The 57,671-nt window shown below is 67.0% G+C and carries 55 protein-coding genes (2 of these 55 cut by a window edge); 19 read left to right on the top strand and 36 right to left on the bottom strand.

Going from position 1 to position 57,671, the window contains the following annotated elements; genetic code table 11:
* The 7 genes from ON40_RS05775 to ON40_RS05745 all read right to left on the bottom strand — a co-directional run.
* Positions 1–417, bottom strand: the 5' portion of a protein-coding gene (locus ON40_RS05775; protein WP_040819173.1) for a RodZ family helix-turn-helix domain-containing protein. 1,035 nt of this gene lie to the left of the window's left edge; only the first 417 of its 1,452 coding nucleotides appear in the window; it begins with the start codon at positions 415–417; its stop codon lies off the left edge, out of view.
* Positions 414–737 (bottom strand): hypothetical protein, encoded by a 324-nt coding sequence (locus ON40_RS05770; RefSeq protein WP_040819171.1) that lies wholly within the window; start codon positions 735–737, stop codon positions 414–416. Before ON40_RS05770 ends, ON40_RS05775 begins: the two co-directional genes overlap by 4 nt.
* A gap of 132 nt (positions 738–869) precedes the next feature.
* On the bottom strand, positions 870–2,237 hold the full coding sequence (gene glmM, locus ON40_RS05765; RefSeq protein WP_040819170.1) for a phosphoglucosamine mutase: 1,368 nt from the start codon (positions 2,235–2,237) through the stop codon (positions 870–872).
* A gap of 343 nt (positions 2,238–2,580) precedes the next feature.
* A complete protein-coding gene (rpsI, locus tag ON40_RS05760; RefSeq protein ID WP_040819168.1) occupies positions 2,581–3,108 on the bottom strand; it encodes a 30S ribosomal protein S9 in 528 nt (175 codons plus the stop codon).
* Complete coding sequence (gene rplM / locus ON40_RS05755; protein ID WP_040819166.1) at positions 3,105–3,548, bottom strand: 50S ribosomal protein L13; 444 nt, start codon at positions 3,546–3,548, stop codon at positions 3,105–3,107. Before rplM ends, rpsI begins: the two co-directional genes overlap by 4 nt.
* A 200-nt stretch (positions 3,549–3,748) precedes the next feature.
* A complete protein-coding gene (locus tag ON40_RS54370) occupies positions 3,749–5,494 on the bottom strand; it encodes a hypothetical protein (RefSeq protein ID WP_245567681.1) in 1,746 nt (581 codons plus the stop codon).
* 109 nt (positions 5,495–5,603) lie between these two features.
* Positions 5,604–8,531, bottom strand: coding sequence for an FHA domain-containing protein (locus tag ON40_RS05745; RefSeq protein ID WP_040819162.1), 2,928 nt, complete (start codon positions 8,529–8,531; stop codon positions 5,604–5,606).
* Between the two features lie 109 nt (positions 8,532–8,640).
* Between ON40_RS05745 and ON40_RS05740 the strand changes: the two genes are divergently transcribed.
* Entirely contained in the window at positions 8,641–10,080 is a 1,440-nt protein-coding gene (locus tag ON40_RS05740) for a neutral zinc metallopeptidase (protein WP_040819161.1), read from the top strand.
* Positions 10,081–10,142: 62 nt separating this feature from the next.
* Here ON40_RS05740 and ON40_RS05735 read toward each other — a convergent pair whose 3' ends face one another.
* Positions 10,143–11,336, bottom strand: coding sequence for an FHA domain-containing protein (locus tag ON40_RS05735; protein WP_245567680.1), 1,194 nt, complete (start codon positions 11,334–11,336; stop codon positions 10,143–10,145).
* A 309-nt stretch (positions 11,337–11,645) separates the two neighbouring features.
* On the opposite strand from ON40_RS05735, the gene ON40_RS05730 reads away from it, so the two are divergent.
* The 4 genes from ON40_RS05730 to ON40_RS05715 all read left to right on the top strand — a co-directional run bounded on the left by ON40_RS05730 (position 11,646) and on the right by ON40_RS05715 (position 17,099).
* Positions 11,646–12,857: a DUF7373 family lipoprotein gene (locus ON40_RS05730; protein WP_040819158.1), complete on the top strand. Its 1,212-nt coding sequence runs from the start codon at positions 11,646–11,648 to the stop codon at positions 12,855–12,857.
* A gap of 115 nt (positions 12,858–12,972) precedes the next feature.
* Complete coding sequence (locus ON40_RS05725; RefSeq protein WP_157186209.1) at positions 12,973–14,169, top strand: DUF7373 family lipoprotein; 1,197 nt, start codon at positions 12,973–12,975, stop codon at positions 14,167–14,169.
* Positions 14,166–15,410 carry a DUF7373 family lipoprotein gene (locus ON40_RS05720; protein WP_040819157.1) on the top strand — a complete coding sequence of 415 codons (1,245 nt, stop codon included), beginning with the start codon at positions 14,166–14,168 and terminating at the stop codon, positions 15,408–15,410. The genes ON40_RS05725 and ON40_RS05720 overlap by 4 nt, the downstream gene beginning before the upstream one ends.
* A 99-nt stretch (positions 15,411–15,509) precedes the next feature.
* Positions 15,510–17,099 carry a serine/threonine-protein kinase gene (locus ON40_RS05715; protein WP_040819154.1) on the top strand — a complete coding sequence of 530 codons (1,590 nt, stop codon included), beginning with the start codon at positions 15,510–15,512 and terminating at the stop codon, positions 17,097–17,099.
* Positions 17,100–17,118: 19 nt separating this feature from the next.
* On the opposite strand, the gene ON40_RS47915 is transcribed toward ON40_RS05715, so the two are convergent.
* Positions 17,119–18,192: a glycosyltransferase gene (locus ON40_RS47915; RefSeq protein ID WP_157186208.1), complete on the bottom strand. Its 1,074-nt coding sequence runs from the start codon at positions 18,190–18,192 to the stop codon at positions 17,119–17,121.
* Positions 18,193–18,881: 689 nt separating this feature from the next.
* Between ON40_RS47915 and ON40_RS05705 the strand changes: the two genes are divergently transcribed.
* From ON40_RS05705 to ON40_RS05695, 3 genes are all read left to right on the top strand, one after another.
* Positions 18,882–19,205 carry a WXG100 family type VII secretion target gene (locus ON40_RS05705; protein WP_040819153.1) on the top strand — a complete coding sequence of 108 codons (324 nt, stop codon included), beginning with the start codon at positions 18,882–18,884 and terminating at the stop codon, positions 19,203–19,205.
* 58 nt (positions 19,206–19,263) lie between these two features.
* Entirely contained in the window at positions 19,264–19,566 is a 303-nt protein-coding gene (locus ON40_RS05700) for a WXG100 family type VII secretion target (RefSeq protein WP_040819152.1), read from the top strand.
* Positions 19,567–19,675: 109 nt separating this feature from the next.
* Entirely contained in the window at positions 19,676–20,734 is a 1,059-nt protein-coding gene (locus tag ON40_RS05695; RefSeq protein ID WP_373281849.1) for an alpha/beta hydrolase, read from the top strand.
* 6 nt (positions 20,735–20,740) lie between these two features.
* Here the strand turns inward: ON40_RS05695 and ON40_RS05690 are convergent, their stop codons facing one another.
* From ON40_RS05690 to ON40_RS05680, 3 genes are all read right to left on the bottom strand, one after another.
* Complete coding sequence (locus tag ON40_RS05690; protein WP_157186207.1) at positions 20,741–21,634, bottom strand: DUF8017 domain-containing protein; 894 nt, start codon at positions 21,632–21,634, stop codon at positions 20,741–20,743.
* Positions 21,635–21,859: 225 nt separating this feature from the next.
* Entirely contained in the window at positions 21,860–23,362 is a 1,503-nt protein-coding gene (locus ON40_RS05685) for an alpha/beta fold hydrolase (protein WP_040819149.1), read from the bottom strand.
* 100 nt (positions 23,363–23,462) lie between these two features.
* Positions 23,463–24,020, bottom strand: coding sequence for a TIGR03086 family metal-binding protein (locus ON40_RS05680; RefSeq protein ID WP_040819146.1), 558 nt, complete (start codon positions 24,018–24,020; stop codon positions 23,463–23,465).
* A gap of 226 nt (positions 24,021–24,246) precedes the next feature.
* Here ON40_RS05680 and ON40_RS05675 point away from each other — a divergent pair, with 226 nt between their 5' ends.
* Entirely contained in the window at positions 24,247–25,377 is a 1,131-nt protein-coding gene (locus ON40_RS05675) for a metallophosphoesterase (protein ID WP_245567679.1), read from the top strand.
* A 13-nt stretch (positions 25,378–25,390) separates the two neighbouring features.
* Here the strand turns inward: ON40_RS05675 and ON40_RS05670 are convergent, their stop codons facing one another.
* The 4 genes from ON40_RS05670 to ON40_RS51690 all read right to left on the bottom strand — a co-directional run bounded on the left by ON40_RS05670 (position 25,391) and on the right by ON40_RS51690 (position 27,411).
* The gene (locus ON40_RS05670; RefSeq protein ID WP_157186206.1) at positions 25,391–26,431 is read right to left on the bottom strand and encodes a serine hydrolase domain-containing protein; all 1,041 of its coding nucleotides are present in this window, start codon (positions 26,429–26,431) and stop codon (positions 25,391–25,393) included.
* A gap of 36 nt (positions 26,432–26,467) precedes the next feature.
* Complete coding sequence (locus tag ON40_RS51695) at positions 26,468–26,644, bottom strand: hypothetical protein (RefSeq protein WP_157186205.1); 177 nt, start codon at positions 26,642–26,644, stop codon at positions 26,468–26,470.
* A 66-nt stretch (positions 26,645–26,710) separates the two neighbouring features.
* On the bottom strand, positions 26,711–27,274 hold the full coding sequence (locus ON40_RS05665) for an ESX secretion-associated protein EspG (RefSeq protein WP_040819145.1): 564 nt from the start codon (positions 27,272–27,274) through the stop codon (positions 26,711–26,713).
* The gene (locus ON40_RS51690) at positions 27,271–27,411 is read right to left on the bottom strand and encodes a hypothetical protein (protein WP_157186204.1); all 141 of its coding nucleotides are present in this window, start codon (positions 27,409–27,411) and stop codon (positions 27,271–27,273) included. The genes ON40_RS05665 and ON40_RS51690 overlap by 4 nt, the downstream gene beginning before the upstream one ends.
* Between ON40_RS51690 and ON40_RS51685 the strand changes: the two genes are divergently transcribed.
* Positions 27,410–27,556, top strand: a complete 147-nt coding sequence (locus tag ON40_RS51685) for a hypothetical protein (protein ID WP_157186203.1) — start codon at positions 27,410–27,412, stop codon at positions 27,554–27,556. The two genes, ON40_RS51690 and ON40_RS51685, sit on opposite strands and share 2 nt — an antisense overlap.
* Before the next feature lie 64 nt (positions 27,557–27,620).
* On the opposite strand, the gene ON40_RS05660 is transcribed toward ON40_RS51685, so the two are convergent.
* The 7 genes from ON40_RS05660 to ON40_RS05625 form a co-directional block, all read right to left on the bottom strand.
* Complete coding sequence (locus ON40_RS05660) at positions 27,621–28,637, bottom strand: hypothetical protein (RefSeq protein ID WP_040819144.1); 1,017 nt, start codon at positions 28,635–28,637, stop codon at positions 27,621–27,623.
* A 33-nt stretch (positions 28,638–28,670) separates the two neighbouring features.
* A complete protein-coding gene (locus ON40_RS05655) occupies positions 28,671–29,060 on the bottom strand; it encodes a hypothetical protein (protein WP_040819141.1) in 390 nt (129 codons plus the stop codon).
* Between the two features lie 486 nt (positions 29,061–29,546).
* A complete protein-coding gene (locus ON40_RS05645) occupies positions 29,547–30,128 on the bottom strand; it encodes a F0F1 ATP synthase subunit B family protein (RefSeq protein WP_051192723.1) in 582 nt (193 codons plus the stop codon).
* Positions 30,125–30,634, bottom strand: a complete 510-nt coding sequence (locus tag ON40_RS05640; RefSeq protein WP_040819139.1) for a F0F1 ATP synthase subunit B — start codon at positions 30,632–30,634, stop codon at positions 30,125–30,127. The genes ON40_RS05645 and ON40_RS05640 overlap by 4 nt, the downstream gene beginning before the upstream one ends.
* Before the next feature lie 6 nt (positions 30,635–30,640).
* The gene (locus ON40_RS05635) at positions 30,641–30,898 is read right to left on the bottom strand and encodes a F0F1 ATP synthase subunit C (RefSeq protein WP_040819136.1); all 258 of its coding nucleotides are present in this window, start codon (positions 30,896–30,898) and stop codon (positions 30,641–30,643) included.
* Between the two features lie 45 nt (positions 30,899–30,943).
* Entirely contained in the window at positions 30,944–31,618 is a 675-nt protein-coding gene (gene atpB / locus ON40_RS05630; protein ID WP_245567690.1) for a F0F1 ATP synthase subunit A, read from the bottom strand.
* 116 nt (positions 31,619–31,734) lie between these two features.
* The gene (locus ON40_RS05625) at positions 31,735–32,115 is read right to left on the bottom strand and encodes a hypothetical protein (RefSeq protein WP_040819135.1); all 381 of its coding nucleotides are present in this window, start codon (positions 32,113–32,115) and stop codon (positions 31,735–31,737) included.
* A gap of 436 nt (positions 32,116–32,551) precedes the next feature.
* On the opposite strand from ON40_RS05625, the gene ON40_RS05620 reads away from it, so the two are divergent.
* The 3 genes from ON40_RS05620 (at position 32,552) to ON40_RS05610 (ending at position 35,957) form a co-directional block, all read left to right on the top strand.
* Positions 32,552–32,842, top strand: coding sequence for a DUF3311 domain-containing protein (locus tag ON40_RS05620; protein ID WP_040819134.1), 291 nt, complete (start codon positions 32,552–32,554; stop codon positions 32,840–32,842).
* A gap of 37 nt (positions 32,843–32,879) precedes the next feature.
* On the top strand, positions 32,880–34,376 hold the full coding sequence (locus ON40_RS05615) for a sodium:solute symporter family protein (RefSeq protein WP_040819132.1): 1,497 nt from the start codon (positions 32,880–32,882) through the stop codon (positions 34,374–34,376).
* Positions 34,377–34,784: 408 nt separating this feature from the next.
* Complete coding sequence (locus tag ON40_RS05610) at positions 34,785–35,957, top strand: glycosyltransferase family 4 protein (protein ID WP_051192720.1); 1,173 nt, start codon at positions 34,785–34,787, stop codon at positions 35,955–35,957.
* A 113-nt stretch (positions 35,958–36,070) separates the two neighbouring features.
* On the opposite strand, the gene ON40_RS53885 is transcribed toward ON40_RS05610, so the two are convergent.
* From ON40_RS53885 to ON40_RS05570, 8 genes are all read right to left on the bottom strand, one after another.
* Entirely contained in the window at positions 36,071–36,577 is a 507-nt protein-coding gene (locus ON40_RS53885; RefSeq protein ID WP_040819130.1) for a MarR family winged helix-turn-helix transcriptional regulator, read from the bottom strand.
* The gene (locus ON40_RS53880; RefSeq protein ID WP_218008741.1) at positions 36,574–38,376 is read right to left on the bottom strand and encodes an FUSC family protein; all 1,803 of its coding nucleotides are present in this window, start codon (positions 38,374–38,376) and stop codon (positions 36,574–36,576) included. Before ON40_RS53880 ends, ON40_RS53885 begins: the two co-directional genes overlap by 4 nt.
* A 355-nt stretch (positions 38,377–38,731) precedes the next feature.
* Entirely contained in the window at positions 38,732–39,715 is a 984-nt protein-coding gene (locus ON40_RS05595; protein WP_051192718.1) for an AraC family transcriptional regulator, read from the bottom strand.
* Positions 39,716–40,123: 408 nt separating this feature from the next.
* Complete coding sequence (locus ON40_RS05590) at positions 40,124–40,933, bottom strand: aldose epimerase family protein (protein ID WP_040819127.1); 810 nt, start codon at positions 40,931–40,933, stop codon at positions 40,124–40,126.
* Positions 40,934–41,019: 86 nt separating this feature from the next.
* The gene (locus ON40_RS05585) at positions 41,020–42,042 is read right to left on the bottom strand and encodes a lactonase family protein (protein WP_245567678.1); all 1,023 of its coding nucleotides are present in this window, start codon (positions 42,040–42,042) and stop codon (positions 41,020–41,022) included.
* Positions 42,039–43,439 (bottom strand): sugar porter family MFS transporter, encoded by a 1,401-nt coding sequence (locus ON40_RS05580; RefSeq protein WP_085997649.1) that lies wholly within the window; start codon positions 43,437–43,439, stop codon positions 42,039–42,041. Before ON40_RS05580 ends, ON40_RS05585 begins: the two co-directional genes overlap by 4 nt.
* Before the next feature lie 157 nt (positions 43,440–43,596).
* Entirely contained in the window at positions 43,597–44,400 is an 804-nt protein-coding gene (locus ON40_RS05575; RefSeq protein ID WP_040819125.1) for an NAD-dependent epimerase/dehydratase family protein, read from the bottom strand.
* A 46-nt stretch (positions 44,401–44,446) separates the two neighbouring features.
* Positions 44,447–45,286: an IclR family transcriptional regulator gene (locus ON40_RS05570; protein WP_083895425.1), complete on the bottom strand. Its 840-nt coding sequence runs from the start codon at positions 45,284–45,286 to the stop codon at positions 44,447–44,449.
* A 230-nt stretch (positions 45,287–45,516) separates the two neighbouring features.
* Between ON40_RS05570 and ON40_RS05565 the strand changes: the two genes are divergently transcribed.
* From ON40_RS05565 to ON40_RS05545, 5 genes are all read left to right on the top strand, one after another.
* A complete protein-coding gene (locus ON40_RS05565) occupies positions 45,517–46,425 on the top strand; it encodes a LysR substrate-binding domain-containing protein (protein ID WP_235747211.1) in 909 nt (302 codons plus the stop codon).
* A 50-nt stretch (positions 46,426–46,475) separates the two neighbouring features.
* Positions 46,476–47,390 carry a 5-dehydro-4-deoxyglucarate dehydratase gene (gene kdgD, locus ON40_RS05560; protein ID WP_040819123.1) on the top strand — a complete coding sequence of 305 codons (915 nt, stop codon included), beginning with the start codon at positions 46,476–46,478 and terminating at the stop codon, positions 47,388–47,390.
* Positions 47,391–47,404: 14 nt separating this feature from the next.
* On the top strand, positions 47,405–48,541 hold the full coding sequence (locus ON40_RS05555) for an L-talarate/galactarate dehydratase (protein WP_040819121.1): 1,137 nt from the start codon (positions 47,405–47,407) through the stop codon (positions 48,539–48,541).
* A gap of 45 nt (positions 48,542–48,586) precedes the next feature.
* On the top strand, positions 48,587–50,041 hold the full coding sequence (locus tag ON40_RS05550; RefSeq protein WP_040819120.1) for an aldehyde dehydrogenase (NADP(+)): 1,455 nt from the start codon (positions 48,587–48,589) through the stop codon (positions 50,039–50,041).
* Between the two features lie 245 nt (positions 50,042–50,286).
* The gene (locus tag ON40_RS05545) at positions 50,287–51,588 is read left to right on the top strand and encodes an enolase C-terminal domain-like protein (RefSeq protein ID WP_051192750.1); all 1,302 of its coding nucleotides are present in this window, start codon (positions 50,287–50,289) and stop codon (positions 51,586–51,588) included.
* On the opposite strand, the gene ON40_RS05540 is transcribed toward ON40_RS05545, so the two are convergent.
* Positions 51,589–52,335 (bottom strand): CHRD domain-containing protein, encoded by a 747-nt coding sequence (locus ON40_RS05540; RefSeq protein ID WP_040819117.1) that lies wholly within the window; start codon positions 52,333–52,335, stop codon positions 51,589–51,591. It abuts the gene before it with no gap.
* 414 nt (positions 52,336–52,749) lie between these two features.
* On the opposite strand from ON40_RS05540, the gene ON40_RS05535 reads away from it, so the two are divergent.
* Entirely contained in the window at positions 52,750–53,295 is a 546-nt protein-coding gene (locus ON40_RS05535; protein ID WP_040819536.1) for a DoxX family protein, read from the top strand.
* An 82-nt stretch (positions 53,296–53,377) separates the two neighbouring features.
* On the opposite strand, the gene sepX is transcribed toward ON40_RS05535, so the two are convergent.
* From sepX to ON40_RS05515, 4 genes are all read right to left on the bottom strand, one after another.
* The gene (gene sepX / locus ON40_RS05530; protein ID WP_040819114.1) at positions 53,378–54,493 is read right to left on the bottom strand and encodes a divisome protein SepX/GlpR; all 1,116 of its coding nucleotides are present in this window, start codon (positions 54,491–54,493) and stop codon (positions 53,378–53,380) included.
* A gap of 320 nt (positions 54,494–54,813) precedes the next feature.
* Positions 54,814–55,464 (bottom strand): GNAT family N-acetyltransferase, encoded by a 651-nt coding sequence (locus tag ON40_RS05525; RefSeq protein ID WP_040819533.1) that lies wholly within the window; start codon positions 55,462–55,464, stop codon positions 54,814–54,816.
* Between the two features lie 13 nt (positions 55,465–55,477).
* A complete protein-coding gene (glp, locus tag ON40_RS05520; protein WP_040819111.1) occupies positions 55,478–56,731 on the bottom strand; it encodes a molybdotransferase-like divisome protein Glp in 1,254 nt (417 codons plus the stop codon).
* 57 nt (positions 56,732–56,788) lie between these two features.
* A protein-coding gene (locus ON40_RS05515) for a UTP--glucose-1-phosphate uridylyltransferase (RefSeq protein ID WP_245567677.1) crosses the window boundary here: on the bottom strand, positions 56,789–57,671 show its 3' portion. Its footprint extends 137 nt past the window's final position; the window shows 883 of its 1,020 coding nt (coding positions 138–1,020); the start codon falls outside the window, past its right edge; its stop codon occupies positions 56,789–56,791.

Here is a 57,671-nt window from a genome sequence, read left to right as displayed (position 1 = left end):
GGCGATGATCGCGTCGACCTGCTGCGCGGCCCGGTGACTGGTGGACTGCGCATCGCCCAGCACCGCCAGATACTGCGGTCCGCGATCGGAGATGTCACCGATCTGGGTCTGCGTGGTGCGCAATGCCGGAACCGCGGCGTCCGCAGCCGGACCCGACCAGGTCGACTCCAGCACGTGCATACCGTCACGGTGCGGGGCCTCGGTGTCGGCGGCCTGGGTGGACGAATTCGTCAGCGCCCGCACGATACTCGCGTCGGGAACGCTGACCCCGCTGCCGAGCGAGGCGCGCAACGCGAGCATCGGCTGCACCAGACGGGCGATGATCGGCGGATCCACACCGTCGGAGCTGGTCTTCGTCGCCGGTTTCGTGGCGCGCTGGGAGATCGGCCGCCGCTTGAGCCCCGGTGCTCGCCTCATACCAGTGTCTCCCCGGTCTTGGCGATGGCGGCCGCGGTGCCGGCATCGGAATCCTGCATATCGGTGTTGTAATCGCGCAGCACCTGGCCGTAGGCATGGACCAGCTGGCCCGCCGTGGACAACGCCTGCACATGCTGCGAGACCGCGGCCGTGAACTGCGCCGCGAACTCCGCTCCCACCAAACCCAGATCGGCGGAGAGCCGATCAGGATTCACCGCGCCGCCCGCAGCCACGGCCGCGGAGGCCAACTGCTGCGAGACATTGTCGGCAACGGTCTTGTAGGCGGCCATCGCCGCCGGATCCAGCTTCAGCGCGTCCACTGTTCCCCCTCACGGAAAATCAAGCTCTCGCTGTCGCATCATGAGTCGAGTCCACCATACTTGGCACCGCTCCGAAACGCTCTCCGATCACCCGATCACACACCGGACAGCCTGGTCGGTTCGGTGTGCCGATCAGACCGCGGCGACTCGTTTGGCCAGGTCATCGGCCAACTGGCGGGCCCGATCCGGATCGGTCGCCTCGACCATCACCCGCACCAGTTGTTCGGTTCCGCTGGGGCGCAGCAGCACCCGGCCGGACTCGCCGAGGACGCGCTCGGCCTCGAGCACCGCGTCGCGCACCTCGCCGGACTCGGCGACCGCGACCTTGTCGGTGACCGGGACGTTCACCAGAACCTGCGGAACCGTCTCGACCACGGACGCGAGGTCGGCCATGCTGCGGCCGGTTTCGGCCATGCGCGCCAGCAGGCGCAGACCGGTCAGCAGGCCGTCGCCGGTGGTGCCGAACTTCGGGAAGACCACGTGCCCGGACTGCTCCCCACCCAGGGTGTACCCGCCGCGGCGCAATTCCTCGAGCACGTAGCGATCGCCGACGGCGGTGGTGCGCACCGTGATTCCCGCCTCCCGCATCGCGATGTGCAGGCCCAGATTGCTCATCACCGTGGCGACGAGGGTGTCGTGCGCGAGTTCGCCCGCCTCGCGCATACCCATCGCCAGCACCGCCATGATCGCGTCGCCGTCGACCACCGCACCGGCCGCGTCCACGGCCAGGCAGCGATCCGCGTCGCCGTCGTGGGCCAGGCCCAGATCCGCGCCGTATTCGCGCACCGCGTTCCGGACCCCGTCAAGATGTGTGGAGCCGCAACGGTCGTTGATGTTCAGGCCGTTGGGTTCGGCGTTGACGGCGATCACCCGCGCGCCCGCCTCCCGATAGGCCGCCGGGCCGACGTCCGAGGCCGCGCCGTGCGCGCAGTCCACCACGACGGTCAGACCGTTCAGATCGCGACCGGTCGCCTCCACCAGATGCTCGACATAGCGTTCGTGCGTGCCGGCCTGGCTGTAGTGATCCTCGACCCGGCCATCGATTCCGGACAGGCTCAGCACCCGCCCGATCCCGGCGCCGGTGGGCCGCAGGAAATCACGCTGGTGCACCAACTCCTCGATGCGGTCCTCGATCGCGTCGTCGAGTTTGTGCCCGCCCGCGGCGAAGATCTTGATTCCGTTGTCGGGCATGGGATTGTGCGAGGCGGAGATCATCACGCCCAGGCACGCGTCGTAGGTCGCGGTCAGATAGGCCACCGCGGGCGTGGGTAGGACACCGACCGACACCACGTCCACCCCGGCGGAGGTCAGGCCCGCGATCACGGCGGCCTCGAGCATCTCACCGCTGGCCCGCGGATCCCGGCCCACCACCGCTCTCGGACGCGACTTGCCGCGGCTGAGCACCTGGGCCGCCGCGGCCGAAACCTGTAGTGCGAGTTCCGGACCCAGCGAACCGTTGGCCAGCCCCCGGACTCCGTCGGTGCCGAACAAACGTCCCATTCCAATGCCCCTCAATGTCTGCTTACGGCGTCCGGTGCACCCGGGTCGGGGGTCAGCGGAACCGTTGTCGATACAGCACGAGAGCAGGCACCCGATCCGATCGCGGACAATCCGATCGGGTGCCTGCTCTCGTACGGGTACCGAGTCGACCGTACTCCCGACCTGCCCCGCACGGGGACCGGACCGGACTCTTCGCGCACCGCGAAGCCGGTGCGAGCAGCGAACGCGGCGCGAGCGAACACCCGGCACTCCGGTGCACACCGGACGGGTTGCGGCACGAAGCCGGGGCCCGCGGGCGGATGCGTACGCAACCGCCCGGGGCCCCGAATCGTGCCGCGCGGACTCAGCGCTTCGAGTACTGCGGAGCCTTGCGGGCCTTCTTGAGACCGTACTTCTTGCGCTCGGTCGCACGCGGGTCACGCGTGAGGAATCCGGCCCGCTTCAGGGCGGGACGATCCTCGGGGGTGACCTCGATCAGCGCGCGGGCGATCGCCAGACGCAGCGCACCGGCCTGACCCGACGGGCCGCCGCCGACCAGGCGGGCGTACACGTCGAAGGACTCGGTCCGCTCGACGGTGACCAGCGGGGACTTCACCAGCTGCTGGTGCACCTTGTTCGGGAAGTAGTCCTCGATCGGGCGACCGTTGAGCACGAACTGGCCGGTGCCCGGCTGCAGGCGCACCCGAACCACGGCCTCCTTGCGGCGGCCGACGGTCTGCACGGGACGGTCGATCACGATCGGAGCGACCGAGACGGACTCCTCGTAGGACTCCTCGTAACCGGCGCCCTCGTCGACGACCTCGACCGAGGTGTCCTCGGCGGCGACCTCGTCGGCCGCGTATTCCTCGTTGAATTCCTCAGGAGCGGTCACTGGGCCACCTGCTTGATCTCGAACGGAATGGGCTGCTGGGCCGCGTGCGGATGCGACGGGCCACCGTAGACCTTGAGCTTGCCGGCGATCTTGTTGCCGAGCTTGTTCTTCGGGATCATGCCCTTCACGGCGCGCTCCACGACCCGCTCGGGACGGGTGTCGAGCAGCTGCCCGACAGACCGGGACTTCAGGCCGCCCGGGAAACCGGAGTGGGTGTACAGGTGCTTGTCCTGCCGCTTGTTACCGGAGACGGCAACCTTGTCGGCGTTGATGATGATGACGAAATCGCCACCATCCACGTTGGGGGCGTAGGTCGGCTTGTTCTTGCCGCGCAGCAGATTCGCTGCCTGTACGGCAAGGCGTCCGAGCACTACGTCAGTGGCGTCGATGACGTACCACTGGCGGGTGACGTCACCCGCCTTCGGGCTGTACGTAGGCACAGTTCTTCCCTGTCTGTCGTCGTGTTCTACCGGCCGGGCGGACGATCGAGCGACCCCGGCGGCCAGCGGAGACCCGGGACTCGTGATACGACGCGAAGAACTCGCGACATATCGCACGCCAGCGGGCCACGATACCAGTCGGACATCACGCACCCGAAATCGGACTGCGCAGCACCTGCGCGGATGCGCCGCGCTCGGACTCAGACGTGCAGTGGCGGGCCCTGATCGAGGTCCTCGGGCATTGTCGGCACGAGATAGTGCAGGTTATCGATGCCGAACCGGGCACAGCCCTCGGCCCGTTCGATACCCGGGCCCGGCTCCGCGCTGACGCTCGGAATCCCCGGGCAGTCCTGCGGCGCCCCGGCCGGTCGAACGGACGAGACCACCAGATCCGTCGCCGAGCGCTCCCCGGCCGCGGTCGCGACGCCCGACCGGCTCGCACCGCCCGGATTCGCGCCGACGTGCACCGCCAACGCCGCCAGCGCCACCGCGCCCACGATCGTCGGAGCGCCGAACAGGTTGTCCTTCACCTTGTTCCACACCCGGCCGGACTGGCCACCCGCATCCTGCTGCTCCACCGGCGGCTCGGGATGACGCGCCCGCGGGCCCACCGGCTCGTCGCCCGAACCCATCCGGGTGGTCTGCATCGTGTCGGCCGGGGACCCCGGCGGTCTGGTCGTCCGGCCGCCCATCGCGGGAACGCCCGGGTGCACGTTCGACACCTGGTCGTGCACGATGACGGTGGTCTGCTCGCCCTCCTCCGGCGCCGCGTGCCGCGGGCCCTGCTGGCCCGGACGCGCACCCGCGAGATGTCCCGTCCGTTCCGGGCCGTGCCAGCCGTGCCGCCCACCACCCTCGGGTGCGGCGGCATCGTCCTCGGCCGGGGCGGCGGCCGAATTCACCGCGCCCTGTCCGCCGGTCGAACCGGAATAGCCGCCCGCCGGATTGCCCGGTGCACGGCCGCCGCCCTGCTGACCGGGATTGACCGGACGACCCTGATCCGGACGCGGCGGGGTCGCCGCCTGTCCGGGCCCCTGCGGTATCGGGCCCGGACCGCCGGGGCGTGCCGGTTCGGGCCCATAGCCCTGATCGGGCTCCTCGTCCGCGTATTCGCTGTCGGTGACCAGCAGATGCGCCGCGCCCAACACCAGGGCGTGCATCGGATGGTCGGCTACGTGCAGCCGGTGACCCAGATGGTTCTGGAACGCCAGCCGCAACGCGTCGTTGAAGCAGACATTGCCGGTGAGCAGCACCCGCGAGGTGTCCGCGCCGATCGAGCGGGCCGCGGCCATCACCTCGATCACCACGTTGTCGGCGTGATGCGCGTCGCGCATGGCGTCGGGTGCGATCGGCACGCCGACCGATTCGGTCGGCTGCTCGTCGTCGCCGTTCACCGAGACGACCAGGCACATCCGGCCATCGGAGTAGACGCCGGTCGCACTGGTGGCCCGGCCACCGGCATCGGGCGGGTGGACCAGGCCGATGGCGCGCACGTAGCCCGACAACGCCACCGATTCGGGCAGCGGCTCGCTCTGCACGTCCAGTTCTTCGACCAGCCGGGCGTATTCGTCGATCTTCTCGTCGGGCCAGTCGTCCGGATACGGCAGCGCGATGACGTCCGGCTTGCCGCGCACGTATTTACCGATGGCGGCCAGCGGGTTGTACAGCCGTGCCCGGAACACGAGTTCCGAGGGCCAGGTCGCGCCCGCGATGCGGATCTGCTTGTGGCCGATGATGTCCCGCACGTCGGCCACGGCGATCCCCAGGTCGGAACGCCCCCGATCGGCGCCCGCGGTATGCAGGCGACCGGACGCGTCCGCCAGCAGGTAAGCGGGCGGCGTATATGTTCCTTCCACCTGGACCGGGCGGATCGGCGTACCACCGCCACCGCCGGCCACGGACACCACATCCCATCCGAGATGCACCGCCCCAATTCGAGCCGTCACACGCACAAGTGTGCCTTCTTTGTCGGCGACACGCGCGACCGGGCGGGTTTATTGCCTGGTCGCCGCCGTTTCGCGGGATGCGGACAACAACAACTGACGCTCATACCGTTCATGCCGAGGACTTCTTCAACCGCAACCGCCACCAGGTGACGATCATCAGCACCAGAGTGAGCACGGCCAGCATGCCGATATCCAGCCACCAGACGTGCGAAGTGTGCTTCCACAGCGTATCGGTGGCCGCACTGCTGTCGAGCGGATTCAGCGCGGGCATGTTGACGGTCGAGGAGCCCCCGGCGAATCCCCATCGCGACGGGAACAGCCAGGCGATCTGCTGGAGTACGACGCGATTGGTCACCGGGATCACGCCGCCCGCCATCACCAGCTGGACCATGATCACCACCACCAGCAACGGCATCACCTGCTCGTTCGATCTCGCGACGGACGAGAGCGCCAGACCGATGAGCACACAGGCGATGGCGGTGGCCGCGATGTCGACGTACAACTCCACATTGCCCGACGGGATCACCGTGCCGTGGCCGGGCTGCTTCTTGCCGATCAGGACGATCGCCACCATGACCGCGGATTGCAGCAGCGCCGCGAAGCCGAAGATGGCGACCTTGGCCATCAGATACGACCACGGGCGCAGCCCGACCGCGCGCTCGCGCAGGAAGATCGCCCGTTCGGCGACCAGATCGCGGACGGTGAGCGTGGATCCCATGAAGCACGCGCCCAGGATCAGCACCACCAGCAGCTGTTCGCTCTCCCGACCGCCGTCGGGGACGAACATGATGCTGCCCTTCCCGTCGCTCACCTGGGACAGCGGGCCGATGGCCAGACCGTTGGTGCCGGGCACCACCAGTGAGAGCCCACCGAGGACGAACGGCAGCAGCACCAGGAACATCAGATACCCGCGGTCGGCCAGGATCAGCCGGAACTGCCGCCGCGACAACGTCGAGAACTGTTTGCGCGCACTGGATTTCGGCGGCTTGCCCTGGTCACCGCGCGGTGCGGGCGGTGGTGGCGGCGGTACCGCGGCCTGTTTGGCGCGGTAGTTCGCGAAGGCGCGATCGGGATCCGCGGCGACCTGCGCGAAGATCTCCGCCCAGTCGCTGGTGCCCAGGAATGTGCCGACCGCGCCCGGATGACCGAAGTACGCGGTCTTACCGCCGGGCGCGAGCAGCAGCACCTGATCGCACATGTCCAGGCAGGCCACCGAGTGGGTGACCACGATGACGGTGCGTCCGGCGTCGGCCAGTTCCCGCAGCATGGTCATCACCTGACGGTCCAGCGCCGGATCCAGACCCGAGGTGGGCTCGTCGAGCAGCAGCAGGGCCGGACCGGTGAGCAGTTCCAGCGCCACCGAGGCGCGTTTGCGCTGACCGCCGGAGAGTTTGTCGACGCGCGTGTCGGCATGTTCGGTGAGCGAAAGTTCGTCCAGCACACCGTCGATGACCGCGCGACGGTCCGCCTTGGAGGTGTCCGGAGGCAGCCGCAGCTCGGCGGCGTAACCCAGCGCCTGCCGGACGGTGAGCTGACGGTGCAGCACGTCGTCCTGCGGGACCATGCCGATACGACTGCGCATGGCCTCGTATTCGGCGTGCAGGTTGCGGCCCTCGAAGGTGACCACGCCCGCGGACGGATGCGTCGCTCCGGCAATGAGTTTGGACAGCGTGGACTTGCCCGCACCGGAGGGGCCGATCAGCGCGGTCAGGGTGCCGCGCCCGGCCTGCATGTTCACATCGACCAGCAGTTGTTTGTTGCCCTCGACCGTGAACCCGACGCCGTGCACGTCCAGCCCCTGCTCGGTGACCGGCTTCTGGCGCACGACGAGCGTGCCTTCCTGCACCAGGAAGTCGATGTTGCCGATCGTGACGATGTCCCGCTCGTGCAGTGCGACGCGCTGTTCGCGGCGGCCGTTGACGAATGTGCCGTTGGCCGAGCCGACATCCTCGATGACCAGCCCCTCGGGGGCCTTCACCAGACGCGCGTGCCGACGCGAGGCCAGCGGATCGTTCACCACGATCTCGTTGTCGCTGGTGCGGCCGATGTTCAAGCCCTGCGGGGGAATTCGGTCGGCGCGAGCGAGCGGACCGGTGGAGGTGGGGGTGCGCACCGGCGGAGGCAGCAGCGATGCGTCGGCCTTCGCGGTCATATTGATATTGGCCGCGGCCGACTGCTGCGCCGGGGCCGATTGCTGGACCGGAGCTGGTTGCTGGGAAGAAACTGGCTGCGGCGGAACCGGTTGTTGCGGTGCGAAATTCGGTCGATCGATCGGGGGGCGCTGTGGCGCGGGATGTTGCGGCGCCGGATGTTGCGGCGTCGCCTGCGGAGGCTGCGCCTGCGGGTTCTGTTGCGGCGGTGTCATCGGACGTTGCTGCTGCGGAGCCGGTGGCCGCTGCATCGGACCGGACTGCGCCTGCGGCGGAACCCCCGGAGCCTGCGGCGGCGTGGGCGGACGCTGTGGTGGAACCGCCTGCCCCTGCGACGGCGGGGCGGGCGGGCGTTGCATCGGCATGGATTGACGCTGTTGTGCGGGCGGCGGCGTCGGCGGACGTTGCGGCGGAACCGCCTGCCCCACCTGCGGCGGCACTACCTGCCCCGGCACCGGCGGCACACCCTGCGGCATCGGCGGCATCGGACGCGCCCCCGACTGCCGATCCTGCGGCGCGGGCCCAGGTCGCTGCTGCGGCGGCAGCTGCTGGGGCGGCAGCTGCGGATGCTGCCCCACCTGCGGTGTCAGCTGCAGCAGTGGCCCGGTGACCGCGTCACCCAACCGCACCTGCATCGGCCGACCGATCGGAAGTGCACCCGTGACCCGTTGCGCGTCCACGAATACGCCATTGGTGCTGCCGTTGTCGGACAGTACCCAGGTACTGCCCTGCCAGCTGAGTGTCGCGTGCACACGGGAAACCAATGGGCTGTCGACGAACAGCGTCACCTCCGGCGCACGGCCGATGGTGATCTGCTGCCCCGCTTCGAAACCCCGATCGATTCCCTCATGGCGCACGGTGATCTTCTGCGCCCCCGGTGATGACATGTGCCGGATACTATGCGAAAGCCCGGGTGTCGGGGCACCGCAATTTCCCACGGGCATAGGGTGTGCGGGCGCGTAACTGAACCAGGACCGCCCAGGGGAGGGAGTAGGTATGGCCAAACGCCAGGTGACAACGGCGGTCTCCGCGTTGGTTCTGACAATCCTCACGCTGACGGGCTGTACCTCGACCGTCGGCGGCCGGGCCGTCTCGATCTACGAGGATCCGTTCCAGGTGGCCGGACTGCCCACCACCAGCGGCCCCAGCGGACCGCGCACGGGCGTTCCGGACAGCGGCCTGACCGCGGTCGGCGCGACCGGCGACGAGTACGACAAGCTGGCGCTCAACGCCATCGACGACATCCAAAGTTATTGGCAGAGCGAGTATTCCAAGGATTTCCACGGGACGTTCGCGCCGGTCCCGAAGTTCTACTCGTGGGATGCCAAGCAGACCCAGGACGGCCAGTTCTGCCAGCAGACCACACTGCATCTGGTCAACGCCGCGTACTGCCGCCTGGACAATTCCATCGGCTGGGACCGCGGCGTTCTGCTGCCGACGATGACGAAGGCGTTCGGCAAGATGTCGGTGGTGATGGTGCTGGCGCACGAGTACGGCCACGCCGTGCAGACCATGGCCGAACTCGTCACCGGCCGGACCCCGGTGATCGTCAAGGAGCAGCAGGCCGACTGCTTCGCCGGGGCGTTCATGCGGCATGTAGCCGAAGGTGCGGCACAGCATTTCACCATCAACACCGCCGACGGCCTGAACAAGGTGCTGGCCGCGACGGTGGCGATCCGCGACGCGGATACCAGCGATCCCGATTCGGTGCACGGTTCGGCCTTCGAGCGGGTGACCGCCGTGCAGATCGGTTTCACCGACGGCCCGAAGGGGTGCGCGGCCATCGATATGAACGACATCACCCACCGCCGCAACAATCTCCCGCAGTCCTACGGCAGCGATTCCGATCACGGCGAATTGAGCGTCAGCCAGCACAATCTCGTCGAACTGAGCAAGGCGATGAGTTCGATCATGCCGGTGTCCACCGAACCCGCCTACGACTTTCGCGGCGCGAAACTGGGCTGCCCGGATGCCACGGACACCGAACCGGTCACCTACTGCCCGGCCACCAACACGATCGGCACCGACGTCGCCGCCCTGGCGGCCCGCGCGAAGGCGAACACCGACGATCAGGCCGATTTCCCGACCCACATCGGCGGCGACTACAACGCCTACATCGTCTTCATCTCCCGCTATACCCTTGCGGTGCAGAACAATCTGCATCAGCAGCTCTCGGGTGCGAAGACGGGTCTGCGCGCGTCCTGCCTGTCGGGCGTGATCACCGCGAAACTCGCCAGCCCCACCCGCACGGTGGCCAACGGCGATATCGCCCTGTCCCCCGGCGATCTGGACAAGGCCGTCTCCGGCCTGCTGACCGACGGCCTGGCCGCCAGCGATATCGCGGGAAACACCGTCCCGAGCGGTTTCTCGCGCGTCGACGCCTTCCGCGCCGGAGTCCTGGGCAACCAGCAGACCTGCGAATCCCGTTACGAATAGGCCGATTACGCCAACCCCGCAGCCCGGATCGATTGTGGGGCAACGAAGCGGAGGCCGAAGACTCAGAAAGGCGGGGCGGCTGCGGGGTCGTAGCGGAGGACTCGGTTGCCGAGCATGAGTTCGGTGCCGTGCATCAGGGCCAAGGGCTGGTTGGGGACCAGGTGGATCCAGTCCTGGTAGCCGGGGAGGCGGGCGCGGGTGCCGTTGGTGGAGCCGCGGTCCACGATGGTGACGTCCCAGTTGACCAGCCGGATCTCGGCGTGGGCGCGGGACATGCCGCCGGAGTTGTCCTCGATCTTGAACGGGGTCATGCCGCGTTGGGCGGCATCGGAGTTCTGCGGATCACGGCCGAGGACGGCGTCGGCGGCCAGCGTGAACGTGGTGCCGTCGTCCAGGACGAGTACACCCAGGGGCGGGCGCAGCACATCGGACGGCGGTTGGGTCTGATCCACCGGCATACCGCAGACGGTGCAGAACGCCGATCGTGGATCGCTGGGATGCGCTCGCGCGCACTTGAATCCCAGCACCCGGATGCCGGAAGCCGCACCGCGCTCGGGCGTGGGCTCCGGAGTTGGTTGCGGCGGAACCGAACTCGGCCGCCCCAGCTGCGTCTGCGCCAGCCGCGAGGCCATATCGGGTCCGGCGTTCGGCAGCGGCGGCGGGACCGAGGGCAGCGGCGGCGGGGTCGGAGCCGCCGACGGCAGAACGGAATCGCCACCCGGCCCCGGACTCGGCAGCGGCGGGGGCTGCGGCGCATCGGCGAACGGAACCGACCCGGTCGTCGCCGGACGGTGCTGCCCGCCGGGCTCCTCGTCCCGTTCGCGGGCGCGCGATCGTCGTCCCTCGAACCAGATGACCGCGCCGGACGCCGGCGCCACCCCCTCGCCCAGCGCGCCGATACCGCGGTCGGGCAGTTCCGGATCGCCGGCCGATTCGTCGTCGGCGAAGATCGCGGCCGCCCGCGCGGGTGTCGACGCCACTCGATCCACGGTGAACGCGGCCGCCACGCCGTGGTGGTACTCGACGCCTTCCGCGCCGACCAGCATCGCGGTGACCGCGCCGTGCAGGAAGATCGCCAGCCCGCCGGTCTCGGCCTGCGACAGGATGCCCAGATCGACCGGCATGCCGGGGCTGAACTGCTCGGCGTCGCGCATCAGCCAGTTCGTCGCCTCCCGCGCGACCAACCGGCCCGGCCCACCGGGAGCCTGCTCGGTCGCCTCGAAGACCAACTGCGACAGCGCTTCTGCCACACGCATCGCGACCGAGTCCTCTCGCACCGGTCCGGGTGCACGGTGGGCGACCAATACGAGCGCACCTGCCACCCGGACCACCACATGGTTGCCCGGGACAACCTCGACCTGCCGATCCCTCAACGCAATCGGCCTCCGCGGACCATGTATGCGGTCGTCACCACACGCACCAGGTTAGAGCAACGGATCCGCCTCGGTCCCCGTACCGCCCGCGTCGTCTCGGCACACGCCGGATCGCCGCGCGCGGACTGTTCCCGCGGATGCCGCCGGTCCGGTAATTTGTGAGCTGATTGCTGGAGATACGGGGGCTGGCCGATGGTTCGTACGACACGTCGCGCAGGAATCGTATGCACCGCGGCAGCCGCGGTCGCGGTACTGGCCGGGTGCGGGGTGAAGGGCACTGCGGTCGCGGGCGAGATCGATGTGCGCACACTCGATGTCGGCAGTTACGCGGTCGACGCACACACCTACCACCAGACCGCCGACGATGAGGGCGCACTGGTGGAAGGTATGCGGATGTCCCGGGCGGTGGTGCCCGCGGTGGCGATCGATCCGTCGCTGAAGGTCGGGCAGAGCGGCCATGTCGTACTGGACAACACCGAGGCCACCACCCGCCTGCTCGCCGCGGTGTCCAAGCCGATCCTGGACAGGGAGGGCCTGCTCACCGGCTACACCGCGTCCGGGGCGGACAAGTCCGACGATCCCGGCACCTCCATCTCCACCTCCGACACCACCTCGGTGACCGATTTCGTGATGCGTTTCGCGGACGCGGACACCGCCAAGCGGACCGCGCAGGAACTCGAGGACGCCGACTTCGGCGTCGCGCCCGATATCAACAAGAAGTTGTCGCTGTCGAAATACCCCGACGCGCTGGTGCATTGGCGTCCCGGCGTCTCGAATGTCGGCGCCTTCCTCGCGCACGAGAACTTCGTGATCTCGCTGTTCATCCAACGTCCCCAGCCCGAGCAGGACGATCTGGAGGCGTGGGTGCAGAAGGCGCTCGACGCCCAGATCCCGGCACTGGACAAATTCCGGGCCACGCCGAAGGACCAGTTCTCCGGTCTCCCGGTCGATCCGGACGGGCTGCTCGCCCGCGCGGTGGTGCGCGACCGGGACAAGCACACCCCGGATCGAGACCGCTTCGCCAGCTACGGTCCCAACGATTTCGTGAACATCGCCGCGGACGAGACCGTCCGCCAGCGGCTCGTCGCCGACACCGGCCTGGACGCGGTAGGTATCGCGGATACCAGCACGGTGATGCGGGTGCGCGATGCGGCGGCGGGTGGCCGGTTGATCACCGGTCTGGTCTCGGCCTCCGGATCGGCCTACAGCCCGATCGACGCGCCGGACAAACTCCTGGGCGCGAAATGCCTGCAGCTGAGCAGCTCCGGCGTGCACTCGAATTCGGCCAAATTCCGCTGCTATATTCCACACGGCCGATATGTCGAGGTGGTCATCAGCAATGACCAATCCGATATGAAGAAGAAAGCCTCGGCGGCGTACGCACTGCTGGCGAACAGCATGTGAGCAGCCTGGCGAGCGGCGGCAAATCACTGGCATCGGTATGCATCCCCGTGTGTACACTACCGGCGGGCCGTGGCCGCGCGGATCGCGCGACGGCCGGTTCCACGGGAGGGGAGCTATGCGCAGGTCGAAGGTATTCGTGGCGGCGATGCTGCTGGTCACGGCCTGTACCGCGGGCTGCGGATCCGGCCATGACGACCCGCCGCCGGACCCCGTCATCGATCTCGCGAAACTGGATTTCGGCCCATACGACGCCACTCCGCACGAGATGGGCAAGCCCAAGAACGTCTATCAGGCCCGCGATTTCGAGGCGGAACGTCTCGGCGACGTCGTTCCGCTCGCGATGGACATCGATCCGGCTCTGACCTACGGCGGTAATTCCGGCACCCTCGTCTTCGAGGATCCCAAGGATACGCAGTTGCATAATTTCGGCGACGTCAACCACTTCGCCGAGGATGCCCCCAATTTCATCGGCGGCTACATCAGTTACGGAATGGACAGCCGGAACAACGACGGTATCGAACTGCTGAATGCGGTGCTGCTGTTCCCCGACGAGAAACAGGCCGCCGACGCGGCCACCGCGCTCGAACACCGCGACTTCATCGCCAAGCCGGACAATCAGCCGGTGCCGATACCCAAATATCCTGCCGCACACGCACATTGGGAACACGGCAACCAGGCGATCGACAGTTGGTACGCCACCGGGAAACTGGTCGTATTCACCTCCGACTACGACCACACGAAGATCTGGTTCCACCACACCGATCTGCCCGCCCTGGTCGCCATGGTGACCAAGAGCCTGGACACGATCGTCCCGGCCGTCGCGAAATACACCCCCACCCCGGTGAACGAGCTCACCGACAAGACGATGGATATCGAGGGCATGCTCGGCCGCACGATGGTCCGGCCGAAGGCGGCGGCGGGCGAATGGCTCAATCCGCCCGTCGTCTTCCACGCGCACGCCGCCCTGGGCTGGACCACCGATCCGATCGCGGATCAGAAGATCTTCCAGAAGGACGGCGTGGATCTGTACGCCGAATACGGCAACAACCTCTATCGCGCCCGGGATGCGGACGGCGCGAAGGACATTCGCGATCAGCTGGGTGATCCGGCCAAGCATTTCAAATCCGCCGCACCGCCGCGGAATCTCCCGATCGCCAAATGCCGTCAGTACCACGGCCCGGCATCCAATGCCGTGCACTTCTACTGTTCGGTCGCCTACGGGCGTTACGCGGCGCAATCCTGGGGCGAACAGCTTCTCGATGCGCAGCAACGCATTTCGGCGCAGTACGCGATCCTGGTGAGGGCGAAATGAGCGCCACGTCCCGCACCCGCAAATGCCTCGCCGTCCTCGGCAGCATCGCGGCCGTCGCCGCACTGAGTTCCTGCGGTACGGACCGCGGAACCGCGCGACCGGCCGAAATCGACGTCCGCACACTGGATATCGGCCCCTACCCGGTCGATCCGACCGACATCCACCTGGACCATCCGCCGGGCCTGCTGCACGGACTGCAGGTCGGCGGCCTGCGACTGGGCGAGTACGTGGTCGACGCCTACGATATCGACCCCCATCTGACCAGGGGCCTGACCTCCGCGTCCTTCACCAGCGGGGTCGTCGCCGATTCGCTCGGCAACGACGCGGCCATGACCGCGGTCGCCAAGCGCGACAACATGTATTTCGGCTTCGAATCCGTGGGATCGGATACCGACAGCTTCCTGAATTCCGGCGACTGGCCGTCCCAGTCGGCGAAGAACGCCACCACCATCGATCTGATGGTGATGCAGTTCCCCGATGCCGCCACCGCGCAGCGCGCGGCCACGGACTTCTCCGACACGGATATCGGCATCACCGAGAATCAACCACTTCCGATCGGCAAATATCCGGACGCGCACGCGAATTGGCGGCCGGGCAGCGCCGTCATCCGGTCGTTTCTCGCGCACGGCTCCTACGTTGCGGCGGTGGCGGCCTTCGCGCCCACGGCCGACCAGCAGAATCTCACCACCCTCGTGCAGAAGACCTACGACACGGAATTCCCGGTCCTGGACAAGCTGCAACCGATCTCGGACGAGGACACCGTGCGATTGGATTGGGATCCGGAGTACATGATCAGCCGCACGCTGAATCCGGATAATTTCACCACCATCGGATTCGGCGACGAGAACGCTGCCTTCGGCCCGCGCGGCATCATGCATTACATGCGTTATCGGGCGCAGGCGAAGAAGACCTTCACCGCGATGAACGCGGTCAAATTCGCCAGAACCGATGCCGCACTGGTGGTCCGGACCGAGGACGACGCGTCGGCGGACAAGGCCGTACACGACAAACTCACCCCGCAACCACATCAATCGGATGCCGCCGCGGTGCCGAAGATCTCCGATTCGGCCTGTGTGCAGAACGATACGGAGACCGATATCTTCTCCGACCGAAAACGTTTCACCTGCCTGGTCGCGTACCGCAATTACGTCGGCTACGTCGAATCCGATCAGCTGATCGATGCGCATCAGCGTGCCGCCGCGCAATACGCGCTGCTGGCCAACAGCCAATGGGAGCCGTAGCTCGACCGTGTTCGGGCGGGGCCGGTATGCTCCGCCAGAGCACCAGCCGACCGACGCGAGCACCCTCCCAACCACTTTTCGACCAGGAGTTTGTGACAGATGGCGATGAGTCCCGGCACCATCGTCGGTGGGTATCGGATCGAGCGAGTGCTCGGTGCGGGCGGTATGGGCACGGTATATCTGGGCAGACATCCGAGCCTGCCGCGAATGGACGCGATCAAGGTGCTCGGCACCGAACTGTCGGCCAATGCCGAATTCCGCGGACGATTCGAGCGTGAGGCCAATCTGGCTGCGGGACTGGATCATCCGAATATCGTCTCGGTGTACAACCGCGGCGAGGAGGACGGGCAGCTCTGGATCGCGATGCAGTACGTCCAGGGCACCGACGCCTCGGCCGAACTGTCCCGCGACCGACACGCCATGACGCCGCTGCGGGCGTTGCGCATCGTCGCCGAGGTCGGCCGCGGTCTGGACTACGCACACCGCCGCGGGCTGCTGCATCGCGACGTCAAACCGGCCAATTTCCTGCTCTCCGCCAGTGACGGCGACGACGAGGAACGGGTGCTGCTCACCGATTTCGGTGTCGCCAAATCCACCGAGGATCCGGGTGAGCTGACCCAGACCGGCAGTTTCGTGGCCACCATCGCCTACGCCCCGCCGGAGCAGCTGCAGGGCAATCCGGTGGACCACCGCGCCGACATCTACAGCCTCGGCTGCGCCTTCTACAAGTTGCTGACCGGCCAGAACCCTTATCCGGCAATGCAACCGGCGATGGTCATGATGGGCCATCTGTACGAGCCGCCGCCACGGGCGACCGCGCTGAACGCCGGACTTCCCGAGGCCGTCGATCAGGTTTTCGCCCGGGTGCTGGCGAAGAATCCGGCCGAGCGGTTCAACACCTGCCGGGAGTTCACCGAGGCGGCCACCAGCGCCCTGGTGCCCGGATACAACCCGGTGCGCACCTCCACCTCGCCGACCTATCCGATCCAGGTGCCCGGTCAGTCCACCGACCCGCGCACGAATATCTCGGGTTCCTATACCGCGCAGGGCAATACCGGTCCGCGGATGGCGAATTCCGGTCCGGGCGAACCGGATCTGTCCGTGCTGCTGGCCAAGCCGCCCGGTCGTCGCCGGTGGCTGATCCCGGCGGTGGTCGGCGTGGTCGTGGTGGCCGTCGCCGCGGGGATCGGGATCTGGGCGACCCGGGGCGGCCAACCGGCCACCCCCACCACGACGACCACCGCCGCGGCCGCACCGGCATCGGTGGCGCAGGCCAAACAGCAGAATCCGGCCTTCGCCGGGAAGACCATCACCATGGTGGACGTCACCGACGACAACAAGGTCGCGATCTATCTGGGCGGCACCCCGCAGAGCGAATTCCTGCAGGGGCTCGGCTTCGTCTACAACCTCGCCTACGCCAAGAAGGGCAACGACACCTCCCCGAAACCGATGAGCGACTACGACAGTCTCAATGCCGCCGACGGCAGCTACGTCATCGCCGTACGCAGCGACAAGGCCGCCGGAGGCGGAGGTCTGCTGGGCCTGCCGTACGAGATCAGCACATCGAAGGCGACCGTGATTCCGCTGGACGATCCGACCGCGGTCTCGGCCATGCGGAACTGGGCAGCCGATTCGGAGAATACCGAGCTGAACAAGCTGGTTCCGGTGTTACACAACCACATTCAGTGAGCCGATCCGGCGCCGGCGATCACAACGTGTAGAAACCCTTGTCCCACAGGGTTTCCAGGCGACGGAAGTAGTCCTCGTACTGCGCCGCGACCACATCGGTGGAGAATCGGCCGACGGCGTAATCACGGATCGCCTGATAGTCCAGTTCGTCGACCGCGTCCGCGGCGTCGCAGAACTGGCGTAGCGAACGGCACCGGAATCCGGTGACGCCCTGTTGCACGGTCTCGCTGAACGCTCCCCAGTCGGTGGTGATGACCGGAGTTCCGCACAGCATCGCCTCCACGTGCACTCCGCCGAACGGCTCCAGATACAGCGAGGGCACGAAAACCGCTCGGGCGCGGCTCATCAGCTCACCGCGCCGCGCGGGGTCCACGACGCCGACGTACTCGCCGAACTCCGGCGGCGTTCCGGCGCCGGCGATCACGAGCCTGCGCTCGAGGGTGCGGCAGGTGTCCACGGCGATCTGATACCCCTTGGCCTCGATCAGCCGCCCGATGAACAGGTAGTAGTCGTCCTTCTCCGCGGAGAACGGAAAGTCCGGCACGTCGAAGTAATTGGGGATCACCTGATCGAAGAATCGCCCGCGATCGCTCATGATTCCGGGCAGCGTCGTATGCGCGCCGTGCACCGCGTGCATCCACGCATAACTTTCGAACACACGGTATTTCGCGAACACACCGCTGTAACCGATGCCGAATTCCACCGTCATCATCTCCGGCAGCGCGGCGCCGATCGCCTCCTGACAGGTGCCGCCGATGATGCACAGAAAGTCCCGGGGCTCGGCCCGCTGGGCGATCTCCGCGACGGCCCTGCCATTGGTGATGACCCAGTGTTTGTCGTTCTTACCCCACGTGATGTTGATCGGGCCTTCGAAGAAATCGTTGTTGCCGAACCATTCTCGCTGCTCGTCCTTGGTCACGATGGTGATCAGTTCGGTGCAGGCCGCCTCGTTCTCCTGCGAGGCGTACAGGAACACCTCGTGCCCGAGTGCGGACATCATGTCGCAGAATCGGCGCACCTTCTGGGTGTAGGCACAGGGCGAATACGACCGAGTGGTCTGTGTATGCGGCAGATTGACGACGTGAAAACGCATCGTGGACACTTCAGTTACCCGACCAACTCTCCCGTGACGACGTGCCGAACGCTACCCTACGACGTCACCGTCGGCCGTCCCACGAACGGCGATCGGGTGCGAGCGGACAAACTCCTGTGGCTCCCGCGCCGCGCGATTGGTAGGGTAAAGCGGCAGTCACGCCCATCACGTGGGTACAGCGGCACCTCGGGGGAAGGAGAACATACGCTGTCACAACGCGCGATGCGCGCCGCAGGGGTGTATCGAGCGGCCGATTCCTTCGCGCGGAGCCGTACTTTCGGCCGTTCCGGCCGGACTCCATTACGGACGAGCCGGGAAACGAATCAGCACATGCCGCGTCCGAACGACTGCAAGCGTTAGAGTCCCTCCGATGCGGCGGGATTCGCACTTCCGGTCGTACCGGCCGGACTCCATCGAGGGAGGTTGAGGGGAAGGAGGGTCCGGATTCGAGGCCGCGGCGGTCTCGACTGCCCCTGGTACCAGAGCCGGTTGCTCCGACAGCACGGGCGGGATGATATCCACGGCGCGACGTGAGCACACCAGGTCGGCTTCATCGCCCTGGGGGGTGCACTTCATCGAGGCTTGGGCAGAAAGTAGATGGAACCGAACGGACGTCGTACACGTCCAACCAGATATACCGATCACGGCAGACGACCTGTCGCCGATCGTTGACCCGAGAGGAGCACACTGTGGCTGGCAAGCTCGAAGCCAATGTCGATCAGATGAACACGTTCTCCAAGAACATGGAGGACCAGCATCAGAAGCTGATCACCCACATCCAGTCCACCAAGGCGGATCAGGAACAGACCACCGCCAGCTGGAGCGGTCAGGCTCGTTCCGCCTTCGATCAGTTCATGGAGCGCTACTACGAGCAGGCGCAGGCGATGAACAACAAGCTGTCCACCACGGTCGACAGCCTGATGAAGGCCGCGGACAACTACTCCAAGCAGGACGAGGACTTCCAGCAGCAGATCTCCAAGCAGAACTCCAGCCTGGATCTGCCCGCCATCTGATCCTGCCCGGTCACTCACGTTCGGGCTTCGAAGATCCCCACGTTCAAAGGAGCATTTCATGGCCGCCAACGATCCCTCGCGAATTTCCGCCAACTTCGGCGATGTCGCCGCAGGTGCCGACGCGTTCATCAGCCGCGCCCGCAACCTGATGTCCGACCTGGAAGATTTCCACAAGCAGGTCACCGACTTCGTCACCAACCACTGGCAGGGTGATGCGAACGATGCGTTCTCGCAGCTGCAGTCCCAGTGGAACCAGAACATCATGCAGCTGAACACCACCCTGCAGGGTGCGGCTCAGCTCGTGCACACCGGTAACTCCGACCTGCAGTCTCGCGACTCCTCGCTCGCGGGTCTGTTCTGATCCGAGTTCAACGCAACTGAGCCCCGGCGACTTTCGCCGGGGCTCAGTCGTTTTCGCGCTATCTTCTACGGTGCCACCCGAATCACGCAGAGCACCCAGGGGTTTCACATTGCGTCGCCGATCGAGGATCCGTACCGCCGCGGCGGCCGCTGCCACCGTTGCCCTGACCGCACTGTCGGTCACCACGGGTGCGGGAGTCGGTTCCGCCGATCCGATCATCGCTTCCAAACATCTGCTGGCCTCCCCCACCACGGCCGACGGGTCGAAGATCAGCGCGTACTACCTCCGCGACGCTCGCCACCTGACCCTGCGCGTGCATTCGGCCGCGATGAATCAGGACATCACCGTCGAGGTGCAGCGCCCACGCGACACCTCGCTCCCCCGGCCCGTGCTGTATCTGCTCAACGGCGCGGGCGGCGGCGAGGATGCGGCGACCTGGCAGCGCAATACCGACGCGCTGCCCTATCTCGCCGACAAGAACGCCAACATCATCGAGCCGATCGGCGGCGCGTGGAGTTATTACACGGATTGGCTGAAGGACGATCCGGTACTGGGCCGCAACAAATGGAAGACCTTCTTCACCCGGGAGCTGCCACCGCTGATCGATGCGTCCCTGGGCACCGACGGCGTCCACGCGATCGCGGGTCTGTCCATGGCGGGCACCTCGGTGCTGGCCCTGGCCATCGCCCAACCCGGTCTGTACCGCAGCGTCGCCTCCTACAGCGGGTGTGCGCAGACCAGTGACCCGCTGGGACGGGAAGTGGTGAAGACGGCGATATCGGTGTGGGGCGACGGCAATCCCACCAATATGTGGGGTGCGGATTCTAGTCCGCTGTGGGCGGTGAACGATCCGTTCGTCCATGCCGACCGATTGCGCGGGATCAACCTGTTCCTGTCCTCGGGCAGCGGTATCCCGGGCCCGTACGACACCCCGAACAGCCCGTTCCTGTTGCATCCGGGTCCGGTATCGCTGGCGAATCAGCTGCTGGTGGGCGGCCTGCTCGAGGCGGGCACCAATGCCTGCACGCACAACCTGCAGAATCGCCTGAACCAGCTCGGCATCCCGGTCACGGTCGACTACACCGCCACCGGCACGCATTCCTGGGGCTACTGGCAGGACGCGTTGAAGCAGTCCTGGCCCGTCCTGGCCCGCGGGCTGGGTCTGTAATCCCGATCAGCGCAGTTCGCGCACGCTGGTGAGGATTTCGCGCGCCTGGGCGGGCGTCAGCTCTCCCGCCGTGCCACGGTCCGCGAGGACGGCCAAGACCAGCACCGAACCCGACGGGGCGCGGAAGGCGAAGGTGTACACCGAGAATGTCGTTGTGCTGCAACCCGATCGGCTGGGCGTCCAGGCACCGGAGGTCTCCACGTACTGTCCGGTGATCCCGCTGCGGGTGGTCAGCTCGACGGCCGGCGCTGCGGCACCGCCGCCCGAACCGCCGTAACTGGTCTGTGCCGCGGTGGTGCCGACCGCCGTCGCCGCCTGGGCCGGATCTCCCTGCCCCGAATCGGTGAGGGTGGCGACCGCCCGGAATCCGGATCCCGGGCAGTAGTGCGCACCCTCATCGGCCTGGCCGTGCCCGGTGAATCCGCCGATCGTCCATGTGGTGCTCGCCGGTTCGATGATCCACCCGGTGGGCACGTCGTAACCGATCCCGAAGGCCGGCACCGCAACCCCCTGATATCCCTGGACCATCGCATCGGTGGTCGTGGCGTCCGGGCCGAGCGTCGCCCCGGTCCGCGAGGGCGGCACGCTCCGCTGCGCGGCCGTTGCCTGATGCGGCAACCTGTTCAGCACCGTCACACCCGCGGCGACCGCCACAAGCAACGCCACCCCGGCCACGACGAGGACGCCGACACGTTTCCCGCGCAACCACCGCATCCTCGAATCGGACTGCGGCGCAACCTTCTCGGACTCCGAAGCTCGGTCGGCATCCACGTGCTCCCCCGACTGCCGCACACCCGCCAGCGCATAACTGACCTGCCACCCGGCGGCCCCGTACTGCCCATTCGCCCCGGGTGACGCCTCCGCACCCGACTCGGATGCCACTCGCCCCGGAACAGCCACCTGCTGCTCATCACCCCCCGAGGAGTCATCGCCAGGCTGCAAGTCCGAAACTACTTGCTGCACAGCAGGATCCGGACTCTCCTCGCCCGGCGCCCCCGAACCTTCCCCCCAGCTCTCGTCTCTCACGCCAATTCGTTCCTGATCCGCGCGGCTGCTGCCTGGCACCCATGATGCCCGCACAACCCGTCCCCGGCGACACATCGTACGGTCCGACGCCCGCGACGGCTATTTCGGGAAGAACTCCGGGTCGGGTTCGCAGGTGACGTCGGTGGCGGGCAGAGCGCCGGTGGCGAGGTAGGTGTTGACCGAATCGTTCACGCACGGACTCAGACCGGGACGGAAGGAACCGTGAATTCGGGTGTCGGCCAGGGTCACCAGGCGCGAGGCCGACAGATCACGGTGCAGCGCAACACCTTCCGGATAGGCGGTGCGGGTGTCGTGGACAACGGCCAGGATCAGCGCCGGCGTCGCATTGTGCACCTGGGTCGCGGGTTCCAGCGGATCGGGCCAGTAGGCGCAGACGGTGATGTTGTTGGCGAACGCGCCGAATACCGGCTGGGTCGGCCGAGCGGCCTCGATATTGCGGTAGTACCAGGCCGGATTGCGGGGCGCGGCCCGATCACCGCACGTCACCGCCGCCATCCCGGCCGCCTCCGGCGCAGCTCCGCTGATCTTGGATTTGAGTTTCGACACGTCCAGCGGTTTACCGTCGACGCCGTCGGACAGCAGCCGCACGACATCGGCCAGGCCGGCGTTCATCTTGGGGTTCGACAGCAGTGCGAGCAGCATGATCGGCACGGTGTGCTCGTCGACCAGATATCCGGAGCCGAGGCTGATCACCGGATGCGCCGCCGCACGACGGATCATGTCCTCCACGAATGCGCGCACCTGCTGCGGGGTCGCGCCGAAGTGGTACTGGTCGTCGTGCCGGGCGGCCCACGCCGCCCAGTCGTCCAGGGCGTACTCGTTGATCGGGCCCATGTCCTGGTACATCCCGACCCAGTAGCGATCGGGATCCACCGCACTGTCCAGCACCATCCGATCGGTGCGCGACGGGAACATCTGCGTGTACACCGCGCCGAGGTAGGTGCCGTACGAAGCGCCGTAATAGCTGATCTGCTCGACGCCCAGCGCCGCCCGGATGACGTCCATATCGCGAGCGGTGTTCCGCGTGGTGATGTTGCGGAGCTTGTCGATGTCCCCGGCCAGGCAGGACGCGGCCAGCACGGCGGCCAGTCCGGTGTCGCGGGCATAGCCGAACACGTCGAATCCGGACGAGAACAGCATCGTCGGCAGTGGAATCGCGCAGTGCACCGCATCCGAGCGGCCGATACCGCGCGGGTCCATGCCGATCAGGTCGTATTGCGCCCGCACATCCGGGGTCATCCCCTTCTGCACGGTTACCATCGTCTGCAGTCCCGCGCCGCCGGGCCCGCCCGGATTGGACAGCAGCACCCCGCGCCGCCGCGCCGGATCGGTCGCCGCGATCCGCGAGATCGCGATGGTGAGCGTCCGCCCGTCGGGATGGCTGTAGTTCAACGGGACGAGCACTCCCGCACACGACGCACCGGCGGCGTCGAGCGTGCCGTCGTGACAGGGCTGCCAGTCCGGTCGCTGCTGGTAGAACCGGTCCAGCGGGTCCCGTGCGTGCGCAGGCCCCGCGGCGAACCCGGCCACGAGAACAATCCCCATCATCGAAACGAGCCAGCGAAACCACCGTGTCGGCATCGGTACTCCTCGCAGAAAGCCACCCCTGTGCGAACCTCATCTACAGGTACAGGTTCTTCACCCGGCATGCGACGAGACGCGCCCGACTTGCGGTAGAACCTCAGACCACGCGACCGGTGAACGCGGCGAGTTTGTCGAGGGCGAGAGCATCCTGCGCGACGGGCTGCTCGTCGTCGAAACGCCCGGCGCGGGAATGTTCGGCCATCTGCACCCTGATGTACGCGAGAGACTCCTCGACCAGATCCTCCGGCAGATCGGCGCGAAGTCCCGTGGCACGGGCCAGATCCCAGCCGTGAGTGAGCAGATCCGCCATCCGGATCCGCAACCGCCCCACGCCGGTGGCATCGCCCAGCGGACCCGAGAAGGTCTTGTCCAGCACTCCGGGAGCGCCGAAGGCGGCCGTCACCGCCGCGGCGGAGGTCCGATAGGCCGCGAGCGGGTCGGTCCCCAGAGGATCGGCCTGCCGATCCGGCATCGGACCACCCTCCAGCAACGCCGTGAACACGAGGTTCAACCCGACCAGATGGGCCACCACGTCGCGCACCGTCCATTCGGTGCACGGCGTGGGCGCCTCCCACTGCTGCGGTTCGATCCGCGCGATCAACTCACCCACCGCCTCGAAGGCCCGCCCGAGGTCGGCAACAGGATCCGATGTCATAGAGCGACCCTATGACCACTCCCGCCACCGGTAAACCGAGTAGGCCCGGTCGGCCCGCGATTCCGCGCGCGTCGGCCGAGTCGGCGGATCGGTATGTCGGCGACGGGCGACGGAGGTGATCCGACTCGGGAATCTCCGTCGAGGAAAGGGGTGTTCGTGCAGGGTATGGTCGGTTGGGCCGGGTGTGGTGCCCTGCGCTGCGCTCACACGGACGAGGACAACCCTGGTGAAATACATTCCGCGCCTGATCATGTTTCTGGCGATTCCCGCCATCCTGTTCGCACTGCCGTGGTGGACGGTGATCGGGGCGGTCACGACCGGACCCGCGTTCTGGGTCGGCACGGCGGTCTTCCTGCTCGGCTACCTCAGCCTGCCCGCGGGGATGTTCTTCGGGCACGGGCCCGCGCAGTCCGATGCCGGGTCGATCGTGGGCGACACGTTGCTCGGGGTGATGTGGGTCTTCTTCACCTGGTCGGTGATCGGGAATGTCGCCGGGCTGGTGCTCGCCCTGGCGGGGGTGCACGATCCGGCGCGTTCGCGGATCGTCGCGGTCGGCGTGCTGGCGGTGTCGGCGGTGTTGGTGGCGTGGAGTATTCGCGAGGCGCGGCGGGTGCCTCGGGTCCGCGAGGTCGACGTGCCGATCCACGGACTCGGACCCGGTCTGGACGGTCTTCGGCTGGTGGTGCTCACCGATACCCACTACGCGGCGCTGAACCGGCTGCGCTGGTCCGAGCGGGTGGTCGAGATCGTCAACGAGTTGCAGCCCGATATCGCTTGTCACGCAGGCGATCTCGCAGACGGCTCGGTGGCGAAGCGGCATCCGCAGGTCGACCCGCTGGGCAAGGTCGAGGCGAAATTCGGCCGGTTCTACATCACCGGCAACCACGAGTACTTCGGCGACGCACCCGGCTGGCTCGAGCATATGACCGCACTGGGCTGGCAGCCGCTGCGCAACCAGCACGAGATCATCACCCGCGGCGAGGACAGCCTGGTGATGGCAGGCATCGACGACCCGACCGGCACCGGCCTGGAAGGCCACGGCCCGAATCTGCCCGCCGCCCTCGCCGACGCCGATCCGCAGCTACCGGTCGTCCTGCTCGCCCATCAGCCCAGGCAGGTGGCAGATGCGGTGAAAGCCGGTGTCGCCCTGCAGATCTCCGGACACACCCACGGCGGGCAGATCTGGCCGTTCCACTACCTGGTCCGACTCGAGCAGCCGGTGGTCGCCGGATTGAGCGAACACGGCGAGCACACCCGCCTCTACACCAGCCGCGGCACCGGCTTCTGGGGTCCTCAACTGCGCCTGTTCGCGCCCAGCGAGATCACCGTGCTGACACTGCATCCGGCGTCCGCATGAGCTGTGTTGGGGCTCAACGATCGACGAATCTGGGGTAGAGCGTCCGCACGATCGCGAGGGCGATCTCCATGCTGACGGCGTCGACATCCACCGATGCGTTGGTCACCACTGCGACCGAAACATCCTCGGCGGGATAGCGGTACACCGCGCACGACGAACCGGGCATCCGGCTGTTGTGGCCGACCAGCGCGCCGAGGCGCTGCACGCCGAGCCCGTACCGATGAAAGGCCCGCCGACCGTCCAGGTGTATCGGCGTCAATCGCTCACGCTGCAGTTCCGCTGGTAGCAGTGTGCTGTCGGCGAGCTCACGCACCCAGATCAGCAGGTCGTCGACCGTCGAGGTCATCGCACCGGCCGTCCACAGGGCATTGGGGTTCATATCGCCGAGTTCGCGCAGTGTGTGGCCGTCGGCCAGCAGCGCGTAGGTCGTCGGATGCGGGTCGGGAAGCTGTGCGACCGAGGGGAATTCGGTGCTGGTCAAGCCCGGCACCGACGCGACGACATCGCCGTTGATCACGTCGGCGGCGGGCCTGCCGGTCACCTGCTCGAGCACGAGGCCGAGCAGAATGTAGTTGCTGTGGCAGTAGTCGGCCTTGGCCCCGGGTTCGAAAGCCGCTGGCCTGCTTCGCATCACGTCGACCTTGCGTTCCTGCGACCAGTCCCCGTCGGCGGTGTAGAACGACATGCCGTCGCGCGCCGGCAGCCAATCCAGCGAATGGACGAAGTCGGCGACACCGGACGTCATGTTCAGCAGCTGTTTGATCGTGATGCGCTCACCATTCGAGATCCCTGGGACGAACGAATCGAGCGCGTCGTCGAAACCGATTCGGCCACTGTCGATCTGCTGCAGGACAGCCGTCGCGGCGAACGATTTCGTGATACATCCGACGTGCCGATGGTCGCCGATCCGGAACGGTTCGCCGGTGGTCACGTCCGAGACGCCCAGTGCCAGCTCCCATCGTCGACCGTCCAGTTCGACGACCGCGCCGAGGCCGGGCAGGCGTCTGTCGTGGAACTGCGTCTCGAGCAGGAACTCGAGTGTGTCACGCGTCATCTCGTCGAACATCGCGCTACTCCCGCACTCGCGCGCTCAGGAGACTCGGAAGTCCGGTTCGGCGGGCCGGTTCTCCCGGATCCGCCGGACCAGTGCGGCGACTCGTTGGTTGACGAATACCTCGAATGCGTTGTCGTCCACCGGAATCGCGACCGGATCCGGCTCCGGCTCGATCAGGTAGCGGCCGTCGTCGGCGAGGTCGCGCCAGCGCACGAGATAGCCGCGGCGGTCTTGGATCCAGTGCGCCCTGCTGCCCGGCTCGACTTTCAGCTCGCCGAGCTACGTCGCCTTCGCATTGCGCCAGCGGTCGGAGCGCCGACGCGCCGAGTCGTTCGTGTCGAGCACCGGCGAGGTGCCGTAGCCGCGGTCCATTGCGTCCGGCTGCTGCGGGAGGATCGGGACTTCGCCCTGATTACCGCGCCCGACCTTCGGCAGCTGCTCGATCACGGCTTTCGCCAGCCCGACGACGTCGGTCTCGTAGACGTCGACATCACCGCCGCGCTCGATACTCTCGCCGGGCTGCTGAACCAGAACCACCGCATAGCCCGCGCGACGCAATCCGAGGACGCGCGTCACCGCCGACATGTCGGTCTCGTCGTCGGGCGCCTCGCCCGCCGCCCGGATGACGATGTCCGGGTCGACCGCAGCCTCCCACAACTGCCGCGCGTCGACCGGCAGAGTCCTCAGAAGCCGTTCTGCGGTCTCCCTTTTCGCGCGGATGTAGTCGTCCTCGTACTGGTGGGTCGGCCAGTGCGTCAACGGAAACGGCAGCCTGTCGTTCGACATCAGCTCCCAGAGCACCACGACCTCCAACGACGTCAGCCGGAACCGGTGCACACTCATCCGTCGACCACCGGCTTCGATGTCACCGGCGCGTCGCCCACGGCCTGTTCGAGCCACTCCTGCGACTCCAGGAATTCGGCGCGCTTCTTCTCCTTCGCGTTCTGATTGCCGCGTTGCGCGGCTCCCATGGGGCTCATGCCCGGCATTCCCATCCCGCTGCTGCTGGTGGCGAGTCCGGCTTTGACCTGTCCGGTGACGTTTTCGCCGAGTGCGGAGGTCGTGGTCGCGCGCGGGAACAATGTGGACGACGTCGCCGACTCTCTCGCCGACAGCGACGACTGAGCGCCGAAGCTTCTGCCGCCACCACCGGAACCGCCGCCAGCACCGATCGCACTGCCCAACCCGTTCAGCGCCGAGGAGGTAAGCCCCGCCACGGCAGGGGCCTCCAGGCTGCCGGCGAGGCTCTGGGCGTCGGTCTGCGCCGACTTCTGCGTGAACTGCTGTCCGATCTGCTGAGCAGTCTGCATTCCCTCTTGCAACCCCTGCTGCAACATCTGTTCGACCTGCTGAGTCGTCGTCTGTTGCTGCTGCCCCTGTTGTTGCTGTTGCTGTTGGTTCTGTTCTGCTCTTGTTCTTTCTGCTGCTGTTCCAGTTGCTTGGCGTAGCTCGTCGGCGTCAATGAGGGCATACTCGGGCCCGCCGGACCGGGCCCCGGGGTGCTGACCGAGGGCCCGGGGCCAGGAGTGCCGGTGCGGTTACCGGTCGGGTCCGGGAGCCCGGTCGTCACCGGTTGCGGGAGCGGGAATACCGGCATGACCGCGTCCACGGATTTCCCGCCGGGAACGAACACCTCGTTCATGACGTCGTTGGCCCGCTGCGTGAGCAAACTCTTCAGTTGCGCGCGCGACTCGGCGGTGTCGTAAGTGCCGGAATTGGTCACGACCGACGTCTTCCCGTCGACCAGCATGCCCTTGTCGTCGGGAATATTGTTTCGCGTGATGTCGAGGAATTCCGCCGAGAAATCCAGACTGTGCGCGATCGCGTTGATGACGATGGGGAGCTGCGCCAGTTGATCGGCGTAGCGCTGCACCGCCGTCGACGCGGTGCTACCGCCGTTCGAATCCCAGGAATCGATGATCTTCGATTTCACTTCGTTCGAGAACTTGTTGGCGAGCGTATTCAGTGAGCTGCCGTGGCCGCGCCAATTCTTGGCCATATCTCGTACCGATCCGGATTTGATCGAATCGCGGTACTTCACAAGAGTGTCCAGGTCCTTGCCATAGGTCTCCCATGCGACCTGGCTGATCTCGGTCCCGACCGAGCTGTCGGTGCCCAGCATCGTATTCTTGTCGGCGTTCTCGCTTTTCGGCTTGAAATCATCTCTCAGCTGGTACGAGTTCGGAATATGGGCCTCGTCACCCATTGGCCACCTCCTCGGGCATGGACGGCTGGGATCCTACGACTTCGGCCGGTAATCGTTCACGGTCGAGTCGTACTTGGAAAGGTCTGCGGCAGAAGCATTTTCGTTCGTCAGGTACGCACGGCCGGAAGCGATGAAGGTCTCCATCATGTCGGAGACGACGTCGCGGTGCTTCGTCAGCGCGTGCTGTAGTGAGGAGTCACCATTGGTCGCGCGGTCGTTGTAGCGCTGCGCGATCTCGATCGCGTTCGCGATGTTGCCGAAACCTTGGACGGCGGCCAGTTGCGTGGCGTTGTTGATCGCGCTGTCGAGTTCGGTGATCAACTCACCGCACAGCTTGGCGCAGTCCTCCGCGGCGTGCGGTTCCAGCCGGATGTAGTTTGCCTTGGCGGCCTTGGTGAGGCCGCCGAATTCGCTGTCTGCCATCGATCGGTCCTTCTACGACGGAATACTCGGAAAAATGGGGTCGCCCGGAACCGTCGACGTTCCCGCCGGTCCGGCGGTCGGGGCCGCAACGGACAAACCCCGGTCCGAACCGCGACGAACGAGTCGCTGCCTCGCGAATGCCAGGTAGCGCAGATGCATCAGATCGCGGGACACCGAGATCTGGTGGACCACAACCACTGTTGCGGTGAAATGACGCACCCCCCGTGCTTCGTTGTAATGCTCAGCCCTCGAGGTGGCTGCCGACCCCGCGGGTGTGCGGGAATGGAAAAGACCGTAGCGCGCAGCGATTATCGGGTGCAACGAGTTTTCTCGAACCTCGATCGGCATGCCGAGGCCGAAAAGCACAACGGGCCCGGAACTCCGGACCCGTTGTGCTGTATCGAGATTCTGTTGTGTCGAGCAGGGCCAGCCGCGAATCGGACTGTCGCAGTGCGGATCAGCCGGATCTGCGGCGACCGGCCGTGATCAGTTCCAGCGGGACTGCGCGCGGCGCTTGACCGCCGGTGAGGCGTGCGCGTTGGCCATCACCTCGAGGTCCTCCAGGAAGTTCTCGACGCTGTCGGCCTTGGCCTGCAGGGTCGCCACCTGCTGACGCACCCGCTCTTCGGTGCGATCGAGCATATTGGTGACGAGCTCGGCCTGCAGATCGCGCACTAGCTGCCGGTGCAGCTGGGCGATCTGATCGCGCCCCTGCTTACGCACCCGCTCGACCTCCGCGGTCGCCGCCTCGCGCATCTGCGCGATGATGTGGTCGGCATCGGCGCGGGCGTCGCCGCGCATCCGCTCGAGTTCGACCTGCGCCTCGGCCAGAGCGTTGTCGTAGGACTGCTTGGCCTCTTCGAGCCGGGTCGCGGCTTTGCTGCTCTCTTCGAGCTGGCGCGCGATGGCGTCCTGGCTCTTGGCCATCATCCGTCGCAGCGGGGGCAGGATCCACTTCACGAAGACGAAGATGATCACCACGAAGCCGAACAACTGGCTGAAGAAGACGGGCCAGTCGAACGAGATGTGATAGGGGCCCTCGGCGAGCACACCGCTCGTATTGATCATGAAGTAGCCCGTCCCCTTCGCTGGCCGGAGCTGGTACCGGCGTGCCCTTCGTCGCGCCCGACCACGCGATCGGCCAGGGACTGCGACAGCGGCTCGACCGCCTCACGCAGCTCCGCGGCGACCTGGTCGGCCTCGGCCCGCAGTTGCGCCGCGGACTCCGCGACGATGTTGTCCGCCTCCCGCTGCGCTTCGCCACGCAACTGCTCGAGGATGTTCCGCCCTTCGGCCCGTGCCTCGTTGCGGATATCGGCGGCCTCGGCTCGTGCCTTCTCGAGCGCGGACTCATATCTGGCCTGTGCCTCGGCGAACGTTTCCTTGGCCTCTTTGTTGTTCGCCGAGGTCTTATCGACCCGCTCCTCGCGCTCCGTCAGGACCTTGCGGATCGGCGGAACGACGAAGAACCAGATGACTCCGAGCACGATCAGGAAGATCAGCAGCTCGGCGAAGAAGGTTCCGTTGGGAATGAGGAAGTTCCCGGCGGCCTCCACATCGGTTCGCGGAGACATCTCGTATTACTTACCGGGAGTGGCGAATACGAACAGCGCCATGAAAGCGAGGTTGATGAAGTACGCGGCCTCCACCAGACCAACGGTAAGGAAGAAGTTACCGCGCAACCGGCCCTCGGCCTCGGGCTGCCGGGTCACACCGTTGATCAGCGCGGAACCCGCCAGGCCGTCACCGATACCGGCGCCGATCGCGCCACCGGCCATGATGATGCCACCACCGATGAGGGCACCCTGGACGATCTGAGCGGTTGCTGGATCTGCCATTTTCACTTCCTGTTCTCGAACAGTTACTCCGACCGGCGGCGCCGATCAGTGGTTTTCATGCTCCAGCGCCATCGACTGGCTGAAGTAGAGTACGGTCAGCAGCGAGAAAATGAACGCCTGAATCGCTCCGACGAACAGATCGAACATCTTCCAGATTGCGTTCGGGCCCCAGCTGATCCACACCGGGAACAGCGTTATCACCGCGATCATCACACCACCGGCGAACATATTGCCGAAGAGTCGCAGGGAGAGCGACAGTGGCTTGGCAATTTCCTCGATGACGTTGATCAGCACCATCGGACCCCATCCGGTGTGCCCCTTCAACAGCGCCTTGAAGTGGCCGCCGATGCCACGGCGCTTGATACCCGCACCCTGGTAGAAGACGAACACGAACAGCGCCAGGGCATAGACGAAGTTGACGTCCGAGGCGGGCGGCGACACCAGCTCACCCTCGCCGTACTGGACCGGCAGGACCGAGAGCCAGTTGGACAGCAGGATGAAGGTGAACAGCGTGACCGCCAGCGGCAGGACGAACGGCGCGACCCGCAGGCCGATCGCCGATTCCACCTGATCGCGCATCTGCACGGTGATGGTCTCGAAGAACAGCTGAACCCCGTTGGGCACACCGGAAGTCAGCTTGATGCGCAGGAAGATCGCCAGTGCGATCACGATGAGTGCGGCGACCGACGTCGAGACGATGGTGTCGACGTTGAAGTCCATACCGAAGAAGTGCGCGACGGCATGTTCGCCGACTTTGATCTTGGCACCGGAATCGGCAAGCGGGAGTTCGGACCGGGCGATCGAACTCGGGATACCGGTCAACGAGGCGTGGATCGTCATGACAGCTGGCGCATCGCTTTCCATTCGGGCAGGACAGTGTGAAGAACCAGGATGACCTGGAAGAGGGCCAATCCGAAGAAGACGCCGATGCCGTTGGGCCGGGCGAGGTAGGCCACCAGGATCGACAGTGCCGTCAGCCCGAACAGGCGGACCGCGGATGATAACAGCAACCCCTGCTTGCTGGGCGTCTCCGAGCGAATCTGGTGGGTGATGAACTTCCAGGTGAGCTGAGCATTCAGCCAGCCCAGCCCGAGTCCGATGCAGATGAACGTACCCAGCAACAACCGGTCGAGCGGACCTGCTACCACCAGAGCCAGCACACCGAACGCGGTCGCAACATAGGCCGCGCGGCGTATCCGGAGTCTGTCGACATTCACTGTGACACCGCCTCGCCGGTCGTCCCACCTCGTAGTGGGTCATGATTGTCCGTCAGCTTACACATACTCAACGACGTTGCGTAGCAACAATTTTGATCTTCACACAGATGATCTTGATATGTCTCGAAAACGCATCGGAACGGCTCTCCAGCGACTCACCAGCTATCGGGACAAATAGCCCATATCCGGCAATTCGGTCGTGACGCAACACTATCCGGCGTCGGTCCGGCAAAACCGGCGCCACGCCATTATGAGGGAGGGGTTTTCGGTGGAATGTCGCAATACAAACATGGGGTTCAGGGCTGGATCGGGCTCCCAGGAGGCGGATTCGGCGGCAACATCGGCCGCGGCCGACACGTGCCGGACCCCGGCGCGCGACCCCGGCATCGGCCAAGGTGAGTGAGACGATCGCCGGACCGCACCGAGAGGCGACACCATGCCGCAATTCCCGACCGCGCCCGAACCCATCCCCCTGCGCAGGCGCGGGAGAATGCTGTGGCTGCTCGCGCTGCCGGGCGTGCTCTACTGTCTCGCCCCCTTCGTGGCCAACCGGATCGAACCGCGCGTGGCCGGAGTCCCCTTCCTCATCGTGTACCTGCTCGCCGTGACGGTGCTGACCGGACCGGTGGTCGGCCTGGTGGCCCGGTTCGATCCGGCTCATCGCGCGGGCGCACCGGAATACGTGCCCGTCGACGACCACCCCGAACCTTCGGCGGAGGACGCATGAGCGAACCCGCGGAACCGAGCGTCGGCGAGGTGCGGTCGTGAGTGCTCACGCGGCGGTGGCCGTCTCCCTGTTCGCCGTCGCCATGGTCGTCGCCGTCGCGATCGGAGTGCTGTCCGGACGTGGCCGGGAACGTTCCATGTCGGAGTGGTCGGTGTCCGGGCGCGGCCTGGGCACCCTGTTCGTCCTGCTGCTGATGGCGGGCGAGTCCTATACGAGCTTCTCGTTCCTGGGCGCGGCGGGCTGGTCCTACCGGTACGGCGTGCCGATCTTCTATCTGATCGCCTACCTGAGCACCGGACTGGTCGCCGCCTACTTCGTCGCGCCGCTGCTGTGGACCTACTGCGCCCGGCACGGGCTGATGTCGATCGCCGATATCGCCGAATTCCGGTTCGGATCACGGGCGCTGGGCGTCGTTGTCGCGGTGATCTGCACGATCTTCCTGATTCCCTACGTGCAGTTGCAGATTCAGGGGATGGGCGTGGTGGTGCACGCGATGTCCTACGGGGCCATCGACCTGAAGGTGGCCGCCGTCGTGTCGTTCGTGGTGGCCGAGGCGTTCATCCTGGCCTCGGGCCTGCGCGGATCGGCCTGGGTGAGCGTGCTCAAGGATGCGCTCGCCGTGCTGTCGGTGGTGTTCCTCGCGATCTACGTGCCGTGGCACTACTTCCACGGTCCGGGCCGACTGCTGGACCGGCTGGTCACCGAACATCCGCAGTGGCTCACCTTTCCCGGCGCCGGCGGCGGGACCTTCGGCACGGCCTGGTTCATCTCGACGATCGTGCTGAACGTCGTGACCATCTGTATCTTCCCCACCACCGTCGCCGGGTATCTCTCGGCCGGCGGTCCCACTGCGCTGCGGCGCAATTCGATTCTGCTGCCCTGGTACCAACTGCTTCTGGTGATTCCGATGTTCATCGGCGCGGCCGCACTGTTCGTCGCGCCGAAGCTGGCCGATCCGGATCTTGCGCTGTTCACCCTGGTGACCGATTCGCTGCCGCCCACGGTGGTGGCGATCATCGGCGTCGCGGGGGCGCTGTCGGCCATCGTGCCGATGAGCGTATTCCTGGTGTCGATCGGAACACTTTGGGGCAGAACGATTCTCGGTGGCGGCCTGGCCGGGGCGGCGCGGAGCGCGACCGCCGAAAAGGGCAGATCCGGCGACCGGCAACGTGAATGGTCACGGCTGATCTGCCTGATCGCCGGTGCGATCGCCCTGGGCGGCGCGCTGCGATATCCGAAACTGCTGGTGAACCTGTCGGTGTTGTCCTACGAAGGCATTGCACAGTTGCTGCCCGCGGTGTTGTTCGGGCTCTACTGGCGACGCCTGACCGCCGCGGGGGCGGCGGCGGGACTGATGGTCGGCACCGCGATCGTGCTCGCCCTGCACGCGGCGGGCCTGGATCCGCTGTGGGGCGTCAACGGCGGACTGTTCGCACTGGCGGCGAATCTCGTGGTCGCGGCGATCGTCTCGACATTCGCACCGTCGCGCGCGGGTTCACCGAATGATCCCTTGCGTCCGATTGCCGAAGGATGAGAAGATAACAGGTGACCGTATGTGAAACGGTTATAGAGCCAGTTGTGTCTCGTAACGGATTTCGCCTCGGTCTCGGTGCCCCGATTTCGTCCGGGGCGGCCGGGGTGGAATCGCCTTTGCGCTACCTTCCGAACTGGTCATGCGGTATACAGACAAGAGGTCTATGTATGCGCACTTTATCTGCCGACAGCGAGCAAGAGCCGCATTCTATCGGTGCAATCCGGGCACTTCCGTAAGATTTTCGGACACATGATTAGCTAGCTGAATGCTGGGTATGTCTCAGCCTGGGATCGCGCCCGGTGAGACATGGACGCCCCGATACAGGAGCGCAAGCTCCTGCTTCAGGTGAGGCGTTGTCCACCTGAAGTTCCGATTGGTCGCAGCTTCACACGTTGAGGAGGCAGTACCATGAGTTCCATCCCGTCCGATGCCGATTCATGCATTGTGGGATTCCGAAAGTCCGTCGCACCGCTCAATATCGTCATGGTCGCACCACCGTATTTCGAAGTTCCACCGTCGGGGTACGGCGGCGTAGAGGCAGTGGTTGCGCAGCTCACGGACGCATTGACCGACCGCGGACATCACGTCACACTCCTGGGAGCGGGACGATCGGGAACCACCGCGCGGTTCGTCAAGGTGTGGGACGACATTCTCGCGGAACGTCTCGGCGATCCATTTCCCGAGGTACTGCACGCGCTGAAGGTGCGGCGCATCGTCACCGAATTGGCACGCACCGAGCGCATCGACATCGTGCACGACCATACCTTCGCCGGGCCACTGAATGCACCGATGTATTCCTCGCTGGGCATCCCGACCGTGGTGACCGTACACGGTCCGGTGGACGGTGAACCACAGGATTACTACCGGGCGCTGGGCAACTCCGCGGAGCTGATCGCGATCAGCGATCGGCAGCGGTCCCTGGCCCCCGGATTGAATTGGCTGAGCCGAGTGCACAATGCGGTGCGGCCCGCCGAATGGCCGTTGCGGCTGGAGAAGCAGAATTTCGCCCTCTTCCTGGGCCGATACGCACCCTACAAGGGGCCGGACCTGGCCCTGCAGGCCGCACATGCGGCCGATATTCCGCTGGTACTCGCGGCGAAGATGAACGAACCGCCCGAGCGGGAGTATTTCAATTCCGCGGTGCGCCCGCTGCTGACCGATCGCGACTGCGTATTCGGTGAGGCCGATGCGGTGGCCAAGCGACTGCTGCTGTCCTCGGCGCGGTGTCTGCTGTTCCCGATCAGGTGGGAGGAGCCGTTCGGGATCGTGATGATCGAGGCGATGGCCTGCGGTACGCCGGTTGTCGCGCTGCGCGGTGGCGCGGTCGAGGAGGTCGTCGAGGACGGGGTCACCGGAATCATCTGTGACGACCCGTCGGAGCTGCCCGCGGCCATCGCCGAGGTGCGTCGCATCGATCCGCTCGACTGCCGACGTCGCGTGATGGAGCGGTTCTCGGTGGACGAACTCGGGGCCGGATACGAGGCTGCCTACTACGCGGCGCTCGATGCCCGTTCGGTGCCGCAGATTCCGGCGGACATTCCGCAGTTCTCCCCGGCCATGTCCTTCGCCGCGAATCACTGATTCCGACCTGATTCGTATCCCATGCCCGACGGGGTACGAATCAGGGGGCGTGGATGTATCCGCCGATTGCCAGGTGCCCGTGTCCGGCCGGATGCAGGCATGGGCCCGGCGGATCAGTAGTCGACACTGCCCAGCTGGCCCTCGAGCAGAAGCAGCAGATCTCCCAGGATGCGGGCGAGTTCGCCCTGTTCGCTCCCGGGCAGCCGGGACAGCAGCGCCTGTTCGTAGGAAAGCTGTTGCGGGAAAAGACGATCGATGAGCTCCCGACCGGCGTCGGTGAGCGTGAGGTGAGCCACCCGGCGATCGCGCTCATCGATGCGACGCTGGACCAGGCCCTGTTTCTCCAGCCCCTGCACCCGTTTGGTGACCGCTGCCGGTGAGGCGAAGGTCTCGCGAGCCAGACGGCCGGGCGTCAGCTCACCGCCGATGCGCCGCAGTGCGGTCAGGATGTCGAATTCGGGGCGGCTCAACTCGGCCGTGCCCAACGGGGCGTCGGCGACCCGTTGCAGGAGCGCCGCACAGCGGTTGAGGCGGCCGAGCACCGCGATCGGGCCCAGGTTCAGCTCCGGATACACGACCTCCCACTGGCGCAGCACGCCTGCCACCGCATCCTCCGTCACCGGACGACCACCGGTAGCCGGACCGGAAGTTGCGCCAGCAGTTGATGTCCCGCTCGTTCGGAGGCGACGATCCGCTCCTCGGGCACCTCGGTGCTCCACCACTCCCCCGCGGCGATATCGGCCGATTCGCGCACCTCCATCAGTGCGGTCGCGAGCCGACGACGCGCGTCGTGATCCGCACGCCCGGAGCTCAGCGACTCGCGCGCACGGGCGAGTACGGCGTCGAGTTCGCGCAGGGCCAGCGCCACCCGATCGAAGGCGCGCCGGTTGGGTACGGCGAAACAGATCGCCACGGCCACGGCCGCGCCAACGCAGGTATCCAGCCAGCGGTCCAGCGCGAGCCGCCCGGCGGGCTGAGCCCCGGCGAACTCGACCATCACCAATGCCATCGGTGTCACGAATACCGACGCTACCCAATAGTTCCGGGAGATCGTCGCCTCGACCACGAGCTGACAGGCCAGCGCCACGGCGACCAGCGCCACCGGATGGACGGTCAGCGGGACCAGCGCGGTGAACAGGCCGACCCCGATCAGATTGCCCAGCAGCCGCTGCACCGTGCGGTGCCAGGACATCACGGTATTGGCGACGATCAGCACCGCGGCCGTCATGACCGCCCAGTACGGTCTGTCCACCCCCAGAGCGACGGATACCAGTCCGGCCGCGGCCGCGCCCACCGAAACTCGCACCGCGAGTGGGAATCCGGGCGCGGTGGGCCGGAAAGCCCTCAGCACCCGATGTATTCCGCTCGGTGCGTGTTCCGCGTCGCGTTGCATCGCGATACCGCGAATCTGGTCTCGTTCGGTGAGCAGGCAGTCGACCTCGGGCACCGCACGCCCACTTCGCAATTCGCGCGCCCAGTCCGCGAGCCGATCGGCCTCGGCGGCTCGTTCGGCCGCATCGGTGTGGCCGGAGCCGACCGAGGACGTGACAGTGCGATCGGGATATGCGGCGGCGGTGTGGAATTCGGACCGACCGGGGTCCGACGGGACGGATTGCGCTGCGGCGGCGAGGGATTCGGCGCGAACCAGCGCGCGGATCAGCGCGGTGATCTCGGCAACCCGCTGCGGGGTGTCGCAGGGAACCAGCCGAACGGTGTGCCAGGCGGCGTGACATGCGGCCGCGGCGTCGTATCGGGCGCGGGCCGCGACCGGATCGCCCGCGGGCGCCCGCACCAGCCGAGCGGTGGCACTCAGCGCTCGGGCGACGGCGAACCGCTCCGGGGCGTGCGGGCGCACCAGCGCGGGAGCCATGCAGACCACCCATGCCAGCACGCCGCCGGACAGGACGAGTTCGAGATGCTCCGGCACCTCGGCCAGACGCACCGGCAGGAATCCGGCGGCGGAGATGATGAAGGTGAAGATGACATTGCCGGGCGGGCCGATCCGCGAGGCGTCGCAGATCAACTTGCACAGGCCCGCAAGCAGTGCGAGGACCAGCACCCGGACCACCGCGGACTCGGTCAGCGCCGCGGTGGTGAGCGCGACGCCCACTCCCGCGATCATCCCGAAGACCACCCAGCCGAGCGCGCGCGCCCGCGCAGAATAGGGCAGACCGTGCCCGTAGAGCGCGCAGAGCCCGCCGGCGCAGGTGTAGAACGCCAGCGGCAGGTGTCCGGTGGCCACCAGCACCACCTCGGGCGCGCCGAGTGCGATCAGCCCGCTGACCGCGGACCGACGCCAGGTATCGGCGGCCGGGCGCATCCGGAGCACCCCGTGCAGCGAGAGCACCTGCCACGCGCGCCACAGCGTCCGAGCCGAGCGATCGACCGGGCGCAGATGCATGTGGGGTGGCGGGAACATACGAGAAGCTTAGCAGATGTTTTACCAGGAAAATATCTTGTTGTACGGCGTCTCACGACTCGTGTCCGCAGCGAGATCTCGAGGCGCTACAGTCTCCGAGATGACGGTCGGGCCGCGCCGAGGTTGCAGCGAGAAGTCTCTCGGGCGGATTTCCGGGTGTGAGTCACGGAAATGGCGAGTGCCGTGAAATAACTCGTAATTCAACTATTCCGACGGCCGATTGCTCGGTCCTGTGACACAGTTCCACCAACGACGTCGCCAATTGTGAACTATGACGATTTCTGACTAATCCAGACCTCACTTTCCGGCCGATCGGATCGGCCGGAATAGCATGCATCTCGCGGGAATAATCGCGTTATGCGCGACGCGTGAGGGACTGCCGGAACGCCCGCGGCGACATGCCGCGCCAGCGCGTGAATGCGTGCGTGAAGTTCGCGGTTTCGGCATAACCGAGCAGCCGGGCGACCTCCTCGACGGTCGACCCGCCACGCAGCAACTCCGCAGCTCGACTCTCACGCACATTGTTGAGCAGACCGCGGAATGTCGATCCCTCCGCGGCGAGCTGGCGGCGCAGGGTGCGCGCCGTGATGTGCAGCTCCCCGGCGACCTCGGCCATCGTGGGCACCACACCCGAATCACGCAGCAGCCGATCGCACACCGCCGCGGTCAGCCCGCGGCCGGTGCCGACCAGTTGACGCAACGCCTCCCCGAGTTGCCGCTCCACCATCGCCGCGGTGTGCGGATCGGCCTGCGGCATGGGCTGCTGCAGGAATGCCCGCGGAATGGCGATACTGTTGCGGACCTGCCCGGACAGCACCGGACAGCGATCGAACGGGGCCACCGAGGCCAGTTCCGCGACCCGCTCGGCCGAATCACGCAACCCGATCTCACGCACCGGAATGTCGACGCCGAGGACCTCTCCGGCGATGAAGACCAGCATGACGTCCCGCTCGACGAAGTAGGCCCGCACATCCTGCGGAACCGCCTGGCCGTCGACGACGATCACGACCTCGTCGTCACCCTCGTCGAGCGAGTACCGCGCGGCGACCGGAACCAGATCCTGGTAACGGATCGCGACATTGAGCACCGCGCCGACGGTCGCACTCGCCAGTGCCGCAAGGCCCGCCAGCCCGGCCTTGCCGAGCGTGGCGTGACGGGCGGTTTCCACGCCCAGTCCGGGCTTGTCCCCCAATGCGCGAAGCAGGTTGCGCGCGACGTCGTATTCCTGATCCGCCCAGAATTGGGCAAACTCGTCAGCCAGATTCTGCCCGGTAATTCCTGTGCCCCGTAATAGCGTTGAATCATCCAGTCCGTGCGCACGCCCAACCGCGATCATCATTCGCACACTGGCGCTGCTGCGAGGGAGTGCGCCGAACGGACTTCTGATAGGAACCACCGTCCGAAATTACCAACAAAAGGTCCCATCGTCACATTCTTCGGCCCGAAAACAGCTTCTAGTCTCATTTCAGGGCGGCGTCATACCCGACGTCTATGAGGAAGGGTAGGGGATCGTGGACAGGTTCAGTACTTGCTGGGTCGAGCCCATCGGGCTCACCGCCGAACGTGCACACTCCATCATGCAGATGCATCTGAACTGCCGAACCGACGAATGCCCCCGGCGGCGGGCCGCGGTACGCACCCTGATCCGAGTCGGACACCTGGTGCCCGACTCGTCTCGGGTGCACTGACCCTCCGGACCCCGCAGCCGATCCTTCGATCCGTCACGTGACCCGTTCTCCGGCCACTCCTAGGCCGGAACCCGCCAGGCCCAGGACATCTCGGCGGTCAGCGGTGCATCGGGCTCGACGATCGAGGGATCGGTGTTGAGTCCGTTCGGCGGTCCGGACTGCGGTTCGACGCAGACGGTGTCGGCCGGTTCGTCGTAGACGACCACCCATCGCAGTGGGCTGCGCACGGTCAACTCCAGTGCACCGGGCCAGTTCAGCGTGACCGACACCCCGTCGGGCATGCCGAAGCAGTCGTCCCACGGGGCGGGTTTCGGTGCGATCCGGTTCCCGTCCGGGAGGTAGTCCGCACCGCGCTCCTCCTGCCACGCCGGAGTGAAGTCGATGTCGACGGGCGCGCCGTCGGCGGTCAGGCGACGTTCGAACCACGGATGCCAGCCCACCTGTGCCGGAAAGGGTTCCGCGGCCGCTTCGACCGTCATCCCGAACAACGCTGTCTGCGCGCCCAGTTCGAAGGACTGGGTCACCCGGCCGGGGAACGGCCAGGGCTCACGAAGATCCTGTGCGAGAACGAGTTTGCTGTCGGAGTGCTGGACCACCTCCCACGGGTGGTCCCGCACCGTGCCGTGGATGGCGTGCGGCTCGGCGTTGCGGGGCAGCTGATACCGCTGCCCGGTGAATTCGAGGACGCCCTCACGCATCCGGCCGCACCAGGGAGCCATCGGGAAGCAGCCGAATCGCGGGCCGACGCGCAACAGATCGTGCGCACCCACGCGGAACCGGGCCATCCGGCCCGTCGCCGGGTTCACCGTCATCAGCACCTCGCCGGCGCTCAGTCGCAGCTCGCCCGTCACCGGGTTCTCCTCGGCCACCCTCGCCTCCAGACCTCACGCCGCCGCGCCGGGATCGGCGGGCTGTGCCCCTCATCAGCATTGCACAGCCCACCGACACGTCGAGCTCAGCGGAGTTCGACGATCTCCACCCAGTTCGGATCGCGCCCGAGCTCCTGACGTCCGCAGGTGGTCAGCGCCCCGGTATCGGGATCGATGGCGTGGACGGTCAGCGCGTCGGACTCCTGGCCCGCGGCGAGCAGGTACCGTCCGCTCGGATCGATGTCGAATCCGCGCGGGCAGGTCTCGGTCGCGGTGTGCCCCAGCGGTTCCAGCGCGCCGGTATCGGCGGCCACCCGGAATCCCGCCAGCGTGCTCGAACGTCGCTCGGACACATACAGATAGCGGCCGTCCGGGGTGAGCCGCACCTCCGCGGCCCATGGCTCAGCGCATCCCCCGGGAGTCGCCGAATATGTGCCGATCGGCGTGAGACATCCGGTGCCGGTGTCGAATTCGTAGCCGCCGACCGTCCCGTCCAGCTCGTTCACCACGTAGACCCACCGACCGTCCGGATGGAACACCAGATGCCGCGGCCCGGCCCCCGGCAGGGTCGGGACGCGCGGCGGGACGTTCAGAATGGGAACCCCGGTGACCTGGTCGAACAGATATTGCAGCAGCACATCGCCGCCGAGCGAGGCCGCGAACAGATACCGATTCGACGGATCGACCACGACCGAATGCGCATGCGGCGGCGTGGCGAGCACCACGCTCGGCTCGGACCCGGCGATCCCGTCCGGTCCGATCGGATTCACCGAGACGACGCTGCCGGAATAGGAGGCGGCGAACAGGAAACGACCGTGCCGATCGGTGGACAAATAGGCCATGTTGTCCGGCAACCGGACTCGCGCCTGTTCGGTGAGTTCGCCGGTGCCCGAGTCGATCTCGTAGCAGGCCACCGAATACGGCTCGGACCGCAGCGAGGCGTACAGGTGACGATGGCCGGGCCCGGTCGTCAACGGCATCACCGCCCCCGCGGTATCCACCGTCTGCACCGGTTTCAGCGCGCCGTCGTCCTCCAGCCGCAGCACCGAGATCTCGGCGCTGCCCGCGTTGGACACGTAGACGATCGTCGTCACGGAATCTCCGGTCACGCGGCCTCCTGGGTGGCGCCCGGGACGCGACCGCGCAGATCCATCTCGATCTGTTCCAGGCTGCGCCCCTTGGTCTCCGGGACGAACTTCGTCACCAGAACGTAGAGCACGACACTGACACCGGCGAAGATGAACGACGAGGCGGCCAGGCCGAGATGATCGCTCATCACCGGGAACAGGAAGGTGATGGCGAAGGTGGCCGCCCACAACACCGTGCTGCCGACGCCCATGCCGATCCCGCGCACCCGCAGCGGGAAGATCTCGGCCATCATCACCCAGACCACCGCGCCCCAGCCCAGTTCGTAGCCGACCCAGTACAGGCACAGCAGCAACAGGGCGATGATGCCGGTGCCGGTGCCCTTGTCCAGTCCGAGTACGCAGGCGCCCAACAGGATCAGCGACAGGGCCATCAGCACGTTGCCGATCAGCAGCAGCGGTTTGCGGCCCCAGCGGTCCACGACCAGGAACACCCAGGCGGTGAACACCAGTTTGACCGCACCCATGATGATCGAGGCCAGCAGCGAACCCGAGGTGGCCAGGCCGAGCTGCTTGAACATGGTGGGCGCGTACAGATTCACCGCGTTCGTTCCGGCGAACTGTTGTCCCACAGCGAGAATCAACGCGACGACCAGCGCGGGCCGCGCCCACGGGGCGATCAGATCGCGCAACGTGCCGCGCTGTTCGGAGTCGATCCGGATCACCTCGCGGATACTGCCGAGTTCGGCATCGATGTCGTCGTTGCGGTGGGTCTGAGTGAGCACCTCGCGTGCCTCGGCCTCGCGTCCGGCCTTGACCAGCCAGCGCGGGGTCTCCGGCATGAACATCAGGCCGACGAACAGGACCACGGCCGGAATCGCCGCGATGGCGAACATGATTCGCCAGTTGGCCGCGCCCGCACCGGACAGCGCCCAGTCGATGATGTACGCGATCAGGATGCCGGAGACGATCATCAGCTGATTCAGCGTCGAGAGCCTGCCGCGCACCCGGGTCGGCGCGAGTTCGGACAGATAGGTGGGCACCGTCGCCGAGGAACATCCCACGGCGACGCCGGTGATGAACCGCCCCACCACCAGCACCCCGAATCCGGGTGCGAACGTGCAGCCCAGTACGCCGATGACGAAGACGACCGAGGCGACCACGATGGCGGGCCGCCGCCCCCACCGATCGGTGATCCGGCCGGCGAACAGGGCTCCGAAGATCGCGCCGAAGGCGACCGAGCCGCCGACGACGCCCTGCGCGAACGAGCTCAGATGCCACAGGGGGTTGATGAACAACAACACTCCGGAGATCACGCCGAGGTCGTATCCGAACAGGATGCCGCCGAGCGCGCCGAAGAAGTACAGGTAGGAGATGCTGATCCGGCGTCGTTGTTCCGGCGCCGTTGCCGAGTGCTGCATGTGCTGCTTCCTTCACTACCAAACAAGTGTGCTCAGGGTCACATGCTCGATAGGGGGACGCAATACACATGACGATGCCCATTCGGTATCGTGTCATGCTGTCACATATGTGAACACACAGCGCATATGCAGCACCCGGCCGGCCGGAACTCCGGCGTCACAGCGGGTTGTGCTGCCCCAGCGGAATATCGCAGAACGCACCGCCCAGATAGCCGGGCAGCTCACCCGGAGGCATCCGATCGGCGAAGACCTCGGCGTCGTCGACGGGTCGATAGCCGATCTGCTCCCCCGCGCCCTGCGAGACCACCGCGCGAGTGTTCGCGGATATGCCCCACAGCACACGGAATCCCGGTTCGGCCGTGCTCAGGCAGGTCTCCAGCAACCGCGCGCAGTCCTGCGGAGACAACCAGAGCGAGAGCTGGCGAACGTCCGCGGGATGGTCGAAACAGCTGCCGATGCGCAGACAACTCACATCCATCCCGAACCGCGAGTGGTACAGACTGCCCAGCGCCTCCATGGTTGCCTTGCTCACGCCGTAGTAGGTATCCGGACGCGCACTGCTGTCGGCGGGCAGCCCGGCGGGACCGGCCTCGCCGATCCGGCGGAAGCCGACCGCGTGATTGCTGGACGCCAGGATCACCCGGGGCACCCCGGCCGCCTGCGCGGCCTCGAGCACGGTGTGCGTGCCGTCGATATTCACCTCGAGGATGCGCTCCCAGCTGTCCTCGCGACTGATCCCGCCCAGGTGGATCACCGCGTCCACGCCCTGACAGGCCGCCGTCACGACCTCGGCATCGGTGACCGATCCGGTGACGATCTCGACCTGTTCACCGGGTGCGGCGGGTTCGAGCGGTGCGATGTCCAGCAGTCGCAGGATGCGGCCGGGACGGGCGAGCCGGGGACGCATCAACGTCCCGACGATGCCCGCCGCGCCGGTGATGAGAATGCGCTGATCCGACATGGGTGAAACTCCTCGCTGTGGTGCATGCCGCGAAAGTCGCGGCGGGTCAACGGATTCCGGCGCGACGCAGCCGCATGGCCAGTTCGGCGGCAGCCTCGCGCAACACCTCGCCGATGCGGCGCTGCTCCCCCTCGGTCACCTGGTCCATCGGCATCGAGCAGCTCAGCGCGTCGGTGGCCGGAATCCGGTACGGCACCGCCGCGGCGGCGCAGGCAACACCCGCGGTGCCCTCCTGCCGCTCGGTCGCGTAACCGCGTTCGCGCACCACACCCAGTTCGGCGTGCAGAGCGTCGCGGTCGGTGATGGTGTGCACGGTGAGCGGGCGCAGCTGCGCGGGCAGCAGTTCGCCGAGTTCGGCATCGGCGAGTTCGGCCAGCAGCGCCTTGCCCAGAGCGGTCGCGTGGGCGGGCAGTGCCCGGCCGACCCGGGAGATCAGGTGTCCCGAGCTACGCGATTCGCGGGTCTCCAGATACACCACCTCGGCACCGGCCAGCCGGGCGTAGTGCGTGGTGAATCCGGTCTGCTCGCGCAGCCGCTCGAGCGTTTCGGTGGCGAAGGGCACCGCCGGATCGCGGTCGAGATAGGCGGTGCCGCACATCAACGCCCGCACCCCCAGCCGGAATCGGGTGCCGGTTTCGTCGGTCTCGATCCAGCCCGCATCACGCAGGGTGCGCAGCAGACCGTGCAGGCTCGATCGGGGAAATCCGGTGGCGGTGTGCAACTGCGCCAGCGACAACCAGGACTGCTGTGCGGCGAACACCTCCAGCAGGGTGATCGCGCGGCGCGCGGATTTGACCCCGGTCGCGGATTCGGCCGCGGAACCGGTCCCGGCGACGGGGTCGGATCCGGATTCGAGCAGATGCTCACTGCCGATGCGGCGCTGCATGGCACTCCTTCGGTGGGTGATCCGTGTCTCGGAGGCTATCCAGGCGCCTCCGCATTCTCAATCCCGAATACCTCCGGCTTTCGGAAAGTATTCAGATATATGAATCACGAGTGATACCTCTTGGGCATATTGTGATGCTGAAACGATGTTGGACGGGTATCACCGACTCGTCCTAGCCTGCAAAGGAAACCGATGCCCACACAGCCCGCCCGCACCACCGAGGAGCAGCCATGACCGGCGACGGCAAGCTGTCCGCCATGTTGTCCCTGGAACAGGTGCGTGGATTCGTCGTCGTCGCGGAGGAAGGCAACTTCCGCCGCGCCGCGGAACGATTACAGATGACCCAGCCGCCACTGAGCCGCCAGATCCAGAAACTCGAACGCGATATCGGCGTACTACTGCTGGACCGGACCCAGCGGCAGGTCGAATTGACCCCCGCCGGTGAGGTTTTCCTCGCCGAGGCGCGTCGGCTGCTCGCCCTGGCCGAGGCCGCGCCGAGTACCGCACGACTGGTCGCGGCGGGCCGCACCGGAACCGTGCGGATCGGTTTCACCGCCACCGCGGGATTCGGCTTCCTGGGCCGATTCCTCAACCAGATCTCCCGGTCGCTGCCGGAGATCGAACTCGTGCTCGCCGAACAGGTCAGCGCCGTGCAGTTCGAGGAATTGTCCAGCGGCAAACTGGATCTCGCCTTCGCCCGCCCGCCCTTCGACCGCGCCGAATTCGACGCCCGGCTGGTCCATCGCGAACCGCTGGTGCTGGCCCTGCCCGAAGGGCATCGCCTGGACGCGCAGACCCCGCTGTCACTGGACGAACTCGAGGGCGAACGGCTGCTGGTGTACGCCCCCGGCCCGGCCCGCTACTTCGCCGAACTGATGACCAGGACCCTGGCCGGGATCTCCTACGATCCCGCCGACCGGCTGACCCAGGTGCACACCATGCTCGCGCTGGTGGCCGCCGGACGCGGTCTGGCCCTGGTCCCCGAAACCGCCAGCCACCTGCATCCCGACGGGGTGCGCTACCGCCCGCTGTCGGGGGTGCGCGAACCCGCCGAACTGTATGCGGTCTGGCGGCGACATCCCGCGAATCCGGCACTGCGCCGGGTCATCGACCTGCTGGAGTCCTGGCCGGACTCCTGAGTCCACCCAGGGCAACCGCCCGCGAATGTCATTCCCCGAGGAGGAAACCCGTGTCACAGATATCCGCCGAAGATCTCGGCCCCGCGCTGGGCCGCGGGCTGCTGTCGTTCCCGGTCACGCATTTCGACGACGCTCTGGCGTTCGACGAGGCCGCGTATCGGGAGCACATCGGCTGGCTGGCGCAATACGACGTGGCCGGGCTGTTCGCCGCGGGCGGCACGGGTGAGGGATTCTCGCTGACCACCGCCGAGATCGATCAGGTGGTGCGCGCGGCGGTCGCCGAGACCGACGGCCGAGTGCCGGTGATCGCACCGGCCACCGCCGGAACCGCCGTCGCGGTGGAACAGGTGCGCAATGCCGAAGCCGCTGGGGCGCAGGGCATTCTGCTGCTGCCGCCCTATCTGACCGAGGCCGGGCCGGACGGTCTGGTGGAGCACGTCGCCGCGGTGTGCGCGGCCACTTCGCTGGGCGTGATCTTCTACAGCCGCGCCAATGCCCGCATCGATGACGTCACCGTCGCGCGCATGGCCGAACGCTGCCCCAACCTCGTCGGATTCAAGGACGGCGTGGGCAATATCGAGGCCATGACCCGCATCTACGCGCGGATGGGCGACCGGCTCACCTATATCGGCGGGCTGCCCACCGCGGAGACCTTCGCGCTGCCGTACATCGAAATGGGCGTCACCACATACTCTTCGGCGATCTTCAACTTCGCGCCCGAATTCGCGCTGGAGTTCTACCGGGCGGTGCGCGCGCACGACCGCGACGAGGTGTACCGGCGGCTGCGCGCCTTCGTCCTGCCCTACCTGGACATTCGCGATCGTCGCCCGGGATACGCGGTATCGATCATCAAGGCGGGCCTGACCGCCGTGGGCCGCCCGTCGAGCCGGGTGCGCCCGCCGCTGACCGATCTGGCCGCCGACGAGCTCGCCGAGCTGACCGAGCTCGTCAAGAGCATTGCCTGACAAGGAGATCCGTCATGTCCACCCCATCCTCCGTACTCGACCGGATCACCGGCGTCACGCTCTCCTCGGTCACCCTGCCGCTGCCCACCGGGATCAGTGACGCCAAGGTCCTCACCGGACGCCAGAAGCCGATGACCGAGGTCGCGGTGCTGTTCGCGGAGATCACCACCGAGGCCGGACTCGAAGGTATCGGCATCAGCTATTCCAAGCGCGCGGGCGGGCCCGGACAGTTCGCGCACGCCCGGGAGATCGCGCCGGTGCTGATCGGCGAGGATCCCAGCGATATCGGCAAGATCTGGGACAAGCTGATGTGGGCCGGGGCCTCGGTGGGCCGCAGTGGGCTGTCCGTGCAGGCGATCGCCGCCTTCGATGTCGCGCTGTGGGACCTCAAGGCCAAGCGGGCCGGTCTGCCGCTGGCGAAACTGCTGGGTGCGCACCGTGATTCGGTGCGCTGCTACAACACCTCCGGCGGATTCCTGCACGCCCCGATCGAGGAGGTGCTCGACCGCGCCACCGCCTCGCTCGAGTCCGGGATCGGCGGTATCAAGATCAAGGTCGGCCATCCCGACAACGCGGTGGACCTCGCGCGGGTCACCGCGGTGCGGGAGAAGATCGGCGACCGGACGCCGCTGATGGTCGACGCCAACCAGCAGTGGGACCGGCCGACCGCACGGCGGATGTGCCGGGCGTTCGACCCGCTGTCCCTGGTGTGGATCGAAGAACCGCTGGACGCCTACGATTTCGCCGGGCACGCACAGCTCGCGCAGACCTTCGACACGTCCATCGCCACCGGCGAGATGCTCACCAGCGTCGCCGAGCACAGCGAATTGATCAGGGCCGGAATAGATATCGTGCAGCCGGATGCGCCGCGCGTCGGCGGCATCAGCCGCTTCCTGGACGTGATGTCCCTGGCCGGTCGCGAACATCTGCAACTGGCACCGCATTTCGTGATGGAGGTGCACGTCCACCTCGCCGCGGCCTACCCGATCGAGCCGTGGGTGGAACACTTCGAATGGTTCGACCCGCTGTTCAACGAACGGCTCGAGATCCGCGACGGACGTATGCACCTGTCGTCTCGTCCGGGCCTCGGGGTGACCCTCAGCGATCAGGCACGCGCCTGGACCGTCGACGAGTTCCGGATTCGGGCCTGAATTCCGCTCGCCGACCACAGATTCCGACTACTGGTGGAGGACACAGTGACTACCGAGACGTCCCCGGAGGACATCGATCGCATCGTCACCGCGGCGGTGGACGCCGCGGAACAGCTCGCGCAGACCACTCCCGCCGAGCGCGCCCGCTGGCTCGAGGCCGCGGCCGAGGCGCTGGAGAAGGCCTCGGACGAGCTGGTCACGTTGGCGGCGAAGGAAACCCATCTGCCCGAGCAGCCGCGGCTGCGGTCGGAGATGGTGCGCACCGTATTCCAGCTGCGGCTGTTCGGGCAGGTGCTCGCCGACGGTGAATTCCTGCGCGCCGCAGTGGATCACGCCGATCCGGACTGGCCGATGGGGCCGCGGCCGGACATCCGGCGGATGACCGTTCCGATGGGGCCGGTGCTGGTGTTCACCGCGAGCAACTTCCCGCTGACGCTGAGCGTCGCCGGGCACGACACCGCCGCCGCGCTCGCGGCCGGATGTCCGGTCGTCATCAAGGCGCATCCCGGACATCCGGAACTGTCCGCGCGCACCTTCGCGGTGCTGTCCGAGGCGCTGCTGGGCGCGGGCGCGCCGGAGGGGACCGTCGGCATCGTCTACGGGGTGCAGTCGGGTGTGACCGCGCTGCGTCATCCCGGCATCGCGGCGGCCGCGTTCACCGGATCCGAGGCCGGTGGCCGGGCGCTGTTCGACATCGCCAACGCGCGGCCGCGGCCGATCCCGTTCTACGGTGAGCTCGGCAGCGTCAATCCGGTGGTCGTCACCGCGACCGCGGTGCGCGAGCGCGGAGCCGAGGTGGCCAGCGGGTACGTCGGATCGTTCACGCTGGGAGCGGGACAGTTCTGCACCAAACCCGGTATGTTGCTGCTGCCCGCCGATCACGGCCTGGACGAGGCGCTGCTGAACGCGGTCACCACGATTCCGGCACAACAGCTGCTCAACGATCGGATCGCACACGGCTACCGCGACGGCCTGGACCGGCTGCGGGCACATCCCGCGATCACAGTGTTGTACGCACCCGAACCCGGTGCGGCCGAATTCGGCCCGACGTTGCTGAAGGTCACCGGCGCGGACTTCCTCGCGCAGGCCGAATCCCTGGATGTGGAATGCTTCGGCCCCGTCTCGCTGATCGTCGAATACGCGGGTCCGGACGAACTGCGCACCCTGCTGCGCCACCTCGAACCGGGTCTCACCGCCACGGTGCACGCCCAGGACTCGGATGCCGACATCGTCCGCGCCCTGCTGCCCGCGCTCACCGGCCTGGCCGGACGCCTGATCTGGAACAGCTGGCCCACCGGCATCACCCTGTCCTGGGCCCAGCAGCACGGCGGCCCGTACCCGGCCACCACATCCCCCCAGTTCACCTCGATGGGCACCGCCGCCATCGACCGCTTCCTGCGTCCCGTGGCCTGGCAGGGCTTCCCGGAAGCCCTGTTGCCGCCCCCGCTCCAGGACGCGAATCCGTGGAATCTGCCCCAGCGCGTCGACGGGGCGCGCTGAACGGAACACTCACTGACACAACGTTTCCCATGAGCGATTACGCGCACCCGCGCGAAAGCCCCGCGTGAGCCCATTCTGTCGATGTGCCGAACCCGCTCGACACATCGGCAGGATCCGCTCGTGAACTGCGAATCAGCGACTCGTACAGCATTCCTCGCGGATCACACCGCCGGATCTCGTTGCGGGGCAGTCGCTACCGAAGATCGAGGGCGCGATCCCTCTCGACGAATCGATGGAGCATGCCGATGAACGCCGAACTACGCACCGGTACAACATTTCCCGCGATCACCGACGTGCGGCTGACGCCGATTCTGATCGCCGATCCACCGCTGCTGAATCTGTCGGGGGTGCATCAGCCGTATACGCCGCGGTTGATCGTGGAGGTCGAGATCGAGGGCGGGATCGTCGGAGTCGGTGAAACCTACGGCGACACGGTGTATTTCGAGCGGGCCGCGGCGCTCGCGCCCGAGCTGGTCGGGCGGTCGATCGGCGCGGTCAACTCGATCGGCGGGATCGGACGGGGTGCGAGCACACTGCTGGACGCGCAGCCCGCGGCCAGCGGCTTGCGGGGTGCGCTGACCACGGACAAGGTGCGGTTGAGTGTGTTGTCCGCGTTCGAGGTCGCAGCGCTCGACGCGCTGGGCCGATATCTCGGCGTTCCGGTGCACACACTGCTGGGCGGCAAGGTGCGCGATCGCGTCGAGTACTCCGGATATCTGTTCTACAAATGGGCCGAGCATCCGGTCGACGACGCACCCGCAGACGACTGGGGTGCGGCGCTGGATCCGGCGGGTGTGGTTCAGCTGGCGCGAAAGTTCTTCGAGTACGGCGGTTTCCGCTCGTTCAAACTCAAGGGCGGGGTGATGCCGCCGGACGAGGAGATCGCGGCGATCAAGGCGCTGGCGGCCGAATTCCCGGGTATGCCACTACGTTTGGATCCCAACGGCGGCTGGTCGTTGCCGACCGCGCTGCACGTCGCGCAGGAGTTGACCGGCGTCGTCGAATATCTCGAGGATCCCGCGGTGACGGTCGCGGATATGGCCGAGGTGCATCGGCGCACCGGAATCCCGTTGGCCACCAATATGATCGTGACCGCCCTGGACGAGGTGAAACCCGCCTTCGACCAGGACGCGGTGCAGATCGTGCTCTCGGACCACCACTACTGGGGCGGCCTGTTCGCCACCCGCGATCTGGCCGCGGTGTGCCGCGCGTACGGCCGGGGCCTTTCCATGCACTCCAACACCCACCTCGGGATCAGCCTGGCCGCGATGACCCACGTCGCGGCCACCGTCCCGGACCTGGAATACGCCTGCGACAGCCACTATCCGTGGCAGAGCGAAGACGTCGTCACCGAGCGGATCACCTTCACCGAAGGCGCGGTCACCGTCCCGGACGCGCCCGGACTGGGCGTAACGCTCGACCGCGACGCCGTCGCCCGCCTGCACGAACGCTGGAATGCCATGCCGCACCTGCACGACCGCGACGACATCGCCGCCATGCGCCGGGCGGACCCGGGATACCAGGACCCGGGTATCCCGAAATACTGATCAGCCGGACACGTTCGCGCACAGGATCGGGGCGAACAGCAGCGTCGGCTTCTCATCGGAGAGGATCTGCGCCATCGGGCCCTTGTGCACGTTGACGTACCAGCCGGTGGCCGGCGGGGCCTGGGTGACGTCGTCGACGGTCGCCTTCAACGTCCCCTTGCCCGAGGCGTCGGTCCGCAGATCCGGCAGTTCGTGGACGACCGGTCCCTGGGCGGTGCAGCTTCCGGAGTGGATGTGCACGCCATGGGTCGAGTTCGGGGACAATCCCGTAGCGGTGAGGTCTACGTGCAGGCTGTGCGCGGCAGCATCGTAGGACAGTGCGACGGTCCCGGCCGGGGGCATCCCCGCGACCGACGGCGGGGCCATGGTGACCGTCACCGGGCCCGCACCCGACGACCCCCCGGCGGGGATGTCACCGCACGCGATCGAGGTGAAATTCAGCTGCCCGGGATTGCCGAGTGTGGCACTGGGCGCGAGATGCACGTTCACATACGCCCCGGTCGGGATGCCCGCCGCCACCGGCTCACTGGTCACCGTCTGCTTCGCCACGCCGGCGGCGTCAGCGGTGATGTCCGGGAACGGGACCGAGGGCGGCTTGCTCTGATCGGCGCAGTTGCCGGGGTGTACGTGCATCGCGTGCGAGCTGCCGGGAGTCAAACCGGACAGATCGACTGCCGCGCTGACCACCTTGCTGTCCGGATTCCAGGTCAGCACGACCTTGCCCGTGGGCTGCGTGCGCAGCGGCACACTCGCGGCCGACCCCTTCGCCGAGGTCGGCGGCGGCGCGGACGTGGTAGAGGAGTTGGATCCGGACGAAGAGCACGCTGTCGCCACGGCGAGCAGAACTGCTGCAGCACAACACCATACGGCATTTCTGAGCATATCCATCCACCCGTTCGGTAGTCGGACCGCCGGCCGCGAACCGGCCGCGGGATCGAACGGAATCCGAACGCACATCTGCGTTGCACGGATTCCACGGACGTCGTCCACATGCCTGTACCACGACGACGATAGTCATCACACGGTCCAGCACAACCCTTCATCCGGAATACCCGGGAGAAGTCGACGGTTGACTCCATCCGATACATAATCGGACCGCAGTCCGTTTCGCCTCCGGCAACCGCCGGGGGCGATCGCCGACCCGGGATGGATACCTTTTCGATGACGACAACGACCAATACCGAAGCCACCACCACCGACACCGCCGCGCTCGAATCCGCGGACGGCTCGGCCCTGCTCGGCTCCGATATCGGCCTGCTGATCCTGCGCGTGGCATTCGGCGCGCTGCTCGTCGTGCACGGCACCCAGAAGCTGTTCGGCTGGTTCGGCGGTTACGGCCTCAGCGCGACCGCCAAGGGGTTCGGTTCGATGGGCTACACCCCGGGCCGATTCTTCGCGACGCTGGCCGGACTCAGCGAGGTCACCGGCGGCGTCCTGCTGGTCCTCGGCCTGCTGACCCCGCTGGCCGCCGCCATCGCGCTGGGCACCATGATCAACGCCGTCCACGCGAGCTGGGGCCAGGGCTTCTCGGGCGGATACGAATTGCCCCTGGTCTACGCCCTCGCCGTCGCCGCGATCGCCTTCACCGGGCCCGGCCGCATCTCCCTCGACCACGGCCGCCCCTGGCAGCGCTCGGGTGCCGCGTGGGGGCTGGGCGCGGCCGTCCTCGCAGTAGTGGCCGCACTGATCACCCTGGCTGTCAGGTAGTCACCACCGACACAGTCGGCCCGCAATACAGTCGGCCCGGCCGCGGATGATTCCGTGGCCGGGCCGATTCGGTATCGGGCGCCTATTCTCCTGCGGCGCGGGGGATTTCCCCTCCCGCCGCACGGGCGCGAGTGGCGCGGGCCGCGGCGGCGTCGAAGGTCTCCAGGAAGTCGAACGCCGGGTCCTCGTCGTCGATATCCATGACGACGGCGCGGCGGCGCAGATCGTGGGCATCGTCCCGGCCGAGATCGGGGTCGGCGGCACGCGCGGAGTCGCGGGCCCGCGCGGGCCGCGCGCCACCGGACAGCCGGGACGACCGGCGACGGCGGATCTCCTCCTCGAAACGCACCTGCCGACGCAGGTAGAACAGATAACCCGCGAGCACCAGGGCGGACAGACCGCATCCCCACCACAGCAGCGGCGAGACCGCCAGCCCGAAACCACCGAACAGCAAGGCGCTCAACGCCAACGCGAGCGTCATCCGCTGCCGGTACCGGTAGCGAGCCGCGCGGGCAACCGCATCGGCCTCCGGATCGTAGCCGCCGCGACCTCGCCGGTTGGGCACGAAACGACCTGAGCCGGAATCGGATTCGTCCTCGAGCAGCTCCGCTTCGGCAGCCGCGGCGGCGACCTCCTCGGCCTCGGGCAGATCCGTCGCCCGGCGCGACCCGGATACCGTGCGCGCCGGGGGAATTCGAGCGCTCATCGGGGCCGGTTCGTCCTCGGCCGCCCTGGAATCATCCATCACATCCGCCCCGGCGTCAGCGACCTCGGCCGCTGCGGCGCCGGCATCCTCACCCGAGATGTCCGCTCCGTCCACACCGCCGAATTCGGCCTCGTCCAACTCGTCGACCTCGGCCTCGATGACCTCGCTGCCGCCGACGCCACCTGCGCCGGTCTCGCTGCTGTCGTCGTGCTCGGTGACGGGCTCATCGGCCGAAGTCGTCATCCGATCCTCCGCATCATCACCGTGTAAAAGCCTTCTCTGCGCTCGTATGGGTACCCAGTCCGGATCCGAGTCGTGCCCGGAGGCAGGCCCCGACTTGGCGCGTCGTCTGGAATCGCCCCGATGCAGTACCCGGGTGGCCAGAGCGGTATCGGTGGTACGCCGAATGCGTGGATACCGCGCGGCGAGCATCGGGAACAGCACGAAGACCCAGAGGACCACCAGGCCGACCCACAAGATCGAATTCGGCACTGCGCCCGCACCTCCGTCCCCGCCTGGCTGTCGACCGTGCGACAGATCTCGCAACCTGCTCATACATCGCCGACATGCTGCCGACCGTTCCCGCACCGTGTCCCGGAACGGCGGAAGACGTTGCACCGCCGCGTCGTCGGGCCACTGCACCGGCTCCCTTCCGGCGATGCAGGACGCACCACCGACGTCCGTAGGCTAATTCGGCCGCCGCGAAATGCGTCGCAGGCGCGCCGTCAACACCTGCCCCACGAGTAACACGGGTAAAGGCGATCCGGGTGGAACCGTCGCACATCAGGACTCTCTTCTCCGCCGCGGACAGCTCATGTGGGAGTGGCGCGGCCTGATCGGATGAGTCTGTCGACCACGGTGCCGGACAGGTCCTCGACGGTCATGGCGACCAGGAGATGATCGCGCCAGGCTCCGTCGACGTCCAGGTAGCGGCGCAGCATGCCCTCCTCGCGGAAGCCGACATTGCGCAGTACCGCCTGGCTCGGCAGGTTCTCGGGACGTACGGTCGCCTCCACGCGATGCAGCCCGACGGGGCCGAAGCAGTGATCCAGCCCGAGCGCCAGAGCGGCGGTCGCGACACCCTGGCCGCCGACATCCTTCGCGACCCAGTACCCGATCCACGCCGAACGCAGTGCGCCGCGCACGATATTGCCGACCGTCAACTGCCCGCTGAAGGTGCCGTTCACCTCGATCACCAGAGGGATCATCGCCCCGCGCCGCGCCTCGGCCTTCAGACTCGACCACAACGACGGCCAGTTCGAGGGATGATTGCGCGCCTCCCACGCCCCGCGGCCCGTCGGCTCCCACGGCTCGAGATGATCGCGGTCGCGCACCCGGATGCGCGCCCACGCCGACGCGTCGCGCAATCGAACCGGACGCAGGGTCACCTGCCCGGCAGCCACCCGCACGGGTCCCAGATGCGCAGGCCAGCCGGGATGCTGCGCGGCCCGAAAAACGTTCATGTCCATAACTGTTTCAGCCACGCTGAGCGAGAAAGGCAACCTGGACCTCGTCACCGGTGCGAACCTCGGTGACGTCCGGCTCGAGCACGATCAGACTGTTCGCCTCGGCCAGGGTCGAGAGCAGGTGTGAGGAACCGTTCACGCCCAGCGGTTGCACCAGATAATCCCCGGTCTGCTCGTCGCGCATCAACTGCGCCCGCAGATAACCGCGCCGCCCGGCCATCGAACTGATCGGCATGATGGTGCGCGCCCGCACGACTCGCCGCATCGGATGCCGCCTGCCCAGTGCGATGCGGATCAACGGACGCACCATCACCTCGAAAACCACCAGTGCGCCAACGGGATTCGACGGCAGCAGGAAGGTCGGCACCTCGTCCCGGCCCAGCCGTCCGAAGCCCTGTACGGAACCGGGATGCATGGCCACCCGATCGATCGTCAACTCGCCCAGCCCCTCGAGCGCCTCGCGAATCTGATCGGACGCCCAGCCACCGACCGCACCGGCGATCACCACCACCTCGGAGCGGACCAGTTGCCCCTCCACCACATCACGCAGCCGCTTGGGGTCGGCGCTGACGATGCCGACGCGGTTCACATCCGCGCCCGCGTCCCGCGCGGCCGCGGCCAGCGCGTAGGAGTTCACGTCGTAGACCTGCCCCGGGCCGGGCGTGCGATCGATGTCGACCAGCTCACCGCCGATCGAGATCACCGACAGCCGCGGCCGCGGATGCACCAGCACCTTGTCCCGGCCCACCGCGGCCAGCAGACCCACCTGCGCCGCGCCGATGATGGTGCCCGCCCGGACCGCGATATCGCCCGGTTGCACGTCGTCGCCGATGCGGCGCACGTAATCACCGGTGCGCACCGGCTCGTAGACCTTGATCCGGGCGCGACCGCCATCTGTGAAGTCCACCGGCAGAACGGCATCGGCGAGAGTGGGCAGCGGCGCGCCGGTGTCCACCCGCACGGTCTGCCGGGGCTGCAACCGGATCGGCTGCCGCGAACCGGCCTCGACCTCGCCGACGACCGGCAGGGTCAGATCGACCGGATCACCGTTCTCGTCCCGGATATCCGCACCCGCGCCCTGCACATCCACACTGCGCACCGCATAACCGTCGATGGCCGCCTGATCGAAACCCGGCAACGGACGTTCGGTGGCCACATCCTCGGCACACAGCAGACCTTGAGCCTCGGAGATCGCGACCCGGACCGGTCTCGGCGCAACAGCCGCCGCGGTCACTTTGATCTGCTGATCCTCCACCGAGCGCATGCAGCCCTTCCCTCACGTTCCGTGTCCGATGCGGCGCTCGCTCGGCTGCCCGCCAGACTACTCCGGCGAGGTCAGCTGCGGATCCCAGTCGGGGGCGAGTCGGTGCTCCAGCCATTCACGCAAGGCCGGCCCGTATTCGTCACGCTCCAAAGCGAAATCGACCGCAGCTCGAAGATAGCCGCCCGGGTTGCCCAGGTCGTGGCGCGACCCACGGTGCACGACGACATGAACCGGATGTCCTTCGGAAATCAGCAGGGAAATGGCATCGGTGAGCTGCAATTCACCGCCCGCGCCGGGTTCGATGCGACCCAGTGCGTCGAAGATCGCGCGATCGAGCAGATAGCGGCCCGCCGCGGCGTAGGTGGACGGCGCATCGGCGAGAGCGGGCTTTTCCACCATCCCGTTGACGCGCAACACGTTCGGGTTCGTGGCGTCGGGCACGGGCGCCACGTCGAACACCCCGTAGGCGCTGACCTGCTCCTTGGGCACATCGATGGCGCACAGCACCGAACCGCCGCGTTTGCGCCGCACCCGGCTCATCACGTCCAGGACGCCCGAGGGCAGCACCAGATCGTCGGGCAGCAGCACCGCGATGGCGTCCTCGTCGGGGTCCAGCGCCTTCTCCGCCTGGGCCACCGCATGACCCAGACCCAGCGGCTCCTCCTGGACCACCGAGGTCACATCGAGCAGGCCCGGCGCCTTGCGCACCTTCTCCAGGAGATGGAACTTGCCGCGCTCCTCGAGGGTGTTCTCGAGCATCAGGTCCTCGACGAAATGCGCGACCACACCGTCCTTTCCGGGCGAGGTCACGATCACCAGGCGAGCCGCGCCCGAATCGGCCGCTTCCGCGGCGACCAGCTCGATACCGGGCGTATCCACCACCGGCAGCAGCTCTTTCGGCACGGTCTTGGTCGCGGGTAGAAACCGCGTCCCGAGTCCG

This window comes from Nocardia jiangxiensis NBRC 101359 (assembly GCF_000308615.1).
Lineage (GTDB): Bacteria > Actinomycetota > Actinomycetes > Mycobacteriales > Mycobacteriaceae > Nocardia > Nocardia jiangxiensis.
This window is presented reverse-complemented; position numbering and strand designations above follow the sequence as displayed.

Excerpts from the sequence above, each read along its gene's own strand:
- glmM (WP_040819170.1), bottom strand. The coding sequence starts at position 2,237 with ATGGGACGTTTGTTCGGCACCGACGGAGTCCGGGGGCTGGCCAACGGT.
- ON40_RS05745 (WP_040819162.1), bottom strand. The coding sequence starts at position 8,531 with ATGTCATCACCGGGGGCGCAGAAGATCACCGTGCGCCATGAGGGAATC.
- ON40_RS05740 (WP_040819161.1), top strand. The coding sequence starts at position 8,641 with ATGGCCAAACGCCAGGTGACAACGGCGGTCTCCGCGTTGGTTCTGACA.
- ON40_RS05735 (WP_245567680.1), bottom strand. The coding sequence starts at position 11,336 with ATGCGTGTGGCAGAAGCGCTGTCGCAGTTGGTCTTCGAGGCGACCGAG.
- ON40_RS05730 (WP_040819158.1), top strand. The coding sequence starts at position 11,646 with ATGGTTCGTACGACACGTCGCGCAGGAATCGTATGCACCGCGGCAGCC.
- ON40_RS05725 (WP_157186209.1), top strand. The coding sequence starts at position 12,973 with ATGCGCAGGTCGAAGGTATTCGTGGCGGCGATGCTGCTGGTCACGGCC.
- ON40_RS05720 (WP_040819157.1), top strand. The coding sequence starts at position 14,166 with ATGAGCGCCACGTCCCGCACCCGCAAATGCCTCGCCGTCCTCGGCAGC.
- ON40_RS05715 (WP_040819154.1), top strand. The coding sequence starts at position 15,510 with ATGGCGATGAGTCCCGGCACCATCGTCGGTGGGTATCGGATCGAGCGA.
- ON40_RS47915 (WP_157186208.1), bottom strand. The coding sequence starts at position 18,192 with ATGCGTTTTCACGTCGTCAATCTGCCGCATACACAGACCACTCGGTCG.
- ON40_RS05700 (WP_040819152.1), top strand. The coding sequence starts at position 19,264 with ATGGCCGCCAACGATCCCTCGCGAATTTCCGCCAACTTCGGCGATGTC.
- ON40_RS05685 (WP_040819149.1), bottom strand. The coding sequence starts at position 23,362 with ATGCCGACACGGTGGTTTCGCTGGCTCGTTTCGATGATGGGGATTGTT.
- ON40_RS05680 (WP_040819146.1), bottom strand. The coding sequence starts at position 24,020 with ATGACATCGGATCCTGTTGCCGACCTCGGGCGGGCCTTCGAGGCGGTG.
- ON40_RS05670 (WP_157186206.1), bottom strand. The coding sequence starts at position 26,431 with ATGACGCGTGACACACTCGAGTTCCTGCTCGAGACGCAGTTCCACGAC.
- ON40_RS05665 (WP_040819145.1), bottom strand. The coding sequence starts at position 27,274 with ATGAGTGTGCACCGGTTCCGGCTGACGTCGTTGGAGGTCGTGGTGCTC.
- ON40_RS51685 (WP_157186203.1), top strand. The coding sequence starts at position 27,410 with ATGCCCGGCATTCCCATCCCGCTGCTGCTGGTGGCGAGTCCGGCTTTG.
- ON40_RS51690 (WP_157186204.1), bottom strand. The coding sequence starts at position 27,411 with ATGAGCCCCATGGGAGCCGCGCAACGCGGCAATCAGAACGCGAAGGAG.
- ON40_RS05660 (WP_040819144.1), bottom strand. The coding sequence starts at position 28,637 with ATGGGTGACGAGGCCCATATTCCGAACTCGTACCAGCTGAGAGATGAT.
- ON40_RS05655 (WP_040819141.1), bottom strand. The coding sequence starts at position 29,060 with ATGGCAGACAGCGAATTCGGCGGCCTCACCAAGGCCGCCAAGGCAAAC.
- ON40_RS05645 (WP_051192723.1), bottom strand. The coding sequence starts at position 30,128 with ATGATCAATACGAGCGGTGTGCTCGCCGAGGGCCCCTATCACATCTCG.
- ON40_RS05640 (WP_040819139.1), bottom strand. The coding sequence starts at position 30,634 with ATGTCTCCGCGAACCGATGTGGAGGCCGCCGGGAACTTCCTCATTCCC.
- ON40_RS05635 (WP_040819136.1), bottom strand. The coding sequence starts at position 30,898 with ATGGCAGATCCAGCAACCGCTCAGATCGTCCAGGGTGCCCTCATCGGT.
- atpB (WP_245567690.1), bottom strand. The coding sequence starts at position 31,618 with ATGGACTTCAACGTCGACACCATCGTCTCGACGTCGGTCGCCGCACTC.
- ON40_RS05620 (WP_040819134.1), top strand. The coding sequence starts at position 32,552 with ATGCCGCAATTCCCGACCGCGCCCGAACCCATCCCCCTGCGCAGGCGC.
- ON40_RS05610 (WP_051192720.1), top strand. The coding sequence starts at position 34,785 with ATGAGTTCCATCCCGTCCGATGCCGATTCATGCATTGTGGGATTCCGA.
- ON40_RS53880 (WP_218008741.1), bottom strand. The coding sequence starts at position 38,376 with ATGTTCCCGCCACCCCACATGCATCTGCGCCCGGTCGATCGCTCGGCT.
- ON40_RS05595 (WP_051192718.1), bottom strand. The coding sequence starts at position 39,715 with ATGATGATCGCGGTTGGGCGTGCGCACGGACTGGATGATTCAACGCTA.
- ON40_RS05580 (WP_085997649.1), bottom strand. The coding sequence starts at position 43,439 with ATGCAGCACTCGGCAACGGCGCCGGAACAACGACGCCGGATCAGCATC.
- ON40_RS05575 (WP_040819125.1), bottom strand. The coding sequence starts at position 44,400 with ATGTCGGATCAGCGCATTCTCATCACCGGCGCGGCGGGCATCGTCGGG.
- ON40_RS05570 (WP_083895425.1), bottom strand. The coding sequence starts at position 45,286 with ATGCAGCGCCGCATCGGCAGTGAGCATCTGCTCGAATCCGGATCCGAC.
- ON40_RS05565 (WP_235747211.1), top strand. The coding sequence starts at position 45,517 with ATGACCGGCGACGGCAAGCTGTCCGCCATGTTGTCCCTGGAACAGGTG.
- ON40_RS05555 (WP_040819121.1), top strand. The coding sequence starts at position 47,405 with ATGTCCACCCCATCCTCCGTACTCGACCGGATCACCGGCGTCACGCTC.
- ON40_RS05545 (WP_051192750.1), top strand. The coding sequence starts at position 50,287 with ATGAACGCCGAACTACGCACCGGTACAACATTTCCCGCGATCACCGAC.
- ON40_RS05535 (WP_040819536.1), top strand. The coding sequence starts at position 52,750 with ATGACGACAACGACCAATACCGAAGCCACCACCACCGACACCGCCGCG.
- ON40_RS05525 (WP_040819533.1), bottom strand. The coding sequence starts at position 55,464 with ATGAACGTTTTTCGGGCCGCGCAGCATCCCGGCTGGCCTGCGCATCTG.
- glp (WP_040819111.1), bottom strand. The coding sequence starts at position 56,731 with ATGCGCTCGGTGGAGGATCAGCAGATCAAAGTGACCGCGGCGGCTGTT.